General features: G+C 71.5%; 55 protein-coding genes (1 of these 55 running past the window's edge). 18 read left to right on the top strand and 37 right to left on the bottom strand.

All coding sequences use genetic code 11. The annotated features are described in order from the left end of the window. Together Aau02nite_RS32255 and Aau02nite_RS32250 are read right to left on the bottom strand one after the other, a co-directional pair. On the bottom strand, nt 1-315 hold the 5' portion of the coding sequence (locus Aau02nite_RS32255; RefSeq protein ID WP_212992377.1) for a hypothetical protein. Its footprint begins 18 nt before the window's first position; only the first 315 of its 333 coding nucleotides appear in the window; it begins with the start codon at nt 313-315; its stop codon lies off the left edge, out of view. Continuing rightward, nucleotides 308-721 (bottom strand): YbaB/EbfC family nucleoid-associated protein, encoded by a 414-nt coding sequence (locus Aau02nite_RS32250; RefSeq protein ID WP_246595599.1) that lies wholly within the window; start codon nt 719-721, stop codon nt 308-310. The genes Aau02nite_RS32255 and Aau02nite_RS32250 overlap by 8 nt, the downstream gene beginning before the upstream one ends. Before the next feature lie 124 nt (nt 722-845). Between Aau02nite_RS32250 and Aau02nite_RS32245 the strand changes: the two genes are divergently transcribed. After that, complete coding sequence (locus Aau02nite_RS32245; RefSeq protein ID WP_212992375.1) at nt 846-2,078, top strand: SUKH-3 domain-containing protein; 1,233 nt, start codon at nt 846-848, stop codon at nt 2,076-2,078. Nucleotides 2,079-2,082: 4 nt separating this feature from the next. On the opposite strand, the gene Aau02nite_RS32240 is transcribed toward Aau02nite_RS32245, so the two are convergent. The 4 genes from Aau02nite_RS32240 to Aau02nite_RS32225 all read right to left on the bottom strand — a co-directional run bounded on the left by Aau02nite_RS32240 (nt 2,083) and on the right by Aau02nite_RS32225 (nt 7,053). Further along, entirely contained in the window at nt 2,083-2,769 is a 687-nt protein-coding gene (locus Aau02nite_RS32240) for a maleylpyruvate isomerase N-terminal domain-containing protein (protein WP_212992374.1), read from the bottom strand. Nucleotides 2,770-2,847: 78 nt separating this feature from the next. Continuing rightward, a complete protein-coding gene (locus Aau02nite_RS32235; protein WP_438841192.1) occupies nt 2,848-3,273 on the bottom strand; it encodes a TFIIB-type zinc ribbon-containing protein in 426 nt (141 codons plus the stop codon). A 1-nt stretch (nt 3,274) separates the two neighbouring features. Beyond that, on the bottom strand, nt 3,275-4,519 hold the full coding sequence (locus Aau02nite_RS32230) for a glycosyltransferase 87 family protein (RefSeq protein WP_246595598.1): 1,245 nt from the start codon (nt 4,517-4,519) through the stop codon (nt 3,275-3,277). Beyond that, complete coding sequence (locus Aau02nite_RS32225; protein WP_212992373.1) at nt 4,516-7,053, bottom strand: putative bifunctional diguanylate cyclase/phosphodiesterase; 2,538 nt, start codon at nt 7,051-7,053, stop codon at nt 4,516-4,518. Before Aau02nite_RS32225 ends, Aau02nite_RS32230 begins: the two co-directional genes overlap by 4 nt. 559 nt (nt 7,054-7,612) lie before the next feature. Here Aau02nite_RS32225 and moaC point away from each other — a divergent pair. The 4 genes from moaC to Aau02nite_RS32205 are packed head-to-tail and all read left to right on the top strand — an operon-like array spanning nt 7,613 to nt 10,219. Next, nucleotides 7,613-8,086, top strand: a complete 474-nt coding sequence (gene moaC / locus Aau02nite_RS32220; RefSeq protein WP_438841195.1) for a cyclic pyranopterin monophosphate synthase MoaC — start codon at nt 7,613-7,615, stop codon at nt 8,084-8,086. Continuing rightward, entirely contained in the window at nt 8,083-8,568 is a 486-nt protein-coding gene (locus Aau02nite_RS32215) for a MogA/MoaB family molybdenum cofactor biosynthesis protein (RefSeq protein ID WP_212992371.1), read from the top strand. Before moaC ends, Aau02nite_RS32215 begins: the two co-directional genes overlap by 4 nt. Next, nucleotides 8,565-9,791 carry a molybdopterin molybdotransferase MoeA gene (locus Aau02nite_RS32210; protein ID WP_212992370.1) on the top strand — a complete coding sequence of 409 codons (1,227 nt, stop codon included), beginning with the start codon at nt 8,565-8,567 and terminating at the stop codon, nt 9,789-9,791. Before Aau02nite_RS32215 ends, Aau02nite_RS32210 begins: the two co-directional genes overlap by 4 nt. After that, a complete protein-coding gene (locus Aau02nite_RS32205) occupies nt 9,788-10,219 on the top strand; it encodes a molybdenum cofactor biosynthesis protein MoaE (protein ID WP_281421078.1) in 432 nt (143 codons plus the stop codon). Before Aau02nite_RS32210 ends, Aau02nite_RS32205 begins: the two co-directional genes overlap by 4 nt. 31 nt (nt 10,220-10,250) lie before the next feature. Here Aau02nite_RS32205 and Aau02nite_RS32200 read toward each other — a convergent pair whose 3' ends face one another. Beyond that, nucleotides 10,251-11,726 (bottom strand): glycosyltransferase 87 family protein, encoded by a 1,476-nt coding sequence (locus Aau02nite_RS32200; protein WP_212992369.1) that lies wholly within the window; start codon nt 11,724-11,726, stop codon nt 10,251-10,253. A 103-nt stretch (nt 11,727-11,829) separates the two neighbouring features. Beyond that, a complete protein-coding gene (locus tag Aau02nite_RS32195; protein ID WP_212992368.1) occupies nt 11,830-12,372 on the bottom strand; it encodes a DoxX family membrane protein in 543 nt (180 codons plus the stop codon). Nucleotides 12,373-12,477: 105 nt separating this feature from the next. Here Aau02nite_RS32195 and Aau02nite_RS32190 point away from each other — a divergent pair, with 105 nt between their 5' ends. Then, nucleotides 12,478-12,960: a GNAT family N-acetyltransferase gene (locus tag Aau02nite_RS32190; RefSeq protein ID WP_212992367.1), complete on the top strand. Its 483-nt coding sequence runs from the start codon at nt 12,478-12,480 to the stop codon at nt 12,958-12,960. 6 nt (nt 12,961-12,966) lie between these two features. Here Aau02nite_RS32190 and Aau02nite_RS32185 read toward each other — a convergent pair whose 3' ends face one another. Both Aau02nite_RS32185 and Aau02nite_RS32180 read right to left on the bottom strand, forming a co-directional pair. Next, a complete protein-coding gene (locus Aau02nite_RS32185) occupies nt 12,967-14,169 on the bottom strand; it encodes an ATP-binding protein (RefSeq protein ID WP_212992366.1) in 1,203 nt (400 codons plus the stop codon). A 90-nt stretch (nt 14,170-14,259) separates the two neighbouring features. After that, nucleotides 14,260-14,958, bottom strand: a complete 699-nt coding sequence (locus Aau02nite_RS32180) for an LppU/SCO3897 family protein (RefSeq protein WP_212992365.1) — start codon at nt 14,956-14,958, stop codon at nt 14,260-14,262. A 173-nt stretch (nt 14,959-15,131) separates the two neighbouring features. On the opposite strand from Aau02nite_RS32180, the gene Aau02nite_RS32175 reads away from it, so the two are divergent. Then, complete coding sequence (locus Aau02nite_RS32175) at nt 15,132-15,833, top strand: prepilin peptidase (RefSeq protein WP_212992364.1); 702 nt, start codon at nt 15,132-15,134, stop codon at nt 15,831-15,833. Between the two features lie 40 nt (nt 15,834-15,873). On the opposite strand, the gene Aau02nite_RS32170 is transcribed toward Aau02nite_RS32175, so the two are convergent. The 5 genes from Aau02nite_RS32170 to Aau02nite_RS32150 form a co-directional block, all read right to left on the bottom strand. Further along, nucleotides 15,874-19,092 (bottom strand): UvrD-helicase domain-containing protein, encoded by a 3,219-nt coding sequence (locus Aau02nite_RS32170; protein WP_212992363.1) that lies wholly within the window; start codon nt 19,090-19,092, stop codon nt 15,874-15,876. Between the two features lie 67 nt (nt 19,093-19,159). Further along, complete coding sequence (locus Aau02nite_RS46795) at nt 19,160-20,530, bottom strand: metallophosphoesterase (RefSeq protein WP_438841194.1); 1,371 nt, start codon at nt 20,528-20,530, stop codon at nt 19,160-19,162. A gap of 56 nt (nt 20,531-20,586) precedes the next feature. Beyond that, nucleotides 20,587-20,826 (bottom strand): MoaD/ThiS family protein, encoded by a 240-nt coding sequence (locus tag Aau02nite_RS32160; RefSeq protein ID WP_212992362.1) that lies wholly within the window; start codon nt 20,824-20,826, stop codon nt 20,587-20,589. Nucleotides 20,827-20,864: 38 nt separating this feature from the next. Continuing rightward, nucleotides 20,865-21,872: a GTP 3',8-cyclase MoaA gene (gene moaA / locus Aau02nite_RS32155; RefSeq protein WP_212992361.1), complete on the bottom strand. Its 1,008-nt coding sequence runs from the start codon at nt 21,870-21,872 to the stop codon at nt 20,865-20,867. Between the two features lie 157 nt (nt 21,873-22,029). Next, nucleotides 22,030-22,911 carry a fructosamine kinase family protein gene (locus Aau02nite_RS32150; RefSeq protein ID WP_212992360.1) on the bottom strand — a complete coding sequence of 294 codons (882 nt, stop codon included), beginning with the start codon at nt 22,909-22,911 and terminating at the stop codon, nt 22,030-22,032. A 56-nt stretch (nt 22,912-22,967) separates the two neighbouring features. Here Aau02nite_RS32150 and Aau02nite_RS32145 point away from each other — a divergent pair, with 56 nt between their 5' ends. Both Aau02nite_RS32145 and Aau02nite_RS32140 read left to right on the top strand, forming a co-directional pair. Further along, entirely contained in the window at nt 22,968-23,471 is a 504-nt protein-coding gene (locus Aau02nite_RS32145; protein WP_212992359.1) for a GNAT family N-acetyltransferase, read from the top strand. 95 nt (nt 23,472-23,566) lie between these two features. Further along, nucleotides 23,567-25,234: a DUF4192 domain-containing protein gene (locus Aau02nite_RS32140; RefSeq protein WP_212992358.1), complete on the top strand. Its 1,668-nt coding sequence runs from the start codon at nt 23,567-23,569 to the stop codon at nt 25,232-25,234. Nucleotides 25,235-25,360: 126 nt separating this feature from the next. Here the strand turns inward: Aau02nite_RS32140 and Aau02nite_RS32135 are convergent, their stop codons facing one another. After that, nucleotides 25,361-27,013, bottom strand: a complete 1,653-nt coding sequence (locus Aau02nite_RS32135) for an alkaline phosphatase D family protein (protein ID WP_212992357.1) — start codon at nt 27,011-27,013, stop codon at nt 25,361-25,363. Between the two features lie 73 nt (nt 27,014-27,086). Further along, on the bottom strand, nt 27,087-27,914 hold the full coding sequence (fdhD, locus tag Aau02nite_RS32130; protein ID WP_212992356.1) for a formate dehydrogenase accessory sulfurtransferase FdhD: 828 nt from the start codon (nt 27,912-27,914) through the stop codon (nt 27,087-27,089). Between the two features lie 164 nt (nt 27,915-28,078). On the opposite strand from fdhD, the gene mobA reads away from it, so the two are divergent. The 3 genes from mobA (at nt 28,079) to Aau02nite_RS32115 (ending at nt 30,146) form a co-directional block, all read left to right on the top strand. After that, the gene (gene mobA, locus Aau02nite_RS32125) at nt 28,079-28,630 is read left to right on the top strand and encodes a molybdenum cofactor guanylyltransferase (RefSeq protein ID WP_246595602.1); all 552 of its coding nucleotides are present in this window, start codon (nt 28,079-28,081) and stop codon (nt 28,628-28,630) included. 127 nt (nt 28,631-28,757) lie between these two features. Continuing rightward, nucleotides 28,758-29,000, top strand: a complete 243-nt coding sequence (locus Aau02nite_RS32120) for a DUF6457 domain-containing protein (protein ID WP_212992354.1) — start codon at nt 28,758-28,760, stop codon at nt 28,998-29,000. 57 nt (nt 29,001-29,057) lie between these two features. Beyond that, nucleotides 29,058-30,146, top strand: coding sequence for a T3SS (YopN, CesT) and YbjN peptide-binding chaperone 1 (locus Aau02nite_RS32115; protein ID WP_212992353.1), 1,089 nt, complete (start codon nt 29,058-29,060; stop codon nt 30,144-30,146). Here Aau02nite_RS32115 and Aau02nite_RS32110 read toward each other — a convergent pair. Both Aau02nite_RS32110 and Aau02nite_RS32105 read right to left on the bottom strand, forming a co-directional pair. Continuing rightward, complete coding sequence (locus tag Aau02nite_RS32110) at nt 30,143-31,981, bottom strand: beta-propeller domain-containing protein (protein ID WP_212992352.1); 1,839 nt, start codon at nt 31,979-31,981, stop codon at nt 30,143-30,145. The genes Aau02nite_RS32115 and Aau02nite_RS32110 overlap by 4 nt on opposite strands. Before the next feature lie 36 nt (nt 31,982-32,017). Next, a complete protein-coding gene (locus Aau02nite_RS32105; RefSeq protein WP_212992351.1) occupies nt 32,018-32,476 on the bottom strand; it encodes an Lrp/AsnC family transcriptional regulator in 459 nt (152 codons plus the stop codon). Between the two features lie 68 nt (nt 32,477-32,544). On the opposite strand from Aau02nite_RS32105, the gene ddaH reads away from it, so the two are divergent. After that, on the top strand, nt 32,545-33,372 hold the full coding sequence (ddaH, locus tag Aau02nite_RS32100) for a dimethylargininase (RefSeq protein ID WP_212992350.1): 828 nt from the start codon (nt 32,545-32,547) through the stop codon (nt 33,370-33,372). A 35-nt stretch (nt 33,373-33,407) separates the two neighbouring features. Next, nucleotides 33,408-33,983 (top strand): bacterial proteasome activator family protein, encoded by a 576-nt coding sequence (locus tag Aau02nite_RS32095; RefSeq protein WP_212992349.1) that lies wholly within the window; start codon nt 33,408-33,410, stop codon nt 33,981-33,983. Here the strand turns inward: Aau02nite_RS32095 and Aau02nite_RS32090 are convergent. From Aau02nite_RS32090 to Aau02nite_RS32075, 4 genes are all read right to left on the bottom strand, one after another. Next, nucleotides 33,980-34,786, bottom strand: a complete 807-nt coding sequence (locus Aau02nite_RS32090) for an HAD family hydrolase (RefSeq protein ID WP_212992348.1) — start codon at nt 34,784-34,786, stop codon at nt 33,980-33,982. The two genes, Aau02nite_RS32095 and Aau02nite_RS32090, sit on opposite strands and share 4 nt — an antisense overlap. Then, on the bottom strand, nt 34,786-35,598 hold the full coding sequence (locus Aau02nite_RS32085) for a Cof-type HAD-IIB family hydrolase (RefSeq protein ID WP_212992347.1): 813 nt from the start codon (nt 35,596-35,598) through the stop codon (nt 34,786-34,788). Before Aau02nite_RS32085 ends, Aau02nite_RS32090 begins: the two co-directional genes overlap by 1 nt. 108 nt (nt 35,599-35,706) lie before the next feature. Beyond that, entirely contained in the window at nt 35,707-37,011 is a 1,305-nt protein-coding gene (serS, locus tag Aau02nite_RS32080; protein ID WP_212992346.1) for a serine--tRNA ligase, read from the bottom strand. Nucleotides 37,012-37,059: 48 nt separating this feature from the next. Further along, nucleotides 37,060-37,833 (bottom strand): hypothetical protein, encoded by a 774-nt coding sequence (locus Aau02nite_RS32075; RefSeq protein WP_212992345.1) that lies wholly within the window; start codon nt 37,831-37,833, stop codon nt 37,060-37,062. A gap of 67 nt (nt 37,834-37,900) precedes the next feature. On the opposite strand from Aau02nite_RS32075, the gene Aau02nite_RS32070 reads away from it, so the two are divergent. From Aau02nite_RS32070 to Aau02nite_RS32060, 3 genes are all read left to right on the top strand, one after another. Continuing rightward, a complete protein-coding gene (locus tag Aau02nite_RS32070) occupies nt 37,901-38,329 on the top strand; it encodes an OsmC family protein (RefSeq protein ID WP_212992344.1) in 429 nt (142 codons plus the stop codon). A 44-nt stretch (nt 38,330-38,373) separates the two neighbouring features. Next, the gene (locus tag Aau02nite_RS32065; protein WP_212992343.1) at nt 38,374-38,736 is read left to right on the top strand and encodes a metallopeptidase family protein; all 363 of its coding nucleotides are present in this window, start codon (nt 38,374-38,376) and stop codon (nt 38,734-38,736) included. A gap of 64 nt (nt 38,737-38,800) precedes the next feature. Further along, nucleotides 38,801-39,535 (top strand): AIM24 family protein, encoded by a 735-nt coding sequence (locus Aau02nite_RS32060; RefSeq protein ID WP_212992342.1) that lies wholly within the window; start codon nt 38,801-38,803, stop codon nt 39,533-39,535. A 305-nt stretch (nt 39,536-39,840) separates the two neighbouring features. Here Aau02nite_RS32060 and pheA read toward each other — a convergent pair whose 3' ends face one another. The 5 genes from pheA to Aau02nite_RS32035 form a co-directional block, all read right to left on the bottom strand. Further along, nucleotides 39,841-40,797, bottom strand: a complete 957-nt coding sequence (gene pheA, locus Aau02nite_RS32055) for a prephenate dehydratase (protein ID WP_212992341.1) — start codon at nt 40,795-40,797, stop codon at nt 39,841-39,843. A 30-nt stretch (nt 40,798-40,827) separates the two neighbouring features. Continuing rightward, nucleotides 40,828-41,454, bottom strand: coding sequence for a hypothetical protein (locus Aau02nite_RS32050; protein WP_212992340.1), 627 nt, complete (start codon nt 41,452-41,454; stop codon nt 40,828-40,830). A gap of 102 nt (nt 41,455-41,556) precedes the next feature. Further along, complete coding sequence (locus tag Aau02nite_RS32045; protein ID WP_212992339.1) at nt 41,557-41,949, bottom strand: ACT domain-containing protein; 393 nt, start codon at nt 41,947-41,949, stop codon at nt 41,557-41,559. A 75-nt stretch (nt 41,950-42,024) separates the two neighbouring features. Next, a complete protein-coding gene (locus Aau02nite_RS32040) occupies nt 42,025-42,510 on the bottom strand; it encodes a hypothetical protein (RefSeq protein ID WP_438841193.1) in 486 nt (161 codons plus the stop codon). Nucleotides 42,511-42,680: 170 nt separating this feature from the next. Beyond that, the gene (locus Aau02nite_RS32035; protein ID WP_212992398.1) at nt 42,681-43,415 is read right to left on the bottom strand and encodes a hypothetical protein; all 735 of its coding nucleotides are present in this window, start codon (nt 43,413-43,415) and stop codon (nt 42,681-42,683) included. Between the two features lie 341 nt (nt 43,416-43,756). On the opposite strand from Aau02nite_RS32035, the gene Aau02nite_RS32030 reads away from it, so the two are divergent. After that, nucleotides 43,757-44,959, top strand: coding sequence for an arginine deiminase (locus tag Aau02nite_RS32030; protein WP_212992337.1), 1,203 nt, complete (start codon nt 43,757-43,759; stop codon nt 44,957-44,959). Between the two features lie 6 nt (nt 44,960-44,965). On the opposite strand, the gene Aau02nite_RS32025 is transcribed toward Aau02nite_RS32030, so the two are convergent. From Aau02nite_RS32025 to Aau02nite_RS31985, 9 genes are all read right to left on the bottom strand, one after another. After that, on the bottom strand, nt 44,966-45,715 hold the full coding sequence (locus tag Aau02nite_RS32025) for a glycoside hydrolase family 16 protein (protein ID WP_246595596.1): 750 nt from the start codon (nt 45,713-45,715) through the stop codon (nt 44,966-44,968). Between the two features lie 6 nt (nt 45,716-45,721). Further along, nucleotides 45,722-46,606, bottom strand: coding sequence for a DUF5926 family protein (locus Aau02nite_RS32020; protein ID WP_212992336.1), 885 nt, complete (start codon nt 46,604-46,606; stop codon nt 45,722-45,724). Nucleotides 46,607-46,678: 72 nt separating this feature from the next. After that, complete coding sequence (locus Aau02nite_RS32015) at nt 46,679-48,124, bottom strand: sensor histidine kinase (RefSeq protein WP_212992335.1); 1,446 nt, start codon at nt 48,122-48,124, stop codon at nt 46,679-46,681. An 85-nt stretch (nt 48,125-48,209) separates the two neighbouring features. Next, nucleotides 48,210-49,007, bottom strand: a complete 798-nt coding sequence (locus tag Aau02nite_RS32010) for a glycerophosphodiester phosphodiesterase (RefSeq protein WP_212992334.1) — start codon at nt 49,005-49,007, stop codon at nt 48,210-48,212. Then, complete coding sequence (locus Aau02nite_RS32005; protein ID WP_212992333.1) at nt 49,004-49,339, bottom strand: rhodanese-like domain-containing protein; 336 nt, start codon at nt 49,337-49,339, stop codon at nt 49,004-49,006. Before Aau02nite_RS32005 ends, Aau02nite_RS32010 begins: the two co-directional genes overlap by 4 nt. 15 nt (nt 49,340-49,354) lie before the next feature. After that, entirely contained in the window at nt 49,355-50,551 is a 1,197-nt protein-coding gene (locus Aau02nite_RS32000; protein WP_212992332.1) for an LCP family protein, read from the bottom strand. 164 nt (nt 50,552-50,715) lie between these two features. Further along, the gene (locus tag Aau02nite_RS31995) at nt 50,716-51,969 is read right to left on the bottom strand and encodes an LCP family protein (protein ID WP_212992331.1); all 1,254 of its coding nucleotides are present in this window, start codon (nt 51,967-51,969) and stop codon (nt 50,716-50,718) included. A 110-nt stretch (nt 51,970-52,079) separates the two neighbouring features. After that, nucleotides 52,080-53,045 (bottom strand): NAD-dependent epimerase/dehydratase family protein, encoded by a 966-nt coding sequence (locus tag Aau02nite_RS31990; protein ID WP_212992330.1) that lies wholly within the window; start codon nt 53,043-53,045, stop codon nt 52,080-52,082. 69 nt (nt 53,046-53,114) lie between these two features. Further along, nucleotides 53,115-54,794, bottom strand: coding sequence for a monocarboxylic acid transporter (locus Aau02nite_RS31985; protein ID WP_212992329.1), 1,680 nt, complete (start codon nt 54,792-54,794; stop codon nt 53,115-53,117). Between the last annotated feature and the right edge of the window lie 63 nt (nt 54,795-54,857).

The following is a 54,857-nucleotide window of genomic DNA, read 5'->3' as shown; positions in this document are numbered from 1 at the left end:
CGTCCGCTCCACCTGGGCGCCTGCTTGGTGGTCCGTCTCGGTGGCCTCACGGACCGTCTCGACCACCGCCTCGCCCAGGCCCTCGACGTACAGGCCGAGCTTTTCCCAGGCCAGCAGCACCTGCTGCTCGATCGGGCGGTAGTTCTTCTCGAAGGCCTGGCCGATCTCGTCGTTGCCCCACGGGCGTCCGCCGCTCATCGCGGCCAGCTCGGCGCCCGGGCCGGAGCGCTCCGCGATCAGGTGCTTGCCGGCCGAGGCCAGGTCGCGTCCGCCGCCGGCCACCCGGTTGCCGTCGAGCCAGAGTTCGTCAGTCATCGCCGTCCGCCTCGCGCATGATCGCGTCCTGCCGGCGCAGCAGTGAGCCGAAGTTGTTGTCCCGGATGAACTGCATCGGGCCCGAGTCGGCCGGCAGGTAGCCGGCCATGATCTGCTGGACCTGCTCGGCCACCTGCGCGGCCGCCTTGGCCGTGGTGTCGACGATCTTGCGGCCCAGCTCGGCGGCGTCCATGTCGCGGTAGATCCGGCGGTCGAGGCGCAGGTCGATCAGCTGGCCGCGGGGACCCACCGTCGCGCGGATCAGGCCGTCCTCCGACTCCGCGCTGACCTGCAGGTCGGTCAGCCGCTGCTGGATGTCGTCCATTCCGGACCGCAGCCGCTGGTACTGCCCGTACACGTCGTCGAAGCGCGCTCGCAGCGCGTGGTTGGCATCGCGATCCGCCATGTCCGCCACGGTCGTCCTCCCCCGGCACCCGACCATCGATCGAGGTGACCCTACCGGGCGGCGCGACGCGTCGTGGTCCGGTAGTTTCACCTCCGCACACGGATGCGGGGCGACAGGGGTTCAGATGATCACGCGGGAGGACGCCGAGGAGATCGCCGCCGGCTGGGCGCGCAGCGAGACCGAGCGCCGGGGGTACGAATGCCTGCCCATGGTCTCCGAGTTCGACCTCGGTTTTGTGGTCTGGACCAAACAGCCGCCGACCGTGCTGCCCATCCCCGGTGACGGCGCCCGCACTGTCATCGACCGCCGGACCGGCGCCCTGTCCACGTACCCGGGCGTGCCCGCCGAGGTGATCGCCGAGCTCTACCGCACCCACCAGCCGGACGTGGTCGCCCAGCGCCGCACGGTTGATCCCGAGGTGGAGCTGCGCCGCAACGCCCGCCGCCGGCCGACGCCCACCACGGCCGCGCACCTGACCGTCGACGGCCGGCTCTTCATCGCCCGCGGTGCCAAGGGCGACCAGGAGATCAACCACCACCCGCTGGTACGGGCCTACCTGACGAGTCTGGAGCCGGGACGGACGGTCCGCGGCACCGAGCGGCACGCCGAGCTGATCGTGCTCTCCGACGCCCTGCACGAGGCCGACCGGCAGCGCGGTGAGCCGTTGACGCTGGATGAGGCCCGCGCGTGGCTGCGCACCGCCGACTTCGAGGCCTACTACGTCCGGGACCGGGGTGACCCGCTGGGCGCGACCGTGGCGCGGCCGTGCGAGTCGTGCATCCTGACCCTCGTCGACTTCGCGCTGCTGCCCTGGTCGCATCTGGCGTTCGTGGAGCCCTTCCGGCCGTACTCGGAGAACATCGCCCAGCCCGGTCGCTTCCCGGACCAGGTCGCCGGGGCTCTCGCCGACGCCGGCTGGCGCCCGATGCAGCCGGTGGTGGCCGAAGTCCTGGCCGACGGGATGATCGACGACGTGGTCAACGTGCCCGGCCTGCGGTTCCGGCACGTGCCGTTCCCGGCCGCCCGGGCGGCGATCATGGATTTCCCGGGCATCTTCTGCGGCCTGCGCGGCCCGGGGGTACGCCGCTGGGTCCGCTGGCTCAACCTCGAGCCGGTGGCGGCGGCCCACTCGGCCGACGTGCTGGGGGAGTTCGCCGAGGTGATCGGGGCGCCGCTGTTCCCGCTCGGCGTGGAGGCCAAGGGCGACGCGATCGTGGCGATCGACGAGCGCGGCCGGTTGTTCGCCCTGGATCAGGGCGGCGAGTGGTTCCTGGGCGAGACCCTGGACGAGGGCCTGCTCAGCCTGCTGACCGGGGACGGCCCGGCGGAACGCGTCCGCGACGACGGCACCTGGTAGGTCGTCAGCTCAGCAGCGGGAAGAGCTCCGCGCGTTCCCCCAGTGCTTCGCGGTCGCCGGCCGTCAGCTCTTCGCGGCCCGAGCACTTGAGCAGGGCTTCACGCTCGGACCAGTGCGGCGGCAGACCGTCGCCCCCGGCAAGGCCGTCCACCGTGGACATCGCGATCGCCACGGCCTCGGGCGCCGGGTCCGGCGCGTCGGGCAACGACACGATCAGGTCGAGATGGTGGATGACCGCCTCGGTGACCAGGGTGGCGATGAAATCCGGGACCGGCAGCACGAGGTTCTGCGTACGGATCAGGCTCGCCGGGTCGGCCCGGCCGGCTGCGTACCCGGCGGCGGCGACCGTCTCCGTCCAGCGCTCGACGACGCCGCTCGGCCGGGTGAAAGCCGATGCCGTCCGGCGGACCCACTGAGCGTGCGCGATGGCGCTGCTCTCGCCCGCCCCCGGGAACGACCGGAAGTAGGTGACGTAGTCGGTGTCGGCCGGTCCGTCGGCGGGGGTGGCGAAGGCGACCAGGGCCCGCTGCGGATCGAGGCTCAGGTGCAGCAGCAGGTCGCAGACCGTCCAGCCGCGGCAGCCCGACGGCAGCAGCAGGTCGAAGTCGTCGAGGTCGCGGACGACGGTGGTCACACCCGCATAGGCGGCGGTCAAGGCCGCGGCGAGGGTGTCCGGCGCGGGAAGTCCCATGACTCAGCACCTTGGCACGCCGCTGTCCCGCCCGCATCCAGAGGGCACGGGTGGGACAGCGACGTCCCGCGAGTGAGCTCAGCCGAAGAACTCGTTCAGGAAGCCCTTGTGCTTCTTGCGGCCGCGGTAGTGACCGTGGTGGCCCTGCTGGCGGTAGTGGCCGTGGTGACCGGCGGCGTACTGCGGCTGCTGCGCGCCGTAGGGGGCCGCGGCGGGGTACGCCGGCTGGCCGTACCCGGGCGGCGGTGGCGGGGACGCGTAGCCACCACCGTGCGGCGGCGGCGGGGCGTAGCCACCCGGCTGCGGAGCCACGGGCGGGGCCTGCGCGGGACGCGGAGCGGCGGGCGCTCCCGATCCGCTCCAGTTGGCCTCGGCCTCGAAGAGCTTCTCCAGCTCACCGCGGTCGAGGAAGATTCCGCGGCACTCGGTGCACTGGTCGACCGTGACGCCGCTGCGCTCGTAAACCCGCATCTCGCCATGACACTTCGGACAGGTCATCTGCATGTCACAAACGGTACAAGGCCGTGTCTCCGTGTGGTGCCTTACTTCCTGTGGGTCTGCTGAGTGCCGCGCCCAGGGCGGGTGCCCAGACCAGCAGGGCCAGCGGGTAGAGCAGGTATCCGAAGCGGGTCGTGGGCATCAGCAGGATCGCGGCCAGCAGGCCGTACCCGCAGAAACGCGCGGCGGCCGCAGCCATGCGCGGCGGCCGCCGGAAGAGCACGACGGCGATCGCCGCGGCCACCGCGACCAGCAGCCCGATCGCGACATAACGACCGCCCGGCACCGTCTGGGTGATCAGATAGCCGGGGAACGGCGATTGGGCCGGGCTGGTCACCAGGCCGTGCCCGAGCGGGAAGCGGATCACGTTCTCGACGAACGCGTCGCCGTCGACCAGGAATGCGGGCAGCAGCGTCAGGACCGGCAGGCCGAGCGCGCCCGGCAGCAAGCGGCGGCCGTTGCCGGTGGCGACCGCGAGGACGGCCAGGACGACCACGATCGGCAGAGCGAAGAGCTTGAGGCTCGCGGCCGCGCCGACCGCGAGGCCGGCGGCGCCGTAGCGGCCGCGGGCGCACAGGGTCAGGGCCAGCAGGGCGAGAGCCAGGACCGGCAGGTCGTCGCCACCGGTGGCCAGGGTCAGGGCACAGATCGGGAGTACGGTCGCGAACTGCACCGCCCGCACCAGGCTGCCGCCGCCCGGCAGCAGCCGGATCGCCGCCACCAGCGCAGCCGCGGTCGCCACCGCGAACCAGATCCGGGCGTCGGTCCACCAGACGTCGCCGAAGGCCGCCCGCGGCAGGCCGAAGACCGCCATGCCCGGCTGGTACGGCGCATACCCCAGCAACTGCTCACCCGGCGGCAGCGCCGCAATCGCGTCATGCCCCAGGTACGGCGTCCCGGTGTCGCCCAGCCGCTCACCCATGTGCTCGGCGACCAGCACTTCCTCCTGCGCCCGGTCGGTACGCCCGCCGGCCCGCTGCACCGCCTGGATCACCAGCGGCAGGATCGCCGCGCCGGCCCAGGCAACCCAGGTCAGCGCCATCCGCCACCGTGCCCGCCGCAGCACCAGCTGCCCCGCGACCACCAGGAACGCACCGAGGTAGGCCCAGGCGGCGACGGCGCCCCAGGCCCGGTGCGGCAGCAACGTCGAGGTCAGCGCGGTCACGAGGGCGAACGCGGCGGCGAGGCCGTACAGCGCGGCGTCGGCGGCGAGGCCACCCCGGGCCCGGTCGAGGCGCGCGAGCAGAGTCACGCGGGCAAGTGTGGCAGAGAAGATCTCCCCTGCCCCGGCGTCCGGCGGCGCGGCATGCGCACGACGGACCCCGCCGGATGCAACGCCCCGGCCAGCACACCCGGGCGTCCGGCGGAACCACGCTGCAGCGTGGCCAGCAGCCGCCCGGACCGCATCGGACGCGCGAACAGGTGGCCCTGACCCGCGACACAGCCGAGCTCCCAGAGGGCAAGGCGCTGCGGCTCGCTCTCCACGCCCTCGGCCACCACGGTCAGGTGCAGGCTGCGCGCCAGGTCGACGGTCGAGCGGACCACGGCGGCGGCCTCGGCGGAGGTCTCGACCGCCCGGACGAACCCTCGATCGATCTTGAGCTGGTGCACCGGGAGCCGGGACAGCACCGAGAGCGAGGAGACGCCGGTGCCGAAGTCGTCCAGCGCCAGCCGTACGCCCGCGTCACGCAGCTCGTTCAGTGCGCGGTCGACGACCTCGAGCTGGCTCAGGGTGAGGGTCTCGGCCAGCTCCAGCACCAGCCGGTCGGCCGGCACGGCGTGCCGGGCCAGCTGGGTGAGCACGGCCGCCGGGAACGTCTCGTCGAGCAGGCTCCGCGGCGACACGTTGACCGCCACCGGCAGGTCGAACCCGGCCTCGAGCCACATCCGGTACGCGGTGAGCGCCTGCTCCAGCACCGCGTCGACGAATCCCGGCAGCTGCCCGGAGCGTTCGACGGTCTGCAGGAACTGCCCCGGGGTGAGGTGGCCGTGCTGCGGGTGGTGCCAGCGGGCCAGCGCCTCGGCCGAGGTCACCTCGCCGCTGCCCAGGTCGACGATCGGCTGGAAGTCGACGGTGAACTCGTGCTCGGCCACCGCGCGGGACAGCTCCCCGCCCAGCATGAGCCGGCCCACGTCGGCGGTGTCGCGGGCGTGGGCGTAGGTCGCCGTCCGCTGCCCGCCGCGTTTCGCCTGGTACATCGCCACGTCGGCGCGGCGCATCAGCTCCTGCACGCCGCCGCTGCCGGGTGCGAGGGCGATGCCGCCGGCCGCCTCGACGGTGAGCTGCATGCCCTCGACCTCGATCGGGCGTTCCAGGCTGTCCAGCAGCGCGGTGGCCCGGTGCGCCGCCACCGCGGGGGTGGGCAGGCCGGTGAGCAGCAACGCGAACTCGTCGCCGCCGAGCCGGGCCACCAGGTCACCGGGCGCGGCGGCCTCCTCGAGGCGCTTGGCGACCTCGCGCAGCACGTCGTCGCCGGCCGTGTGCCCGAGCGTGTCGTTGACTTCCTTGAAGTGGTTGAGGTCGATCAGTAGCAGCGCGAAGATCCCGTCGGTGTTGCGCGCCGCGAACCGCGCACGCGCCTGTTCCAGCAGCTCGCGCCGGTTGGCCAGGCCGGTCAGCGGGTCGTGTGCGGCGGCGTGGGCGTTCTCGGCGTTGATCCGCTTGAGTTCCGTGTAGGCCCGGGCGTTCTGCACCGCGGTGTAGAGCGAGGAGGCGAACGTCTGGAGTTTGTACTTCTCGGAGTCGCTCAGCTTGACCGACTTGCGGAAGAGCAGCCGCAGTACGCCGATCCTCTCGTTCTCCGGGCCCCGCAGGTCTTCCTCGATGACCTCCCCGGTCCGAGCGGGCGCTTCGGTGGCCGGTCCCTCGTAGGAGATCCGGTTCGCCGAGCCTCGCACCAACCGCGGTGGACTGACGTCGCGCAGCTCGATCTCGGCACCGTCGGCCGAGAACAGCTCGGGAACGCGGGTCACGGCGGCGTGCAGGACTCCGGTGAGATCCGTGACGTTGAGCTGGTCGGTGCTGGCCGCGAGGCGTTGCCAGGCCTCCTGGTCGACGCGTTGCCGGATCTGGTTCTTCGTCGCGAACTGCAGGGCGAGCATCGCCGGCACCATCGCCGCGATGAACAGGGGCTCGCTCTTGACCACGTACAGGACCAGCAGGGCGACGGCGACGTTGATCAGCCGGACGACCGCGACGACGTCCCAGTTGCGCTTGAACGACTGCAGCCAGGCCGTGCGGGTCGCCAACGCCACCACGGTGTGGGAGAGCAACTCGTCCACGACGGCGTAAGCGAGCGAGGCCAGAACGAGAGCGGCGACGAGCCGAGGCCCGAATTCCACCGCGAAGGTCAGGGTCGTCGGTGGCCGGATGCCGGCCAGGTACGCGGCGGCGCCCGCGGCACCGGCGGCGAGCACGTTCTTCGCGACACTGAAACTGATCTTGAGGGAGTCGCGCAGGAAGGCCTTGGCGATCAGGATGCCCAGCGCCGTACAGATCAGCGCCAAGGGCAGGGGCACCGTGGCCACCGCGACGAGGATGGAACCCGAGGTCGAGGTGAAAGCGTGATGGTCCGACCGGACCCGCATCTCGATGAGCCGCGAGGTCGCCGACGCGATGATGACGGTCAGCGCGGTGACGTAGAGCAGTTGTCCGGGCGCGACAGCGGTGAGGGCGCCGGCGGCCCAGACCAGGCAGCACAGACCCCCGAACGCGACGAGACCGACATACAGCCGGAGCTGCCTGTCGGTCTTCGCGTCGTTCACTGCGGACTTCCCATACCCCATGGTGACCTGTCGCCCGTACGGCCTGTCAATGGCTGGGTCTACCTGGGTGACGGTACCGGCTTCAGGTCCACTCGTGCTCACGCATCGCACACCTCGCTCTCGTGAATGCGCGGCGGCCATTGTGTGGCGCCGGCGCGACGAATTCCGTAGATCTGAGCTCGCGTTCCTGACAAGAGGTTAGGAACGATGCGTAGATCTGTGAAGAAGGATTTGTCGCTCGTTTCACGAATTGCGAGTATCGCGATGAATGTACCGAATGTGTAGCCGAGGAATAACGCTCTGCATGCAATCGGTATGGCCGTTGCCCGGGTCCCATACCGACCAAACATCGGCAAATGCCCTGCTGTCGGTGGTGGGAGGCCGAAGTGAATGTACTTCTGTCGGCGGAGCTTCGCTCCCGGGAAAAGCGAGCAGTGACTCAATTCGCCGCGCGGAACGGATTGCGAATCGAAATGGCTACGGAAAGTTGGTGATCGCTGACGAAGCGAGAGGATCCGCGGCTTAATAAGGGCGGCGGCGGCCCGCTCGATACGCTGTCCGGGTGACGAACGCAGCGAAAATGACGCATGTCGACGCCGACGGGGCCGCCCGCATGGTGGACGTGTCGGCCAAGGACGTGACCGAGCGCCGCGCCGTCGCGGCCGGCCGGCTCAGCACGACCCCCGAAGTGGTCGCCCTCCTGCGCGGGGACGGCCTGCCCAAGGGTGATGCCCTCGCGGTCGCCCGGATCGCCGGGATCATGGGGGCCAAGCGCACCCCGGACCTGGTGCCGCTGTGTCACCCGATCGGGCTGCACGGGGTCACGGTCGACCTCAGCATCACCGACACGGGCGTCGACATCACCGCGACGACCCGGACAGCCGAGCGCACCGGCGTCGAGATGGAGGCGCTGACCGCCGTCGCCACCGCGGGGCTGGCGCTGATCGACATGGTCAAGGCCGTCGACCCGGCCGCCAGCATCGAGTCCGTCCGGGTGCTGCGCAAAGAGGGCGGCAAGACCGGCCTGTGGCTGCGCCCGCAGGACCGCCCGTGATCCGCGCCCGCGTCATCGTCGCCTCGAACCGCGCCGCGGCCGGCGTCTACGCCGACACCAGCGGTCCACTTCTCGTCGCGGGGCTGCGTGACCTCGGCTGTGCGGTGGACCCGGAGCCGGTCGTGGTGCCCGACGGTGCACCGGTCGCCGAGGCGCTCCGGGCCGCCGTCGCGGACGGGATCGAGGTGGTGCTCACCAGCGGTGGGACCGGCGTCACTCCGACCGACCGGACCCCCGAGGCGACCCGTCCGCTGCTCGACTTCGAGGTGCCGGGCATCGCTGAGGCGATCCGCGCGTACAGCAGGGACAAGGTGCCGGCGGCGGCGTTGTCCCGCGGGCTCGCCGGAGTGGCGGGGCGCACGCTGGTGGTCAACCTGCCCGGCTCCACCGGTGGTGCGCGCGACGGCCTGGCGGTGCTGGGACCGATCCTTGTCCACACCGTCGCCCAGATCGGCGGCAGCGACCATAAGCTCTCCGAGTGAGCGCAGACAGCATCCCGGTCGACTGGGACAAGGCACGCACGAACGGACACGAAGCGGGCCGGGCCGCGGCCGGCCCCGCCGAGGCAGTGCCACTCGCCGGCGCTGACGGCCGTACCCTCGGCGAACCTCTCGTCGCCCTGACCGACCTGCCCGCGTTCCCGACGTCGAGCATCGACGGCTGGGCGGTCCGCGGCCCGGCGCCCTGGCAGCCGACCGGCCGGGTGCTGGCCGGCGGCACGGCGGCGCCGCTCACCGGCGACGGCACCTGCGTGGAGATCGCCACCGGCGCGATGGTCCCCGAGGGCGCGGAGGCCCTGATCCGCGTCGAGGAATCCAGCCGCGACGCCGAGGGCCGCGTCACCGGCACGCCCCGCCCGCAGCCCGAGTGGCGGCTGCCCGGCGACGAGGCCCGCCGCGGTGAGGAACTGCTGCCGGCCGGCACCCCGGTTGATCCCGCCGTGCTCGGCATGGCGGCGACCTGCGGCTACGACCGGATCCCGGTCCGTGCCCAGCCGCGCGCGGCCCTGCTGGTCTTCGGCGACGAGCTGCTCACCAGCGGCCCGCCGGGAGCCGGCCGGGTCCGCGACTCGCTGAGCCCGCTGGTGCCGGCCTGGCTGCGCCGCTACGGCGCGACGGTCAGTCCGGCGGCGGTGCGCGGCCCGGTGCAGGACACCCTCGAGGCGCACGTGGCGGCGATCCGTGAAGCGCTGACCAGCGCCGACGTGGTCTGCACGACCGGCGGCACGATGAACGGCCCGGTCGACCACCTGCACCCCGCCCTGGCCGAGCTCGGCGCCGAGTACGTGATCAACACGGTCGCCGTCCGCCCCGGCTTCCCGATGCTGCTGGCCCGGGTGCCCGCCGCGGACGGCCGCTACCGCTTCCTGGCCGGCCTGCCCGGCAACCCGCAGTCGGCCGTGATCGCCCTGATCACCCTGGTCGCGCCCCTGCTGGCCGGGCTGCAGGGCCGGGAGTTGCCGGCCCTGCGCAAGGTCGAGCTCACCGCGCCGGTGCCGGGCCGGGGCGGCTTCACCCACCTGGCCCTGGCCGCCCTGGACCCGGACGGTCGCCGGGCCACCCCGGTCGGCCACGTCGGCTCGGCGATGCTGAGAGGGCTGGCCACCGCCGACGGCTTCGTCGTGGTGCGTCCCGACACGGCAGCCGCCGCCGGCGACCTGGTCCCGTTCCATCCCCTGCCGCTGTATCCGGGAGAGCGCCCGTGACCACCACCGAGACAGTGCGGATCGTCGAGGTCCACGACACGGCCCTGGACCTGGCCGCCCACGAGAAAGCCGTAGCGGACCCCCGGGCCGGGGCGGTCGTGTCGTTCCAGGGCGTGGTCCGCGACCACGACGACGGCAAGGGCGTCACGCTGCTGGAATACGAGGGCCACCCGAGCGCGGCGGCAGTGCTGCGCGAAGTGGCGGAAGAGATCGCCGCTGACCCGGACGTCTACGCGGTGGCGGTCTCCCACCGGGTGGGGCTGCTGCGGATCGGCGACGTGGCGCTGGTGGCGGCGGTGAGCACGGCGCACCGGGCAGCGGCCTTCGCAGCCTGCGCCCGGCTGGTGGACGAGGCGAAGGCGCGGCTGCCGATCTGGAAACGTCAGGTGTTCACCGACGGCACCGAAGAGTGGGTGAACTGCCCCTGAGCCGGCGCCGGCGGTCCGCCGTGCGCCGCGTTCAGCGACCCGGATCGCGGGGTGGCGGGATCGTCGCCGCCGGCAGTGGGCCGCCCGGCCGGTTGGTCGCCGGGCCGGCCCGGCGAGCGAGATGCGGTCCGCCGGCTGCCGAGCTACCGCCGCCACCCAGGTCCGCGGTGGCCGGCCGGCGGCGAGCCGCGGAAGAGACCCGGCCCAGCCACCGGTTGATCGGGAACGCCGGCGCCACCCCCGGACGCCACGGAAGCGCGTTGACCAGCAGGATCAACGCCAGCGCATAGCAGTTGGCCGAGAACGGGCCGGGCAGGCTCCACATCGGAGCCAGCACGAAGAGCAGATACGTCATCCCGGCGGCGAGGGCGAAGGCCAGGCCGGGCCGGCGACCGGGCGGACGGCGGGGTGAGGTCACCCGGCGGCGGGCCGCCGCGTCGATCAGGATCAGCACCGCCGGCAGGATCCAGATGAGCTCGTGGGTGTCGGTCACCGGGCCCACGATCGCCACCGTCAGCCCGACCAGCGTGAACGCGGCGATCTCGTCACCGTCCGCGTGGGCGGCCCGGGCCCGGATCAGCCCGACCGCGATCAGCAGCAGCGAGAACGACAGCCACAGGAGCACGGGCGTCGTTGCGGAGTCGTAGATGCGGGCCAGCACGCCGGCCAGCGACTGGTTCGAGATCGCCTCGACCGGTCCGGTGCGGTCGATGCGCCACAGCACCTCGCCCAGCCACGCCACGGTCTCGCCGGGGCTGACCAGCCAGGCCGCGAACGCCGCGGTCAGCGCCGTGCCCGTCGCGGTCAGCGCCGCCCGCCACTGCCTGGTCACCGCCAGGTAGACGATGAAGAACGCCGGGGTCACCGCCAAGGCCGTGGCCAGTCCCACCCCGACGCCGGCCCAGGCGCCCGTCGCCCAGCCACGGCGCAGCAGGTCGCCCGGGGTGCGGCCGCGCGGTGGTGAGGATGCCGGCCGGCCCGGCCACCAGGCCGCCCGGCTGAGCGCCCACGCGCCGCGGCGCAGCGCCACGATGTCGGCGGTGATCAGACCGAACACGAGCAGGTCCAGGGTGCCCCGGCCGAGCGCCGCGCGTACCGGCTCGATCGTCAGGGCGAGGGCGCCCGCGGCCAGCACGACCGGCCAGGGACGCCGGCCGTAGCGCCGGGCCACCGGGCTGACCAGCGCGATCATCGACAAGCCGAGAGCGGCCACGCCGGCCAGCGCGGTCAGCCAGCCGGCGAGCGGCAGCGGCAGGAACACCGCAGGCGAGACCACGAACAACGCGGGCGGCGGCAGGGCGGTGCCGAGGTGGGTCAGCGGCGAACGGTACGCGTACAGGCCGTCGCCGGCGAGGGCGTGGATGATCGCCGCCCGGTCCACGGCCAGGGTGCTGAAGCCGTACCGCTGGGCGATCGTGGTGATCGCGGCCAGGATGCCGACCCACGCGAGCAGGACCACCAGGCACCTGGTCGTGGCCGGACGCGCGGCAGTCCGCATCGCGGGCATGGCGCGACCTCCCCGTAGCTCGACCCCGGCGTCACCGCGCCGGTCTCGAGCGCGCCGCCCTGGTGCTTCGACGGCTTAACGCCGGGTGAGCCCGTTAGGTGATTTACCCGGGGATCTTGCGCGCGGCGGCCGCGGTCACCGTGGCGATCTTGGCTTCGCGCCGGGCCGTCCGCACCGCGCGGCGCACCGAGCGCTGCGAGCGGTCCACCGCGTGACTGGTGCGGTAGCCGATGCCGGGCTTGCCCTGGGTGTCGACGGCGGCGAGCAGCAGCCCGCCGAGCAGACCGAGATTCTTGAGGAAGTCGGTCTGGTGCTGCGCGCGCTGCGGCTGCGGGTAGCTCCAGAACGGGTGCCCGGCGAAGGTGGTCGGCACGAGGCCGGCGGCGAGCGCGACCGCGGCGGGCCGGGTGAGGCGGCCGCTGGCCAGCAGCAGCCCGGCGACGACGTCGGACGCCGCCTTGGCCCGCACGAGATCGCGCGCGTCGGTGGGCAGGCGCGGATCGACCCGCTCGATCATCGGGGCCATCTTGTCGGTGACCCGCTTGGCCGCGGTGACCTTGGAATCCGGGTCGAGCACGACCCGGACTCCGCTGACTACGAAGATCGCACCGAGCATGGCGCGGGCTGCAGTACGCACAGGCTTCATAGCCCCGTGATACCCGGATCCGCCGAGGTGTGCCGGGTGAGTTGTGGAGTGGCCACCCGCACCCTGCCGGGTCTGGGCTTGCCCACGTCCGTAGGGTTTCGGGACATGACAGAGGTGCGCATCGAGCAACCCGAGGATGCCGACGGCGTCCGTCGTCTGCTGGAGGCGGCGTTCGACGGTGAGGCGGAGGCCCGGCTGGTCGCGGCGCTGCGGCCGACCCACGCCTGGCTGCCCGAGTTTTCCGTCGTGGCCGAGGAAAACGGTCGCCTGGCCGCATTCGCCCTGCTCAGCAGAGTGATGGTCGGCGGCGAGGAGGCGTTGGCGCTGGGACCGGTCGCCGTTCTGCCCGAGCGGCAGCGGCAGGGACTGGGCACCAGCGTCGTCCGCGATGCGCTGCGGCGGGCCACCGAGGCGCGGGAACGGCTCGTGCTGGTGCTGGGGGACCCGGCGTACTACCGGCGGTTCGGGTTCGTGCCGGCTGCGCCGTACGGGATCACCAGCGAATGGTCCTCGGCCGGCGACGCCTGGCAGGTCCTGGCGCTGCGGCCGATCGAGGCCCGCTACCCGTCGGCCTGGCGCCTCGTCTGAGCCCCGCTAGGGCTGGGTCCGCAGATACCGTCCGAAGTGCGGCACGGTGAACGCCACCGTCCCCCGCTCACCCGAGTAGATCAGGCCCTTCTTGATCAAGGCGTCCCGGGCCGGCGACAGGCTGGCCGGGCGGCGGGACAGTGCGGCGGCGATGTCGGCGGTCGGCACCGCGGCGTCCATGTCGTTGCCCGAGTCGCCGGAGAGCGAAGCCATCGCGCGCATGTACTCGCGTTCGGCCGGGGTGGCCCGCTCGAAACGGGAGCCGAAGAAGCCGACAGCCAGCTCCGCCTCGGCCTCCGGTGCCGCCACCCGGACGTCCTCCGCGGTCACCGGCGAGGTCGGCGCGTGGTCCCAGGTCGCCTTCCCGTACGCCTGCACGAAGTACGGATATCCGCCCGACTTGTCGTAGAGCAGGTCCAGCGCCTTGGGCTCGTACTCGACGTCCTCGCGGGCGGCCGGTGCACACAGGGCGAGGTCCGCGGCGATCCGGTCGAGGCGGTCGATGCGCTGGTACCGGAAGAGACGCTCGGAGTAGGACTTCGCCGCGGAGAGCACCGCCGGCAGGTGGGGCAGACCGGCGCCGACGACGATGAGCGGGGCGCCGAGCTGGGACAGCTCATGGCAGGCGGCGCAGAGCGCGGACACGTCGGTCGGCCCGAGGTCCTGCATCTCGTCGATGAACAGAGCGATCCCGGTGCCCACGTCCGTGGCCAGCGACGCCGCGTCGGTGAACAGCTCGACCAGGTCGATCTCGATGTCGCCGGAGTCGGCCCGGCCGCGGGCGGGCGGCACGTCGATGCCCGGCGTCCAGCGGTCGCGCAGCTTCGCCGAGGAGTCGTTGGCCCGCAGCGCGAAGGCCTTGAGCACGGCCAGCACCTCGTCGACGCGTTCCGGGTCGCGGTGGTGCGGGGTCAGCTCGCGGATCGCCATGTGCAGGGCGGCGGAGACCGGGCGGCGCAGCGACTGGTCCGGCCGGGCCTCGATCTTGCCGGTGCCCCAGAGCCGGCCGATCGCGGCCGAGCGCAGGGTGTTGAGCAGCACGGTCTTGCCGACGCCGCGCAAGCCGGTGAGGACCAGACTGCGTTCGGGGCGGCCCCGGGCGACGCGTTCCAGGACGACGTCGAAGGCGTCCAGCTCACGGCCGCGCCCGGCCAGCTCGGGTGGGCGCTGGCCGGCGCCGGGCGCGTACGGGTTGCGGACCGGATCCACGGATAGCACCGTATCGGGCTCTCTAGCCGAAAAGCTAGAGTTCGCAATCGAACACTCTCTACGACTGTCTAGCGTTTGGGCTAGATGACGCTAGTCGACGCCATACTCCTTGAGGCAGAGCACGAAGTCGAGGCTGTCGAGCTCGCTGTCGTAGAAATACCACTTGGTGTACTTCTGGACCTTGCTGCACTTGGACTCGGCGTCGGCCTCGCCCGTCGTGCGGCCGTCGACGCGCCTGAGCACCTGGTAGGTGCCGCTGGCGCACGCCACGATCTTGAGGTCGGGGCTGTCGTCCGCCGTACCCTCGTTGCGCACGCACTGGCCCTTGCCCACGAAGCGCGCGTCCTCGCTGCTGCGCGGCTCGGGCACCGAGCCGTTGGTGGCGCTCGCCGCCGCGGTGGGCTGGGCCGACGCCCCGGTCTGGGGATTGCCGGCCCGCTGGACCAGCCAGCCCGCCGTGGCCAGCCCGCCGACGATGAGCAGACCCAGCACGATCACGAGCGCGATGATCGGGGTGTTGCGCTTGCGCGGCGGTGGCGCCGGCGGCTGCTGCCACACGGGCGGCACGCCGTTCATCGGAGCGACGGGATAGCCGCCGTGGAAGTTCGCGGAATTCTCCTGCGAGGGCGGCACCGACATCGGCTGGCCGCCCCAGGCGGTCTCGGGCACCGGCGACGAGTGCGTCGCGGCGTCACCCCACGGATCGGCCGGCTCCGTGTACGGCTCGCCGGAACCCGGCTGTCCGCCGGCCGACCAGCCCTGGCCGGGGTAGGGGCCGTTCTGCGACATCGGGGTTCCTCCAGGCGCGGGATCGCTGTACGCCACCGTAGCGTGCACGCCTCGCTCGTTCTCTCCCGGAATCGCGCCGAGCTGGGCTCAACTCGGCTACAACGGGGCCATTCGCCTCGTCTGTCGGCAACGCGACCCGCGCGGGGGACGCCGGAGCACTACCGTTCAGCCCCATGTCGTTCTCGGTGACGGTTTGTGCGGCGGTCTTCGGCGGCGCGTCGGCCGCCTTCGTCCCCCGGGCGGCGCACCGCCTGGCGGTGCCCCGCGGCAGCCGGCCGAGATCCACCTGCGCCGGCTGCGCGGTCACCCTGGCGACCTGGGTACGGGCCGGAGCAACGTGCGACTGTGCCCGGTCACCGGTGTGGACCTGGGCGACAGGTGCGCTGGTCGCGGGCACACTGGGGGCCACGATCGGCCCGGCTCCCCTGCTGCTGGTGCTGCTTCCGGCGGCGCTGCTGGGCATCCTGCTGGCGGTGATCGATCTGCGCTGCCTGCGGCTGCCGGACCCCCTGGTGGCCTTGCTGGCGGCAGCCACGGTGCTGCCGCTGAGCGCCGCCGCTGTGCTGACCGGCGAGCCGGCCCGCCTCGGCCGGGCAGCCCTGGCGGCACTCCTCAGTGGCCTGCTGTATCTCATCATCGCTCTGCTCCCCGGCGCCGGCCTCGGCCTGGGCGACGTCAAGCTCGCCACGGTCCTCGGCTTCACGCTGGGTTTCCTGGGCTGGCCGGCCCTGATGGTCGGGCTGCTGGCGCCCCATCTGATCAACGGTCCGGTAGCCCTGACCCTCTTGCTCACCCGCAGAGCAAAACGCCGGACGGCGCTTCCGCTGGGTCCGGCCCTGCTGACCGGCGCGTTCCTCGGCTGCCTGGTCACCTGATCGCCTCATGGTCCTCGCCGGCCGGCGGCGCGCCGCCCGCTCAGAGGAGCCGCAGCTGCCGGTCCTTGGGGCGGGACGGGACGGCATCGCCCATGCGCTCGAAGAGGCCGGCGTCGATCGCGTCCAGGAACGGCGTCGGTGACTGCTCGCGTTCCTTGCCGTGCCGGAAGCGCCGCGCCGTATGGCTCACGTAGAGCCGGTCCTGGGCCCGCGTCAGCCCCACGAAGAACAAGCGCCGTTCCTCGGCCGTCTCGTCATCGGTCGGCTTGCCCCCCGGCCAGCGCAGCGGCAGCAGCCCGTCCTCGCAGCCGACCAGGAACACGACCGGGAACTCCAGCCCCTTCGCCGCGTGCAGGGTCAGCAGGTTGACCGCCTCGGCGCGCGGGTCGAGCGCGTCCACCTCGGCGCCCGTGGCGATCTCCTGCAGGAAGCGGGGCAGGTCCTCGCCGATCCGGTGGGCGAGCGGCATGAGCAGGTCGGCAGCCGCCCAGACGTCCTCCGGCGCCAGCTGCTCGGCGTCCAGGGTCGGCGCCGCGTAGCGCTGGGCCAGCACCTGCGCGGTCAGCTTGACGCGCGCCGCCAGCGATCCGCCGAGGCCGTCGGCGTGCCGCAGCTCGCGCGCGATCACCTGCACCCCGGGCCGGTCCCGCAGGCGGTTGTGTGACCGCTTCTGCACGGGTACGCCGGCCCGCGACAGCGCGTCCACCACAGCCTGGGCCTGAGAGTCGGTGCGGTACAGCACCGCGATGTCCGCGAAGGACAGCGTGCCCGGGGCGACCGCGCGGGAGTCGACGCGGCCGGAGTCGAGCGAGCGGTGCGACAGACCGCCGACCAGCTCGTCCACGGTGCGGACCACGAAGTCCGCCTCGTCCGCCACGCTGCCCGCGAAATAGCGCCCGACCAGGGGCGACTCGGGGTTGACCCGGGCCGGGTCCAGACGGCGGCCCTGGACCAACGTGGTCGGCGCGATCGCCTGCACGGCCGCGGCCAGGATCGGCGCCGACGAGCGGTAGTTGCGGGTGAGCCGCACCAGCCGGGCGTCGGTGAAGTCGCGGCTGAAGCGCAGGAAGTAGCCGACGTCGGCGCCGCGGAAGGAGTAGATCGCCTGGTCGGGGTCGCCGATCGCGCACAGGTTGCCGTCCGCCGGGGCGAGCAGGCGCAGCAGCTCGTACTGCACGTCGTCGACGTCCTGATACTCGTCCACGAAGATCCACTGCCAGCGCTTGCGGTAGCGCTCGACCAGCTCCGGCTCGTCCCGCAACAGGGCGACGGGCATCGTGAGCAGGTCGTCCAGGTCGACGAGGTCCTGCTGGCGCAACAATTTCGCGTACGCCTGGTCGTCGTCGCCGGCCTGCTCGCGGGCCGCGGCCCGCTCCGCGTCGTCGGCGATCCGCCAGCTCGCGCCCAGCCCGGCCGCCTTGGCGTTCTCCTTGAGGATGGTCAGCCCGAGTGAGTGGAACGTGCCCACCGTGATGTCCTCGGCCACGTCCGGGATGAGGGCGTCGAGCCGGTGCCGCATCTCCTCGGCGGCGCGCCGGGTGAAGGTGATCGCCAGGCAGCGTTCGGGAAAGACGCCCAGCTCAGCACAGAGGTACGCGATCCGGTGGGTGAGCGTGCGGGTCTTGCCGGTGCCCGGCCCGGCCACGATGAGCAACGGGCCGCCGGGCGCGGAGGCCGCGACCCGCTGCATGGCGTCGAGACGGTCGAGCAGCCCGGTGCCGACCTCTTCCATCCCGGCCAGCATCGGCTCGAACGGCTCGTGCGGGCTGACCGGCGGCGGCAGCGGCGGGGCCTTCTTCTTGGGCTCCTTGGCGGCCTTCGGCACCGGGGCGCGCCCGATCGCCGGCTCGGCCTTGCGCTGCTGCGGCACCGGTACGGGGATCATGTCGAACAGCGTCTCGGCCTGCGGCGCGCTCTGCTTGTTGCGCAGTTCGCCGGGCTCGAAGAGGGTGATGACGCCGTACTCGCCGTCGTACCCGGAGATCCGCCGCACGTCGCCGCGCCGCAGCCGGTCGATGGCCTCCCGCAGCTGCTCGCCGCCCGCCTGGCCGATGTCGTCGAGCGGGACGTGGCGCAGGATGTCCAGCTCGGCGCCGAGCGTGGCGACCACGTGGTTGAGCTGCCCGTCGACGGTCTTGGACTTCGGGCCCACGCCGTTGATCTCGCCGAGGATCTCGGCGAGCTGGATGAGGTGGACGACCTGCTGGTCCCGCTCACCACCGTCGGTGCGGTCGGCCAGCTCCTCGATGCGGTTGAGCACGCCGACGGTCAGCGGCTTGCCGCACTCGGGGCAGCGACCGCCGTGCTCCCGGGTCTGCTGGGGCGCCCAGTTGATGCCGCAGGCCCGGTGCCCGTCCGCGTGGTACTTGCCCTCTTCGGGGAAGAACTCGATCGTGCCGGCCAGGGTCTCGCCGGCCTTGATGGCGAAGTAGTCGGGCGTGCCGGCGAAGAGCGTCGCCTCCCGGGCCAGCGCCGCCGGCGAGTGCGCGTCCGAATTGGACACCAACCGGTAGCGGTCGAGGCTGGAGACCCGCCAGTTCATCGCCGGGTCGGAGGAGAGGCCGGTCTCCACGGCGGTGATGTGCTCGGCCAGGTCGGCGTAGCAGTCGGCGATGGCGTCGAAGCCGGACTTGGACCCGAGCGCGGAGAACCACGGGGTCCAGATGTGCGCGGGGACGAGGTAACCGTCCGGGCTGGCCTCGAGCACGATCTCCAGCAGGTCGCGGGAGTCGAGGCCGAGAATCGGGCGGCCGTCCGCGGTGAGGTTGCCGATCCGGCCGAGCGCGGTGTTGAACCGGGCGGCGGCGGCCAGGTCGGGCAGGTAGATCAGGTGGTGCACCTTGCGGGTGCGGTCGTCGCGTTTGTAGATCGTGGAGATCTCGACGCTGAGCATGAACCGCGCGTCTTTGCTGCTCTGCAGGATCGGCGGCAGCCGGCGACTGACTTCCCGCTCCGCGTCGGCGCCGAGCCGGTAGAGACCGGGCTCGTCGGCCGGGACCAGATTCTCCCGCAGATGGTCGAACCAGGCGGGATGCGTGAAGTCCCCGGTGCCGAGCACTGCGATGCCCTTGCGCCGAGCCCACCAGGCCAGGTTCGGCAGGGTGAGGTCGCGGCTGCAGGCCCGCGAATACCTGGAGTGGATGTGCAGATCCGCGACGTATGTGTCCGCGGTGTCCGAGGACCCTGCGCTAACCGAGGGCACGCTGCATCCTGTCACGAGCGCCCGGCACGCCACGAGCCGCCACGCGCGAAGTGACATAACCGATCCACGATTGAATCCTGCGGAGATGTGCCCCGTGGCTCAGCGCAACCCCCGAGATTCACTGCTAAGGGGTACGCAACTCGATGACCGAGACCTGCGGCGGCGCCCCCACCCGGACCGGCGGCCCCCAGAAACCGGCGCCGTTGGTGACGTACACCGGCACACCGTCGACCTTGCCGAAACCGCTCACCACCGGCTGCTCGAGCTTGACGAGCAGATTGAACGGCGCCATCTGACCGCCGTGGGTGTGCCCGGAAACCTGAAGGTCGACTCCGAACGGAGCGGCGTCCTGGGCGACGACGGGCTGATGAGCCATGAGCACAACGGGACGGTTGGTGTCGCGGTCCCCGAGCGCCCGCTGCAGATCCGGCCCGTCCCCGAACTCGACGCCGCCGATGTCATTGACCCCGGCCAGGTCGAGCCCGTCCAGCTCGAGCCGCTCGTTGCGCAGCGGCTTCACCCCGAGCCGGGCCACCTCGGCGATCCACTCCTGATAACCGGAGTAGTACTCGTGGTTCCCGGTGACGAAGTAGGCGCCACGGCGCGACTGGATGCCGGCGAGCGGCGCGGCGGACCGGCCGAGCTCGGCGACACTGCCGTCCACCAGGTCGCCGACGACGCAGACGATGTCGGCGTTAACGGAATTGATGAGCCGGACGATCCGGGCGGCGTGGTCGGTGCCGGTCAGCGGCCCGAGATGGATGTCGGAGACCACGGCGAGCCGGGTGCCGTCCATGGCGCGGGGCAGTTTGGGCATGGGGAGCTGGAACCGGTCCAGCTGAGGGGGGCCGAGGGCGGTCTTCACGCCGTATCCGGTGATGCCGGCGGCGGTGAGGCCGGCGAAGATCGCTGCGCCCCGGGCGAGGAGAAGTCGCCGGTCGATTCCCTTGGGGTCGGGGGAATCGGTGCGGGGGTCGGCGGGGGTGGCGCTGTCGGTGCTCGCCGAGCCGAGGGGGGTGGCGCTGTTTGCGGCGCCGCTGTTGCCGCTCGCGGTGCCGGGGGCGGCGCTTGCCGAGCTGGCGGTAGCGCTGTCACCGGGGGCGGGTGCCGCGCCGACTCCCGCGCCCGCGCCGACTTCCGCGCCGACTCCCGCGCCCGGTCCCGCGCCTGCGCCCGGTCCCGGGCCCGCTCCTGCGGCCTGCGTCGCGGTCACTTCGGTAGCGGAGTCCGTCTGTGCCGGGGCGGTGCCTCTGCTCGTGGCCCGGATCCAGAGGTTGATCACCAGGCGCGGGATCTCGAGGACCGCCAGCGTCACGAGCAGGTAGAACATCAACGCGATCCACAGGTAGCCCGGCCAGGCCAGCCACTCGACGTACCCGAACCGCACGCTGAGCAGCGTGGCCGGCACCAGCACGGCCAGCACGGTCGTGACGATGCCGCCGACCCGGCGCACCCGCCCGGGGCGGAAAGCATCCCGCACCAGCCGCTTCCACAGGTAGAAGTGGATCAGGCCGATGGCGACGAAGACGAGCGCGACGAACGCGATCAAGCTCAACCCCCAGCAAACGGCGGCAGGACGTCTACCGTCGCGCCGGCGGGCAATGCCGCTTGTCGATCATGACAGGACAGCCCGTCCACCAGGAAACTGGCCGCCTTCAATACTAGCGCGAGCCGCTCGCCGTGCCGCTCGGCCAGAACAGTGGCGAGGTCATCGAGCGACTCGGCCGCGATGCGCTCCGACGAACAACCCGCAGCCGCCCGCGCCCCCGCGAAGTATCTGATTTCAAGCACGACGCGTCACCTCCCATCGTCCTGCACCGGTCGCCATGTCAGCCGCCGATCGCGGACATCGGACGGGCCGGCTGGAGGAAGGACGGATCGTCGATGCCGTGACCCGCTCGCTTGCCCCACATCGCGGCTTGCCAGGCCTTGGCGATGTCCGCGTCCGGTCGGCCCTCGCGAAGCAACCCGCGCAGGTCCGATTCCTCGGTGGCGAACAGGCAGTTGCGGACCTGACCGTCCGCGGTGAGCCTGGTGCGGTCACAGTCGCCACAGAAAGGCCTGGTCACACTGCCGATCACGCCGACCCGTGCCGGGTTGCCCGCCGCGTCGACGTACCCGGGCACGAGCCAGGTCTCGGCCGGCGCTGTTCCACGTGAAACCGAATCGGGTAGCAACCCGTACGGCTCGAGCGAGGCCAGAATCGCCTCGGCGGTGACCATCTCGTGCCGGTCCCACTGGTGCTGGGCGTCGAGCGGCATCTGCTCGATGAACCTCAGCTGATACCCGTGGTCGAGCGCGAAGCGCAGCAGCGCCGGCGCCTCGTCCTCGTTGACCCCGCGCATGAGCACAGTGTTGATCTTCACCGGAGTGAGCCCGGCCCGGGCCGCGCCCGCCAGGCCCTTCAGCACGTCAGCATGCCGGTCGCGGTAGGTGAGCTCCAGGAACCGGGCCGGCGATAGCGTGTCCAGCGAGACGTTGACGCGGTCCAGTCCGGCGTCCCGCAGCGCCCCCGCCATCCGGTCGAGCCCGATGCCGTTCGTGGTGATGGAGAGCTTCGGCCGCGGGGTGAGCGCGGCGGCCGCGGCGATGATGCCGGTCAACCCGCGCCGGATCAGGGGCTCCCCGCCGGTGAACCGCACGCCGGTCACGCCGAGCTGCTCGACGGCGATCCGGATCAGCCGGCTGACCTCGTCATCGGTGAGCTGCTGCTCGCGCGGCATCCACGCGAGGCCCTCCTCGGGCATGCAGTACGAACAGCGCAGATTGCAGCGGTCGGTCAACGACACCCGAAGGTCAGTCGCAACCCGCCCGAAGCGGTCAGCGAGCACACTCATGTCGACCCCTCACCCTGCCGGTCGCCCACGCTGGCGAAAGCTCGGTGCCACCCGGATCGCCCGGCACGCTCGCTCATTGATCGAAGGTAGCGCTCGGATCTGAGTTTTGGCGTCGCGCGGTTTGTGGTGGAGGGCACGCTGAACCTCCATCGCGCGCTCAATTCCGCAGCGCAGCGTCGGCCGTCGACCGCACGGCGCCCCGGTACGCCCCACCAAATGCGGCCGCGTGCACTAGCAAAAGGTGCAATTGGTGCACGGGTACGCGCTCGCGCCAGCCGTCCGCCAGGGGCCACTCCTCCGCGTACGCCCGCAAGATCGTCTCCAGATGTGGCGCCCCGCCGAACAGCGCCAGCTGGGCCAGGTCGGTCTCCCGGTGTCCACCGTGCGCCGCCGGATCGACCAGCCAGGCCCGGCCGCCGGCGCCCCACAGGACGTTCCCCGGCCACAGGTCGCCATGGATCCGGGCCGGCGCTTCGTCCCCGCCGTACCCCTCGATCCGCAGGATGACCTGCTCCACAGCCGCGACGTCCGCCGCCGAGAGGGCGCCGCTGTCGGCCGAGATCTTCAGGTACGGCCGCAGCCGCCGCTCCGCGAACCACGGCCCCCAGGGCCCGGCGGACGGCGTGTTGTCCTGAGCCAGCGGCCCGATGAACCCCGGCCATCGCGCGCCGAAGCTCTCCGCGCCACCGCGATGCAGCCCGGCCAACTCCCGCCCGAAGCGTTCGGCGGCCGTGACAGAGGGCGGCCCGGAGTCGATCCATTCCAGCGCGAGCATGTCCGCGAGCGCCACTATCACCTCCGGGATCGGCACGGTCCGCGTTTCGCGCAGCCATTGCAGTCCCGCCGCCTCGGTGGCGAAGAAGTGCTCGGGTGCGCTGCCGGACGGCCACGTCTTGGTGAACAGCGACGTGCCGTCGTCCAAGGTCAAGCGGGATGCGGTGCATACGTCACCGCCCCCGACGGGTGTTTCCCGGATCCGCTGATGGGTGAGAAATGTCGGGAGATGCTGGGGGTGCGCGCGCAGGTACGCCAGATCCACCGCCTTATCTTCCACTTCGGGTTACGGCGTGCCCGGATCGGAGTCAAAATGTCGGCATGACACCTGTCGCGGTGCGTTCGTACCGGCCGAGCGACCACAGCGCTGGTCGCCGCCTGTGGTCGGAGCTGACCAATCAGCACAACCAGATGTACGGCGATGCCGCCAACGATGCCGGCGCGGGTTTCGAGGAGTACCTCACCCGGCTGGATCTGAGCGGGCTCTGGGTCGCCGACCATGCCGACGACGGGGTGATCGGCCTGGTCGGGCTCATCATGCGGGGCCGTGCCGGCGAGGTGGAACCGGTGGTCGTCACCGGCTCGCACCGGCACAAGGGGGTCGGCCGCAAACTGCTGCGCCACGTCGCCGCCGAGGCGAAGAAGCGCAACATGGTGTCGCTGACGATCTCGCCGTCGTCCCGCAACGTCGACGCGATCCGCAGCCTGCACGCGGCCGGCTACGACGTGGTGTCGTCGATCGAACTGACCATGGACCTGGACCGGCATGCCCATGACTGGCAGCAGGACGGGCTCGAGTTGCATGAGTTGCAGTTTCGCTCCTGAGCCGACGTCGTGGGGAACGCCTGTGGATAACCGGGTTATCCACAGGCACCGGTTTTGGCCGACGGCGGCGGGCCGGATTCGGCCAGGCTGCCGGCATGAAAAAGCAGAAGGTCAGTTCTCCGGCTGAGCTCATCTCCGCCGTGCCGTTCCTGATCGGCTTCCACCCGGCGGACAGCCTCGTCGTGGTGGCGACACAGGGCGCGCTGATCACCTTCGCGGTGCGCATCGACCTGCCCGAACACAACACACCCGAGGAAGAGGCCCGGGCGGCGGTGCTGCACCTGGCGACGATCGTCCTGCGGCAGGAGGCCGAGGCGGTCACGATCCTCGGGTACGGCGAAGAGCGCCGCGTGGCACCGGCGGTGATGCGCATCTCGGACGCGTTCCGCAAGGCCGGCGTGGCCATCGTCGACGAGCTGCACGTGGAGGACGGCCGGTTCCGGTCATACCTGTGCACGGACGCGTCTTGCTGCCCGCCCGAGGGTCAACCGTGCGAGCCGCAGGACAGCGTGATGGCGGCTGAAGCGACGTTCGCGGGAGCGGTGGCTCTGCCGGATCGCGAGGCGCTGGAAGCGCAGCTCACCCCGGTGACCGGCGACGACCGCGACGCGATGACAGCAGCAACGGCACGGGCGGTCCTGCGCCTGGCCGCTCTCGCTGTCGAACGCCCGTCACCACCGGAATCCGTAACCCCCGGCGGCCCGCAGCCCGACGCCCCGCAGCCCAACATCCCGGAGCCCGACGCCCCGCAGCCTGCCGGCCCGCGGCCCGACGCCCCGCAGCCTGCCGGCCCGCGGCCCGACGGCCCGCAGCCGGACGCCCCAGAGCTGGACGCCCGGGAGCCCGACAGCTCCCAGCGCGTCGGCCAGCAGCAGGAAAGCCGCGACGATCTCACCCCGAATCTCCGCTTCCACGACGGGAAGCCCACAACTGGCCCGGCGACGGCTTCGGGGTGGAACCGTCCTGGAACCGTCGAGCTGCGCCTGGGCAGCGTGCTGTGGGCGAGCCTCGGCCTGGCCATGCCCCTTCCGGACACGCCCGACACGGTCGCCGAACGCCCGGACCTGGTGGCGGACGAGGATCACTTCTTCGCTCAGGTGCGACGGGCCGGCCGGTTCACGGTGCGGGAGGCCGAGCGCTGCTACAGCGCCGGCGGGCGGCTCAGCGACGACGACGTGGCCTGGCTCGGCTTGCTTCTGCTGCATGTGCCGGTCCGCGACTACGCCTGGACCCGGACCAGGACCGATGACTGGGAGCTGGCGCTCTGGTCCGATCTGGTGCGCCGGGTGGAGCCGCGCTACCGGTCGGCGCCGGCGGGCCTGCTGGCCTTCGTGGCCTGGCGTAAGGGACTGGGTCCGCTGGCCAGCGTCGCAGTGCAGCACGCCCTGGCGTACAAGGATGACTACCAGCTCGGGGTGCTGGTGCGGGCGGCGATGACCACCGGGCTGCCGCCATCGGTGCTGGACGGCTGGCCGGCGGTGGAGGGCCTGCCTCCGGTGGCCGACTTCGCTGAGTCGGAGGAACCGGACGACGCCTCCAGCCCGGCCCAGTCATCCCCCGGTGCGACCCGCTCGCCGCTGGCCGAGCCGCAGCGGGACAGCCGGGATTTGTCACGGCCGTCCGGCGACGAGGTGCAGCCGGACGCCGGCAAGCGCCGCGAGAAACTCCCGGTCCGTGTGGGGCCCGACCGGCCCGGCGAGCGACCGGGAAAGCCGGAAAGACGAGTTCAGAAACCCCGCCGCGCCGCCCACCGCCGGGTTTGATCAGGCTGTGCCGCCCACCGCGGGGTCTGACCGGCTGCGCTGCTCATTGCCGGGTCCGACCCGCAGACCGCGCCCCGCCGGACCATCCCGTGACGCAGGAGGATGGCCCGGCCGAGGCGAAAGCGATCACGGCCTTTCAGACTCCTGCCGCACCGTCGCAGCCCCCAGGTCCCCACCGCTCCGCAGCGCGGACGTCCCGCCCGGCGTCGGATTGTCCGCAACCTGATGCAACCCCGGAACCCGGTCCTCGATCACGAAGGTCGCCCGCGTATGCACAGCCGCCCCCGGCCGAGTCACATACGGCACCACCTGGAAGTCCGCCGTCATCGCGTCCTTGGTGATCGTCGTGCGGACGTAACCCCGCTGGTTGTTGTAGAAGCGCAGGTGCGGATTCCACGCCGCCCACGGGTGCTGGCCCGTCGGCACATCAACCCCGTCCCCGGTGGACGTGATCGACGAGCACACCAGTTCGGTGCCGACCGTGCGGGACGTGGGGTCGGTGTAGTCCAGCTTCAGCTCGTCGGCCCAGTGGGCGTGCACGTCGCCGGTCAGGACCACCGGGTTGCGTACTCCGGCGTCCACCCAGCCCCGGGTGATGCGGTCGCGGGAGGCCGCGTAGCCGTCCCACGAGTCCATGCTGACCACCTTCGCCGGGCCCGCGTTGTTGTCGCGCTGGCCGAAGAAGACCTGCTGGCCCAGGATGTCCCAGCGGGCCGTCGAGCGGTGGAAGCCGTCCAGCAGCCACTTCTCCTGCCGTGCGCCGGTGATCGAGCGGGCCGGGTCGGTCGCTGCCGGGCAGTCCTTGTAACCGTCGCCGCAGCCCTGGTCGTCCCGGAACTGTCGGGTGTCGAGCATGTGGAACGTCGCCAGCCGTCCCCAGTGCAGGCGTCGGTACAGCTGCATGTCGATGCCGCGGGGGATCGAGGTGCGGCGCAGCGGCATGTTCTCGTAGTAGGCCTGGAAGGCTGCGGCCCGGCGGGCCAGGAAGTTCGGGTCCGGCTGCTCGGGGATCTCGTCCGCCCAGTTGTTCTCGATCTCGTGGTCGTCGAAGACCACCGCCCACGGCGCGACCGCGTGCGCCGCCTGCAGGTCCGGGTCGCTCTTGTACTGGGCGTGCCGCTGGCGGTAGTTCGCCAGGGTCACCGTCTCCGGGCCCTGGTGGTCGCGCGGATTGCCGCCGGGGATGTTGTACGTGTCCGGCCCGTACTCGTACTGGTAGTCGCCCAGGTGCAGGATCAGCTGCGGCTCGTCCTCGGCCAGCCGCCGGTACGCGGTGAAGTAGCCGTGCTCGTACTGCGAGCAGGACACGAACGACATCGCCAGGGTGCCGCCGCTCGCCCACGGGGCCGGGGCCGTGCGGGTGCGGCCGGTCGGGGACACGTACCGCTCGGCCTTGAAGCGGTAGAAGTATTCGCGGGCCGGCGGCAGCCCGTGCAGTTCGACGTGCACGGTGTGTGCCGCTGCGACCCGGGCGACGGCGACGCCGCGGCGGACGACCCGACGGAAGCGGGCGTCGGCGGCAAGTTCCCAGTGCACCGGTACGTCGCGGGACGGCATGCCGCCGAGGCCGTCGTCGGCGAGCGGGGTCGGGGCCAGCCGGGTCCAGAGCACGAAGCCGTCATGCTCCGGATCGCCGGAAGCCACCCCGAGGGTGAACGGATCGGCGCGCAGCGGCCCGCGGTACGGCGCCGCCGAGGCAGCCAACGGCCAGACGCTCGCGGCGCCGGCCGCGCCCACCGCAGCGCTGCTGAGCAGGAGAGTACGTCGTGAGAGTGCCATGCCGGCAGCCTCATGACCGTGAATGTCTGCACCGCGTGACCGGGGTGAAGCGCCGGGAAAGACCGTACGAAGCTCAGACGGTCACGCGCTGCATTCCCGCGTACACGTTCATGGTCGATCCCCGCAGGAAGCCGACCAGCGTCATCCCCGCCTCGTCGGCCAGTTCGGCGGCCAGGGTGCTCGGCGCCGAGACGGCAGCCAGCAGGGGAATCCCCGCCATCCAGGCCTTCTGCGTCAGTTCGAAGCTGGCCCGGCCGGAGACGAGCAGCACGTGACCGGTCAACGGCAGTCGCCCTTCCCGCAGCGCCCAGCCGATCACCTTGTCGACGGCGTTGTGCCGGCCGACGTCCTCGCGCATCACCACCAGCGCGCCCTCGGCGGTGAACAGGCCGGCGGCGTGCAGCCCGCCGGTGCGGTCGAAGGTGCGCTGCGCCGCCCGGAGCCGGTCCGGCAGCTCGGCGAGGACCTGCGCCGGCACCGTGCTGTCGTCCGTGGCCACCTCGAACTGCGACCGGGTGCGGACCGCGTCGATGCTGGCCTTGCCGCACACCCCGCACGAACTGGTCGTGTAGAAGTTGCGGCTCGGGTCGGTCACCGGCGGCGGCACGTCCGCGCCGAGCACCACGTCGACCACGTTGTACGTGTTCGGCGTGTCCGTACCCGCGCACAGCTGGGCGGTGACGATGTCGGCCGCCGTACGGATGATGCCCTCGGTCAGCAGGAAGCCCATGGCCAGGTCGATGTCCTGTCCCGGGGTTCGCATCGTCACGGCCAGCGGAGTCCTTTGCAGCCGGATCTCCAGCGGCTCCTCGGCGGCCAGGTCGTCGGGGCGCCGTCGCGGCTCGGCCGTCGCATCCAGGTTGATCTTCATCACGGGTCGCCGGTTCATCGTGCGCGCCATCACCCGAGCGTATGCCGCCCGCGGCCGGCCCCGTCAGGACGTGATCCGGCACCCGCGCACCGCACAATGCCGTCCGCCCGGTCACGCTCATGTCCCCCACGGGATACGGTACGTACGTGGGGGGATTCGCGGCGGTGGTGTTGGCCGGCGGTGCGGCACGTCGGATGGGTGGTGCGGACAAGCCCACCATCCCGGTGGCCGGGCAGTCGATGCTGACGCGTGTCCTGGCCGCGGTGCACGATGCCGACCCGCAGGTGGTGGTCGGGCGCGTGCCTCCCGACCTGCCTGTGCCGGTCGCCTCGACCACGGAGCAGCCGCCCGGTGGCGGGCCGGTCGCCGCGACCGCCGCCGGCCTCGAGCTCGTTCCCCCGGAGGTCAGCTTCACCGCATTGCTCGCCGCCGACCTGCCGCTGCTGACCGGTGAGGCCATCGACGTGCTCCGGCTGACGGTCGAGTCCGCGCCGATGCAGGGTGCGGTCTACCGGGACGCCGAGGGGCGGCTGCAGTCGCTGTGCGGGGTCTGGCGCACGACGGCGCTGCGCGACGCCTTGAAACGGGTCGCCGAGGAGCGGGGCAGCCTGCACGGCGCCCCGATGCACGCGCTCATGGACCAGCTGCGCTTCATCGAGGTGTCCTGGCGCCGCCCCGGACCCCCGCCCTGGTTCGACTGCGACACCGACGACGACCTCCGGACCGCCGAGGAATGGGCCCGGTGACCGGCAGCGCGCTGATCGGGCGGCTCGGCCCGGTCACGGCGAACCGCGGTGGGGTAAGGCTGACCGGCTGCGCGCCGGCCGAGCGGATCGGACCGGTCTCGGCGGACGATCGTGGAGGGGCAACCCGGTGAACGTGCTCGACAACTGGATCGCCGCGGCGTGCGATGAGCTCGGGCTGAGCACCGATGACGTCGAGGCCAAATCCGTGCTGGATGTCGCCCGCGATGTCGCGCACAACGTCGTGCGTCCCGGTGCGCCCGTCACGGCGTACCTGATGGGGATCGCTGTGGGCCGCGGCGCGGACCCGGCCGATGTAGCCGCGCGCCTCAGCTCGCTGGCTCTCGACTGGCCGGCCGACGGCCGGGAATGAGACGCGGCGGGTGAGCCGACCGCGCGCTCGATAGGGTGGCGGGCGGAGGTACCGATCATGACGGCGGAGAACACTGCTGACCAGCCTGAGGGCATCCTGCTGGACGAGCCGACCACGGCCGACCTGCGGGCGAAGGTGACAGAGGCGTGGCGGGAGTTCGCGAGTGCGCTGGCCACGCTGCTGCCCACGCTGGCCGAGGGCGCGCACGTCGACATCACGCTCGACCCGACCGCTTCGGGCACCGGCACCGCGGTCTATTCGGTGAGCATCCGCGTGCTCCCCGACGGCGTCATCGAGGCGCTCGCGGTCGGCAACGCCGGCCTGCCGGAGGGTTTCCGGATGAACCGCTCGTCCGTCGCCGACCTGGTCGCGCTGGGCTGGTCACCGCCGGGTGTGCTGCCCGGGTCCCGGGACTCGTTCGGCCTGCGGACCACCACCGACGGCGCCAAGCAGCTGTCCACGGTCGTGTCCCGGACGCTGCGCGACGTGTACGGCGCCCCGCACCCCGCCTTCCTGGTCTACCTCGTGCACGACGAGGAGGACGAGCCGATCGAGACCGCGCCGATCGGCACCGCCCGGCACGAGCCCAGCATCGACGAGGAGCTGAGCCTCGACGACCTCGACGAGGACGGTGTGCTCTCCGAGGCGCTGGCCAACGCCGCCGACGAGGTGATCCCGCTCGAGGAGCGGGTGCGCACGGTCGTCGCCACCATGAGCAAGACCACCGTCGACCAGTTGCAGGTCGACACCGACGGGGACATCGGCATCCGGGCCGGCTCGGCCATGGTCTTCGTCCGGTGCCGGGACAACCCGCCGCTGGTCGACGTCTTCTCGCCGATCCTCACCGAGGTCGAGCCGACCGAGCAGCTCTACGTCAAGCTTTCCGAGCTGACCAACCGGATGCCCATCGGCCGGCTCTACTGCGCCCAGGACACCGTGTGGGCGTCGATCCCGGTTTTCGGCCGCAACTTCCAGGCCACTCACCTCATGCTCGCCGTGCAGGTGATGACCGGCCTGGCCGACGAGCTGGACGACCGGCTGCACGGCGAGTTCGGCGGCAAGCGCTTCTTCGGCGAGGGTGACAAGCCGGCCCCGCCGAAGGACGCCAAGGACGGCGACGACCACCGCCCGGGGATGTACCTCTAGCTTTCCATCGGCACCCAGGCCAGCTGGTCCATCGTGGACAGGTCGGAGGCCCGCAGGCCGGCCTTCGACAGCGTCCACAGCTCACTCCCGATGACCAGGGACCGGAACAGTGCGGGCTGGTCGACCTGATCGGCCAGGGTGAGGTCGTCGGTCACCCGCAGCGCCAGCGCGCCGCGGGACTCCACCGGCACGATCAGCGTGCTCGTCGCCGGCCACCAGAGCAGGGCGTGCGGGTCGTACTCGGCGTGCGAGTGGCCACCCGGCAGGTGGTACTGCGCGAGCCGCTTCGGGTTCGCCGGGTCGGCCACATCGAAGAGGGACACCTGCAGGCCCTGGATGCGCCCGTTGCCGTCCGCCTCCTGGCCGATGCCGATGAGCCGGTTCTCGCCGACCGGCTGCAGGTGCGCCGAATAGCCGGTGATCTTCAGCTCGCCGGTGACCGTGGGCTTGGCCGGGTCGCGCAGGTCGAGGCTGTAGAGCGGGTCGGTCTGCTTGAAGGTGACCACGTAGCCGCGGGCGCCGAGGAAACGTACGGAGTAGATCCGCTCACCCTTGCCGAGGCCGTCGACGATGCCGGTCTGCGCGAGCTTGCCGTCGCGTTCCGCGAGCACCCGTACGGCTGAGCGTTCCGTCGCGCCGTCCGTGGTGGCGACGCGCAGGTGGCCGGCCCATTCGGACAGCGCGTACTGGTTGATCAGGTAACCCGGCACGGTTCCCGATGCCCGGTAGGTCGGCGGCTGGTTGCCGGTCAGGGTGAACTTGAAGAGCTCCGTCTGCCGGTGGGCCCGGTCCACGGCCCGGCCGGCGAAGCGCCAGCGGTCGTCGTTGGCGAGGTACAGGCTGTCCGGCGTGGCGTAGACGGTGTCGCCGTCGGCCACGACCGCGACCGGGTCGCCGCTGCCCAGGGTGGGCCTGGTCAGGTCAAAGGTGAGCACGCTGACCACGGCCGCGCCCGAATAGCCGGCGGGCCGGCTGACCCGGCCGCAGTCGGTCTGTCCCGTCGTGGTGCCGGTGCGGTCGGTGATCTCCCAGCGGGGCAGCCAGGCGTCGGCGGGAGCGTCGTCGATCGTCTCGCGGTTCGCGGCGATCCGCTTCTTGTTGTCGAACTGTCCGGACTCGGAGGGGAAGGTGATCCGTGGCGTGCTGCGCAGGACAACCCGGGCGACGCTGCCGGTCATCCGGGCGTCGATCAGGGCGCCTTCCCCGCGGTAGCGGCTGACCACGGTGGGAGTGCCGGTCAGATCGACCAGCAGCACCTGCGGCCGTTGGCCACCGGGGCGGGGGTCGGGGCCGTCGGCCGTGATGGCCCGGTGGTGGTAGCCCGGGGGCACGAGCACCAGGGCGGAGTTGCCGGAGAGCAGCAGCTGGAGCTCGCCGCCCCGGCCGGCCTCGAGGTCGAGCCGGCCGGTCTCCTTGCGGGTGGCGGCGTCGATGACCCGCAGGGTGCCGTCGGCGACGGTGACGATCCGGCGTCCGTCTGTCTTGATCAGGTCGGGCTCGTCGGCGCCCTGCTCGTGCACGTTCGTGCGGGAGAAGTCCGGGGCCGCGGCGGCCGCGGGGGCTGCGCCCGCCGCGTCGGCCATGGCCCGGGCCCCGTCGCTGAGGAGCTCCGGATAAGCCATTTCGCTGCCGGGCAGGCCGTACGGCCCGACGCTGGCCTTGGCCGCCTTCCGCAGATCGTCGGCGAGCTGCCGGCAGGAGTCAAAAGCGACCAGCCGCATCGCTCCACCACCGGAGGTGGGCAGCGGCGAAGGGGGTGCCGGGGTGTCAGCGGTGCAGCCGGCGAGCGGGACAGTGAGCGCCAGGACGGCGCAGAACAGCAGACGGCGCGACATGGGGGTGGGACGCTGCGTGACCGTCCCGGGTTCCGGCTAATTCGGCGCGGGCACCGGCGTGGGGATCTCGACCAGCCGGGACAGCACCACCATGCTGCGGGTGGAGGTCACGAACGGCTCGGCCCGCAGGCGCTCGAGCGCCTGCTCGAGGTGGCCGATGTCGGCGGCGCGCAGGTGCACGAGCGCGTCGGCCTGGCCGGAGACCGTGTACGCCCCGACGACCTCGGGGTGCCGGCGGGTGGCCACGGTGATCTGGGCCGGAGTGGTCCGCCCGGTGCAGAACAGCTCGACGAACGCCTCGGTGGTCCAGCCCACGGCGGCCGGCTCGATGACGGTTGTGAATCCCTTGATGACCCCGCTGGAGCGCAGCCGGTCGACACGGCGTTTCACCGCGGGGGCGCTGAGCGAGACCTTGGCGCCGATCTCGGCGTACGAGGCGCGCGCGTCCGCCACGAGCAACGCAATGATTCGCTGGTCAACGGCGTCCATCTGCAACGATTCGCCTCCGACGAGCAAGAGTTAGGGCTGTTTTCCGCCGTGCCAGCGTACCTAGCCTTTACCTCATGAGCCACACGGAACGCTTGCCGCGAACCCGGACATATCTCATGTGTCCGCCCGAGCACTTCACGGTCGAGTACACGATCAATCCCTGGATGGACACCACCGTCCCGGTCGACCCGGCTCTCGCGCTCAAGCAGTGGCACCTGCTCCGCGACACGCTCACCGACCTGGGGCACGCCGTGCACGTCCTGGACGCCCACCCCGGCCTGCCGGACATGGTCTACGCGGCCAACGGCGCGTTCTCCGTCGACGGCCGGGTCTACGGCGCGCGGTTCAAATTCCCCCAGCGCGCCGCCGAGGCCGCCGCCCATCAGCTGTTCTACGCAGGCGGCCCGTGGACTTTCGCCGGCCCGGAGCACGTCAACGAGGGTGAGGGTGACTTCGCGTACCTGCCCGGGGCGTACGGCGGTCTGATCCTCGCCGGTCACGGCTTCCGCACCGACCCGGCCGCGCACGCCGAGGCCCAGGAGGTCCTCGGCCGGCCGGTGGTCTCCCTCAAGCTGGTCGACCCGGCGTTCTACCACCTGGACACCGCGCTGGCCGCCCTCGACGACCGGCACATCACGTACTACCCGGACGCCTTCTCCGCGGCCTCCCAGCGCGTGCTGCGCCAGCTCTTCCCGGACGCGGTCATCGCCGACCGCGCCGACGCCGAGTCCTTCGGCCTGAACCTGGTCAGTGACGGTCATCACGTGATTCTCAACACCGAGGCCACCGCGATGGCCGACAAGGTGCGCGCGCACGGCTACACCCCCGTGCTGGTGGAGCTCACCGAGCTCAAGCGGGGTGGCGGATCGGTCAAATGCGCGGTGGCGGAGCTACGCCCCTGACGGGTCACTGGGCTGCCTGCGGCAAGATGGATCGTATGACCGACGACACCCGCACCACAGACCAGCAGGAAGACGACTCCGTCATCGTGGTGGGCCCCGACGGCCGCCCCCTGGGCACGGTGGGGACCGACGGCAACCTCAAGCCCGAGGAGCCCGGCAACCTGATCGAGCAGCCCGCCAAGGTCATGCGGATCGGCAGCATGATCAAGCAGCTGCTCGAAGAGGTCCGGGCGGCGCCGCTGGACGAGGCGAGCCGGGGCCGGCTGCGGGAGATCCACCAGCGTTCCATCAAGGAGCTCGAGGACGGCCTCGCGCCCGAGCTGCAGGAGGAGCTCGAGCGGCTGTCGCTGCCGTTCGAGGGCGAGACGCCGCCCAGCGAGCCGGAGCTGCGGATCGCCCAGGCTCAGCTCGTGGGCTGGCTGGAAGGTCTGTTCCACGGCATCCAGGCGGCCCTGGTCGCGCAGCAGATGGCGGCCCGGCTGCAGTTGGAGCAGATGCGCGGCGGTGGCGCCGGCCGCCCGGCCCTGCCGATGGGACCCAACGGCGTCATCCCGGGCATGCCGAGCCAGGGCGCCGGTGACGGCAGCGGCCGCACCGGCCAGTACCTCTAGAGATCGAAGAGCTTCTCGAGATACACGGCCACGCCGTCCTCGTCGTTCGTGAGCGTCACCTCGTCGGCGACCTCACGGACGGCGGGGTGGGCGTTGCTCATCGCCACGGAACGGCCGGCCCAGGCCAGCAGGGGCAGGTCGTTCGGCATGTCCCCGAAGGCCACGACGTCCTCGGCGGTGAAGCCCTCACGCTCGCACAGCCAGGCCAGCCCGGCCGCCTTGGTCACCCCGGCGGCGGAGATCTCCACCAGCGCGGACGACGACGAGTGGGTGGCCTCGGCGATTCCGCCCAGCGTGCGGCTGACCAGCTCGGCGAAGTCGTCCGGGCCGTAACTGGCCGAGCGGGCGAGGAGCTTGACCGCGGGTACGGACGTGAGCTCCTCGGGCGAGGCGAGCACGCGGACCTGCTTGTGCTCGCCGTCCCAGCGCAGGGGCCACTTCTCCTCGTACCAGAAGCTCCGTCCGTCCTCGACCTCGACGGCCAGCGCGACGTCCGGCACCGCCTCGCGCAGCTGCCGGGTCACGTCCATCAGCAGCTCGACCGTGAGCGGCGCGGCCCGCAGGATCTCGTCGGTGTCGGGGTCGTAGACCACGGCGCCGTTGGCGCAGACGGCCGGCAGCGGCTCGGCCATCTGGTCGTAGAGCTGGCGCAGCCAGCGCACCGGCCGGCCGGTCACCAGGACCGTCGGGACGCCGCGGGTGTAGAGCTGGTCGAGGACCCCGATGGTGCGGGGGCTGAGTGTGCCGTCGGTCCGGATCAGGGTGCCGTCGATGTCGGAAGCGACAAGGCGAAAGGGTGGCATCACCTCGACAGTAGCCGGTCCAGATAGACCGCCACACCGTCCTCGTCGTTGGTCAAGGTGACCTCGTCGGCGACCGCCAGCAGCGTCGCGTGGGCGTTGCGCACCGCCACCCGGCTCCACCCGGCCCAGGCGAACATCGGCAGGTCGTTGGGCATGTCCCCGAAGACCAGCACGTCGGCCGGGTCGACGCCGACAGCCTGCGCGACGACCGCCAGGCCGGTGCCCTTGTCGACGTTCGGCGGGCAGATCTCGATGTAGTTCAGGCCGGCCTGGGTGACCGAAGCCACGTCCGGCGGCACGATCCGCTGGGCCACGGCGAGCAGGTCGTCGACGTGGTGCTCGAACGACCGCGCGAACGCCTTGATCACGTCACCGGTCAGGCACTCGGTCCGCGAGCGCCGCTCCACCACGACCGGATAGCGCCAGGTGGGGTCGTAGTCGCCCCAGAGCGGCGCATCGTCGTGCTCCAGCGCCTCGACCATCACCGACAGCGGTCCGACCTCCGCCTCCAGATCCGCCAGGACGGCGGACAGGTCAGGGCCCGGGAGCCGCTCGCTGCGCAGGATCTGGCTCTCCTGCTGGTCGATCACCCAGCCGCCCTGGGCCAGCACGAGGAAGTCGGCGTCCCGGATATCGCTGCGGACCAGGCTGGTCAGGCGGGGGCCACGGCCGGTGGCACCGACGATGCGGATGCCGGCGGCCCGGACCCGCTGCAGGACCTCATGGGTGTACGCGGACACGGTGTCGTCGCTGCGTACGAGCGTGCCGTCCAGGTCCGTGGCGATCAGCTTGGGCAGTCCAGGCTTGGCCATGTGTTCCTCCGAGGGTGTGACAACCCCCGCGGAGGGCGGAAGGAAAACGTTACACCGGCCCGGCTACCAGCGGCTATGCCTCGAGGTAGCGGGCCGGTTACCAGTTGGTCAACGACGGTCTTCAGTCCGTTTCAGGGTGGCGGCGGGGCGGTTGGATGGGGGTTCGAGGACGTCCCGGCCGCCCAGGTACGGCTGGAGGGCCTTGGGGACGCGCACGGAGCCGTCGGGCTGCTGGTGGTTCTCCAGGATCGGGATGAGCCAGCGCGTCGTGGCCAGCGTGCCGTTGAGCGTCGCGGCCGTCTGCGGCTTGCCGTCCTCGTCGCGGTAACGGATGTTGAGCCGGCGGGCCTGGAACGTGGTGCAGTTCGACGTCGAGGTGACCTCGCGGTAGCGGCCCTGCGACGGCACCCAGGCCTCGCAGTCGAACTTGCGGGTCGCGCTGGAGCCCAGGTCACCGGCCGCCACGTCGATCACCCGGTACGGGATCTCGACCTTGGCGAGCATCTCCTCCTCCATCGCGAGCAGCCGCTGGTGCTCGTCGGCGGCGTCCTCCGGCTTGCAGAAGGAGAACATCTCCACCTTGTCGAACTGGTGCACGCGCAGGATGCCGCGGACGTCCCGGCCGTGCGAGCCGGCCTCCCGGCGGAAGCACGACGACCAGCCCGCGAACCGCTCCGGGCCGTTGTCCAGGTCGAGGATCTCGTTCGAGTGGTACGCCGCCAGCGCCACCTCCGACGTGCCGACCAGGTAGAGATCGTCGGCCTCGAGCCGGTAGATCTCGCTGGCGTGCGCGCCCAGGAACCCGGTGCCCTCCATCGCCTCGGGCTTGACCAGCGCCGGGGTGATCGACGGGATGAAGCCGTGCTCGACGGCCTGGGCGATGGCCAGCTGCAGCATGCCCAGCTGCAGCAGGGCGCCCACCCCGGTGAGGAAGTAGAACCGCGAGCCCGACACCTTGGCCCCGCGCTCGGTGTCGATCGCCCGCAGCGCCTCGCCGATCTCCAGGTGGTCCTTCGGGTTCTCGATCTGCGGGAGGTCGCCCACCTCGCGCAGCACGACGAAGTCGTCCTCGCCGCCCGGCGGGACGCCGTCCTGCACCAGATTCGGCACGGCCAGGTGGGCCTGGCGCAGAGCCTGGTCGGCCCGGGTGGTCGCCGCCTGCATCTCCTTGACCGTGGCGCTGAGCTCCTTGGTGCGGGCGAGCAGCGCGGCACGCTCGTCGCCCTTGGCCCGCGACACCTCGCCGCCCAGGGACTTCTGCTCCGCGCGGACGGCCTCGAACCTCTGGGTCGCGGCCCGGCGCTCCTCATCGGCGCGCAACAGGTCGTCGACCTTCGACGGGGACTCGCCGCGCAGACGCTGGCTGGCGCGGAACAGGTCGGGATCCTCACGGAGGAGACGCAGGTCAATCACGACGACGAGCCTACCGGCGACGATGTCCCGCTTTCACCCCGATATGCCTCAGCTGGGCTTGTCCGTGTTCTCCTGGGACGTGGTGAACGGCTTGGCGGCGGTGACGGTGAGGTCGAACGGCGCGTCGGGCGGCTCGTCCTCGTCGCCGGTGGCCGGGCGCCGCCACGTCCAGGCCGGAGCCTCGACCTCGACCGGCTGCGCCTCGTCCGGCGGGGCGTCGACCGGCCCGGACCCGGGCCCGGTGGCCTGGTGCCGCCCGGCCAGCACCATCGCCAGCAGGACCAGCGCCACGCCGACGCCCGCGCACCAGAGGCCCCGCCCGTTCGAGACGGTGACCTGGTTCTCCTCCAGGTTGGTCAGGGTGAGCTGGCCGACGGCGCCGCTGATGTCGCCGAGATACGACCCGATGGCCACCACCGTCGCCAGCAGGGTCCCGCCGACGCTGAGCGCGGCCAGCCGGGCGTACCGGCGGCCGGCCGGCGGACCGAACAGCGTCAGCACCGTGGCGGCGACCAGCAGGAACAGGCCGGTCAGATAGCCGCCGCTCCAGCCGTCCAGGTCGGCGAGAGTGGTCTGCGCCGACCGGGTGCCCACCTCGCCGTCGCCCCAGTAGGTGCCGTCGATCTCGGTGAGCTGCCACTCGGAGACCAGGGAGCCGAACAGAGCCACCGCGCCCAGCGCCGCAGCGATCGGCACGACGCGGCGGTCACCCGCGAGCCCGGTCAGGAACTCGCCCACGGCCGCGCGGCGTCGCGGCGGGCGTTCCGCCTCGTCGTCATCGTCCGGGCCGAACGCGACGACGGCCTCTCCGGTCTCCGGCATGAGATCCATCATTGCCGGTGCCCCGTCCACCGACCAGTGCTGACGGACATGGACTAGCGTCAGGCGTATGCCTATTCGCACTGCTTCCGCCCGCTGGTCGGGCAATCTCACCGAGGGCTCCGGCACCGTCAAGACCGGTAAGGGCGGGTACGAGGGGAACTACTCCTTCAAGTCCCGCTTCGAGGAGGGCGAGGGAACGAACCCCGAGGAGCTCATCGGCGCCGCGCACGCCGGCTGCTTCTCGATGGCGTTCTCCAAGGGCCTCGCGGACGCCGGCTTCACGCCGACCTCCGTCGAGACCACCGCCAAGGTCCACCTCGACAAGGGCGACGCCGGCTTCGGTGTCACCCGCATCGACCTCGAGACCGTCGGCGACGTTCCCGGCATCGACGAGGGCACCTTCGCCAAGATCGCCGAAGGCGCCAAGGAGAACTGCCCGATCTCCCGGCTGCTGTCGCCCGGCGCCGAGATCACCCTGAGCGCCAAGCTCGCCTGACACCCGACCGTGCTCCACCCGCGAACGCTCGCGGGTGGAGCACAATGGGCGGCGTGCCGGTCGAGATGAGCCGTGAACGTTTCGAGGACCTGGTCGGCGAGGCCCTGGACGAAGTACCGCCCGAGTTGCTCAAGGTGATGAGCAACGTGGTCATCCTGGTGGAGGATCTGCCGCCCGACGGCAGCATGGGCCTGCTCGGCCTCTACGAGGGCACTGCGCTGACCGACCGCGGCTGGGACTACGCCGGCGTGCTGCCCGACCGCATCACCATCTACCGCCTGCCTACGCTGCAGGTCTGCGACACGGAGGCGGACGTCGTCGACGAGGTGGCGATCACTGTGGTCCACGAGATCGCGCACCACTTCGGGATCGACGACGAGCGGTTGCACGAGCTGGGATGGGGCTGAAAGGGCGACCCGGCCGTTGCCGGCTGCGCCTACGCTGGTACTCCACGCCAACAGGAGGACCTCAATGCGCAGCGAACTGTTCTCGGCCGACAACCTCGAGAAGGAATCTTCCCAGCCGGGGCTGCGACTGCAGAATTCCAAACTTCTCAAGGCCGAGCTGAACGGCGAGTTCATGGCCCGGGTCGGCACCATGGTCGCGTACCAGGGGCAGGTGCAGTTCGAGGCACTCGGCTCGGGCGGCCTGGGCAAGTTCCTCAAGCAGAAGCTCACCGGCGAGGGCGTACCGCTGATGAAGGTGAGCGGCCGCGGGGACGTGTTCCTGGCCGAGAACGCCGCCGACATTCACATCATCGACATCGAGCCGGGTGACGCGCTCTCCATCAACGGCGCGAACGTGCTCGCCTTCGACGCCACCCTCAACTACGACATCAAGATGGTCCAGGGCGTCGGCATGATGTCCAACGCGGGCCTGTTCAACTGCGTGTTCTCCGGTTACGGCCGGATCGCGGTCACCACCAAGGGCACGCCGGTCGTGCTCAGCGTCGACCAGCCGACCTATGTGGACCCGCAGGCCGCGATCTGCTGGTCGGCCAACCTGCAGACCGGCTACCACCGCGCCGAGCAGATGGGCCTGGGCACGCTGCTGGGCCGCAGCACGGGCGAGCGCTTCACGATGAGCTTCGCCGGCCAGGGCTTCGTGGTGGTGCAGCCGTCGGAGGAGCCGCCGGGCGGTCTGGCCGGGGCGGCCCAGGGCCAGCAGCAGCAGGGCGGCATCCTCGGCAACCTGCTGGGGAACTGATTTTCAAGATAGAGATCAAGCGGTCGTGCCTGGTTGCCTGGCCCTGACCGTCGCTCCCGCCGAGACCGGGTGCGGGCCTCCGCCGCTTCGCTCGCGGACGCCCGCACCCTGCCAGGTCCGTGCGTGCTCGCCCTCGTCTCGCTCCGCTCGACCAACCCCGCGCTCCGCGCTCCGACGCCCCGCTCGACAGATCCGCGCGCGGCGGCCGGTCACGACCAGCGCCGGGCGCTGAGCCCGGAAACCGCGGCGTGATCTGCGTCAGCTGAGCTGGCCGGAGCGCAGGCAGGACAGCGGCGTGATCCGCCTCAGCTGGGCTCGCCGGAGCGCAGGCGGGACAGCCAGGCCGCGCTGTCCGCGAAGTCGGCGTTGGTCAGGCCCGGCTGGGACGGCGCCGGCACCTCGGCCGCCGCCTTCGACCAGCGGTGCCGGGGGTACGACCCCAGGAAGCGCACCTCCGCGCAGATCCGCCGCAGCCCCTGCAACGCCTCGCCCAGGCGCGGCTCCGCGACGTGGCCGGTGCAGTCCAGGAAGAAGACGTAGACGCCGAGTTGTTCGCCGGTCGGGCGGGACTCGATGCGGGACAGGTTGATGCCGCGGACCGCCAGCTCGGTCAGCACCGACAGCAGAGCTCCGACGCGGTCGCGTTCGATCATCACCGCCAGGGAGGTCACGTCGTCGCCGGTCGGCGGGGCCGGGCGGCCCGGGCGGGTCAGCAGGGCGAAGCGGGTGACGGCGTCCGCGTGGTCCGAGATCTTGTCGGCCAGCACCGTCAGGTCGTTGCGGGGCACGCCGATCGGGGCGCAGATCGCCGCGTCGTGCTCGCCGGTCGCCGCGCTGATCGCCGCCGCCGCGTTCGAGAGCACGTCGACCACCACCGCGTCGGGCAGGTGGGTGCTCAGCCAGGTGCGGCACTGGGCGGACGCCTGCGGGTGCGCGGCCACCGACCGGATCTCGTGCAGACCGATGGGCTGTCGGGCGCCCAGCACGAACTCCACCGGCAGCACCACCTCGCGGGTGATGACCAGCGGCGCGCCGGTGCCGAGCTCGTCCAGGGTGACCGGCACGGCACCACCGACGGAATTCTCCAGCGGCACCAGCGCGGCGTCGGCCTCACCGGCGCGGACCGCCTCCAGCGCCTCGGGGACGCTGCGGGCGGGCGTACGGATCCCGTGCTCGGCGGCGGGGATGGTCCGCAGCGCCTGCTCGGTGAAGGTGCCCTCGGGGCCGAGGTAGACGAAGCGGGTGGGCGGGTTTCCCGGCATGTGAGCGAGCCTAGCGGCAACCGGCGCCGGTCAGGCTCCGCAGGCCCGGACCCGGATGCCGGCCGGCGCCTTGGTCTGCACCTCGACGCTGCAGACGTCCGTCCCCGCCTCGATCACCTTGAGGGCGGTGGGCGTGCCCGTGGTGACCACGAAGAGCTGCTCGGCCTTCTTCGGGTCCTCGCCGGCGATCTGCACCCGGGCGAACTGCCACGACCCCGAGCAGAACGGCCCGTCGGCGACGGCCAGCTTCCGGTCCGGGATCCCCGGCAAGCCCTTGAGGACGGCGACCACCTGCGCCGGTGTCGGTCCGCTGCGGCACTTGGCGGCGGGTGACGTCGTGGGGGTGGGCGCAGCGGTCGTCGTGGTGGTCCGCGGCGGTGTCGTGGTGACCAGCGGGAGGGTCGCGGGCGGCACGTACGTCGCGGGCGGCGCGTACGGCAGGGTCGGCACACTGCCCGGTGGGAGCCCGCCGGTGGGCAGCGGGACGGGCGCGGTGATGCCGCTGGGCAGCGGATAGGCCGGACCCGCGGAGACACCGGCACTGCCCGGCACGTCCGGCGGTGCGGTGAGCGGTGGAGCCGGTGGCTCCCCGCACGCGGCGAGCAGCGTCACGAGCCCGGCGAGTGCCAGGAATCGGCGACAGACGATGCGCAGCACGGGCCCATGGTAGGTGCTCCGGCCGGGGACCGCCTCCCTCAGACGGGCACGGGCCTCAGGCGGTCGCGGGCCGGGCGGTCACCGACCAGGCGGTCGCGGGCCTCAGGCGGACGCGAGCCGGTGGCCGGCGGCGGTCAGCGTGTCGACCGCCTCGGTGAGCCGCACCTGGGGGATCAGCAGATAGTCCGTGTCGTACGTCGAGAAGGCGACGATGTTGACCCGGGCCGCGGCCAGCGGGCTGATCAGCGAGGCCAGCACTCCGGTGAGCGCCAGGTCCAGCGGGCCGACGACACGCAGACAGCGCCACGCGGCCTCGACCACGGCGCCCTCGGGCACCCGGTCGGCCGGGCAGATCACCGACAGCTCGTCGGGCGCCCAGGTCACCGAGATGACGCTCTTGTCGTCCGGACCGCTGCTCAGGGAGGCCGGCAGGGCTGAACCGGCCGGCAGCCGGCACACCGCGTACTCCGCTGGTAGCAGATCTAGATCGAGCATGAGGGGAACACTACGGTCCGGACCCCCACGATCCCAATGGGTAGCCGGTGCGTTGATCGCCACACGATCGGGTGACTAGTAGCGGATCGCCGAGAAGAAGGTCAGGGATGCGGCCACCCGGCCGCCCTCCGACAGCGGGCTCGCGATCGCGTCGACCGTGAGGTGACTGTCCTCGCCGCTGGGCTGGACCCGCATGAGGCCGCGGGCCAGCCGCTCGCTGGTCAGGGCGAGCAGGGGCGGGATCTTCTCGATCTCCTGCTCGGTGAGGTCGCCCCCGCCGGCCGTGAAGTCGATCAGGCGCAGTGAGCCCTCGCCGCCGAGCAGTGGCTGCCCGACCGCGTCCAGGCCCTTGCCCAGCCCGAGAAGCTCGCTCGCCGACGGCGACACGGCCACGATCCGGAAGGCCGTGTCGATGACCAGACAGGGCTCGACGGCCTGCCAGACGGTCGCCGCCCAGCGGTCGACGCCGGAGACGAACTCGGACTCGGCCGGCGTACGCGCCTGCGGCACAAACGCTCCCGAGAGTGAGAGCTCGACGTGCGCCACCCGCACCTCCCTCATCATCCGTGCCGTCCCGGCCCGGTGTGGCCCGGCTCTGCGTTAGGCCGGACCCGGCGTGACCTGACTCCGGCCGGACCGCCGGCGTCCGAAGCTTAGCCTCGGCTCCTCGGGTGTCCGGCCGGCGTCGCTCACGTCAACCTTCGACGGCAAGCGGTGCTCTGCAGGGAACGTTACCGGCGGGTCGCCCGCTTGTCAGCGGCCGTTTGGCCGCTTGGCAGCCACCGGTAGTCGCCGTTCGGCCGATAAGGCGCGTTTGCCCAGGTGGCCGGGTGTTGTGCCACCGCTGAGAGTTTGCTGGCGGTGGCGGGTGAGATCCGCGCGCCACCGGCGATCAGCAGCCGGTCGAGCTCCTTGTGGGTGGCCACGAGGCAGTCCTTGGGCAGGCCGTGCACGCTGATCACCCCGGAGCCGACGAACGCCAGCACGGGGGTGACGGGCACACTCAGCCCGACGGCGGAGCTCATGGCCCGGCCGGCGCGCTTGGCGTCACGGCGAGCCTCGGCGACGTACGCCGGGCGCTTGCCGTTGATCTGGACGACGTCCCCGGCGATCAGCACTCGGGCGCGGCCGTGGTCGGCGACGGTGACGGCGTAGACGCCGCCCGGGCCGATCGCGAGGAATCCGGCGCGGTCGTCGGTGGGGTCGCTCTCGTAGCCCAGCGAGTCGGTGCGGGGCCAGTCGACGATGTGCCAGGCGGGTCCGAGCCGGTCGAGGCGGGTCAGTGCGCGGGCACCGGCTGCCTCGAGGCGGCGGGCGTCGCGCTCAGCGCGGCGACGGCGGGCCCACTCGACGGGACTCTGGCGAGGCTCGAGCGCCGCGGGCGGTGCGGTGCGTCGAGGATCGATGGCGGGTGGATAGTTGCGAGACGGCACGGGCAGGGCGGGACGTGCGGGGAAGACAGTCACTGCGACCTCCGGCAAAAGGTCCATCGGGCTCTCTTTCCACTACGGTAAGTGTTGGACCCGGTACTCAAGCAAGTCATCGGACCGGAAAGAAAGCGGAATGAGTGGGGATGAATGCCGCATTCACGCACAAGTACTTTTTCCGTATGGTGCATCACACGACCTAGGGCTCCCCGAGAATCCGAAACGTCCCCGACAAGTTAGCCTCACCTACCTTGATCGCGCAGCGTTGTCGAAGATTTCTGCGCGCTAAGTCACAGCATGGCTCCGCGGCGTACGGCTCGCCACTGATCATGCTCGCCGGTGGGCGCGCCCCGGAGCCCGTCAGCCCCTAGGCTCGGAGCGTGGCCCACTACGTCGACAGCGAAGTGAGCCGGCTAGCCACGGTCATGCTGCACCGGCCGGGCGCCGAGCTCGCGAGACTGACCCCGCGCAACAACGACTCCCTGCTCTTCGACGGCATCCCGTGGGTCGGCCGGGCCCAGGAGGAGCACGACGCGTTCGCCGCGGCCCTGCGCGACCGCGGCGTCGAGGTCCTCTACCTGGGTGAGCTGCTCGAGGAGACCCTCGCGGTGACGGCGGCGCGGGACGCCCTGACCGAGAGCGTGCTGAACACACCCCGCCTGGGTGACACCCTGCGCGAACGGGTGGCGGCCCACCTGGCCGACCTCGCCCCCCGCGAGCTGGCCCAGGTGCTGATGGCGGGGCTGGCGCACGAGGAGGTCAAGCCGGGCCCCGGGCGGTCGGGTGGCCTGGTCTACCAGCTCATGGACCGGCTGGACTTCGTCATCGACCCGCTGCCCAACCTGCTGTTCACCCGCGACTCGTCGGTCTGGGTGCGCGACCGGGTCGCGGTGACCAGCCTGGCCATGCCGGCCCGCAACCGCGAGACCACGCTGACCCGGGCCATCTACACCCACCATCCGCGGTTCGCCGGCACCGAGCTGCTCTACCAGCCGGGCCTGGAGCACGTGGAGGGCGGCGACGTGCTGCTGCTGGCCCCCGACGTGCTGGCCATCGGCGTCGGCGAGCGCACCACCCCGGCCGGGGCCGAGCGGCTGGCCCGCCGGGTGTTCGCCGCCGGGCTGGCCCACACGATCCTGGCCGTGCCGATCGCCCAGGAACGCGCGACCATGCACCTCGACACCGTCTGCACGATGGTCGACGTCGACGCAGTGGTGATGTATCCCAACATCGCGGACACCCTGCGGGCGTACCCGGTGACCGCGGGCTTCGACGGTGAGCCGGTGGTCGGCCCGTCGCGGCCGTTCCTGGACGCCGCCGCCGAGGCGATGGGCATCGACCGGCTCCGGATCATCGACACCGGGCTGGACCCGGTCACCGCCGAACGCGAGCAGTGGGACGACGGCAACAACACGCTGGCCATCGCACCCCGGCTCTGCGTGGCGTACGAGCGCAACGTCGAGACCAACGCCCAGCTGGAGCGGGCGGGCATCGAGGTGATCGCGATCAGCGGCTCGGAGCTCGGGTCGGGCCGCGGCGGCCCGCGCTGCATGAGCTGCCCGATCGAGCGCACCCCGGGCTGAGACCGCTCAGCTGCCCAGCACGTGCGAGACGATCATCTCGGGCACCGGCCCGTCGTCCTCGCCGGTGGCCTTGTCCGGGAAGTCGAAGACGGCCAGCATGACCTGGACCGGGTAGCCCGGCGACTGGCCGATCGTGCGCACCGGCGTGCCGTCCACACTGAACACCAGCGATCCGGGCTGCCAGTCGACCGCGTACGTGTGGAAGTCGCCGACGTCGATGGCCAGCGGCGCGGTAGACCACTCCTCGGTCAGCGCCGGGTCGCGGAACTTGTGCAGGCCGATACCGACGTCGGCGGAGCCCGGACGGACCGCGTCACCGAAGATCTCCATCACGCAGATCTCGCCGGAGCGCTGCGGCTCGTCCTCGATGCCGGAGAGCCAGCAGGCCATCATGGACCGCGGCGACAGCACGCCGCGGGCCCGTACCTCGAAGTGGCCGTAGAGCGGGGTGTAGCCCCAGAACTCCGGCTCCTCGGTGGCGACCAACAGGTCGTCGCGGAACGGCTGGCCACCGACAGAGCTGCCCACCGGGCCGGAGAAGCTCGCGCTCTGGATGCCGGAGACGCGCAGCGGCCCGTCGTGCAGGCCCTCGCACCACAGGCCCTGCTCGGGCGGGATGCTCAGCCGCAGCTCGCCGCCGGCGACCGTGTAGGTGGCCGCCGACGACTCGCGCGAACTCCAGTGCGGCAGGTAGTGCGGCAACCACACCGACCGGTCCAGCGAGTCGCCGGCGAACCGCTCCTCCAGCATCGCCATGCCCCCTCAGCGCAACGTGAGTTGCCTGCTCACCAGGCCCTGCTTGGCGCGGCGGGCGGCGGCGTCCAGCGGGGCGGTCTCGGCCAGGATGTCGGTGTAGCGCTTGGCGAAGTCGGCCAGCGGGGCCTCCCAGTCGCCGGCCTCCGGCTCACCCGGCACGTCCCAGACCGGGACCAGCAGCCCGTGGGCCCGGAACATCCCGGCGAACTTGGTGTTCTCGCCGAGCAGCAGGTCGCCGCTCGCGGAGAGACGGGCCAGGGCGTCCAGTGCCGGGTCCTCCTCCTGCGGCAGCACCCAGCGCACGTGCGACTTGTCGGGCTGCACCCGGCACCAGTACGCGGCCGGCACCCCCAGCCGCACAGTCGGGTAGATCGAGGCGTTCGCCCGCTCCAGCGACGCCTTCACGTTCGGGTCCTCGGCCTGCTCGGCGTCGAGCCAGTACTCGAAGCCGTCGTGCATCGTGATCTCGAGCGGGCCGTCCACGAGGATGTCCTGCAGGCGCGGGCCCTCACCGGGCAGCGCCGGCACGGCGACGGTGTCACCCGGGTCGGTCTGCAGGGCGCACAGGATCGCCACAGCGATGTCGCGGGACACATCCCCGGACTGGACGTGCCGCTGCAGCCCGACGAAGACCCGGCCGTCCTGACGGGTCATCGCCGGCCAGGCCATCGGGAGCACCGTCGAGAGCGTGACCGGGCGGTCCCCGTACTCGGAGATGATCTCGGGTTTCAGGGTCAGCGGCGCGGAAGCGGCCGGGACCAGCTCGCGCAGCGCGATCCACTCCGGCTCGTCGGCCAGGCCTTCGAACGGCCGGGCGACGAAGATGTCACGCACCTTCTGGCGCTTGGGGGCCGCGTTGGCGGCGGCGCGGGGGTTTCGACGCTTGCTCACGGCGAACCAGCCTAGGCGGTGGCCGGGTGATCCGGGCACCCCGGGCCGTCCGCGTCGAAAAGGATCACCGGGTCAGGCCCGCGGGAGCCGGACCTCCGCGACCGTGCCGCCGCCCTCGCGCGGGCGCAGCGAGACCCAGCCGTGCTGCCGCTCCACGATGCGCCGGACCAGGTAGAGGCCCAGCCCGGCCCCCGGGTTGCGGCCGCGGTCGTGGGAGTCGCCCTGCCAGTAGCGTTCGAACGCCCGCTCGACGTGCTCGGGCTTGACGCCGAGGCCGCGGTCCGCGACCCGGAAGGTCACCGTGGTCTCGTCGGCCTCCGCGCTCACCTCGACCTCGGTGTCGCCGGCCGAATACTTGTCCGCGTTGGTGGCGAGCTCGGTGAGGATCGTGGCCAGCGAGTCGCGGTCGCCGAACGCCTTCGGCAGCTCGCCCGGCAGCCGGTCGAGCACCAGCCGGCGGCGCAGGTCCACCGGGAGCTGCCCGGCCGCGTGGCGCAGACCGTCGACGAGGTCGAACGGGCCGGGCGGGTGGACCCCGACCTCACCGTCGTCGCTGGTGGCCGAGAGCAGCCGGTCGACGAGCCGGGCCAGCTCACCCGCGCGGGCGCCGATCACCCGGACGGCCTCCTGGCGGCCGTCCTCGCCGAGGGTCTCCCAGTGGTTGGTGAGCGTGTCGGCGTACCCCTTGATCACGGTGACCGGGGTGCGCAGCTCGTGGCTGGTGACGGCGACGAACAGGTCGCGGTCCTCGTGCCGGCGGTCCTGGTCGGTGGAGTCCCGGAACGTGACGACCCGCATCGCCGCCGTGTTGGGCAGGTCGCCGGCGGTGACCTTGAGCAGCCGGCCGGACGGCAGCCGGTGGACCAGCACCTGACCGGGCGGCGGGACCGGGAACTGCAGCGGGCGGCCGAGCATCTCGCCGACCGTACGCCCGGTGAGCTGCTCGGCGGCCGGATTCCAGAGTTGCACGATGCCGTCGCGGTCGATGACGGTCAGCCCGTCGGAGAGGGCGGCCACCACCGGGCCGTCGCCGTGCACCGGCAGGCCGGCCTGGTCGCCGTACATGTGGCCGACGTTGGTGGCGAGCAGGTCCAGCACGTCGTGGTGCTCCGGGCCCGGCTCGTCGTGCTCCTCGCCGTAGTAGACGAACAGGGAGCCGACGACCAGGCCACCGATCTCGCACCGGGCGCCCAGCACCCGGTGGCGTTCGCCGCCGTCGATCTGGGCGGCCGTCTCGTCGTCGAGCGGGACGAGCTGCGTGCGGCTGCCGGTGGTCAGCCGGGCGTCCGCCCGGTCGACGCGGCGGCCCAGCGCGCGGGCGCAGATGCCGCTGGCGGCGATGATCCGGCCGTGTCCGGGGCTGTACTCGGCGAAGCCGGCGCCGAGCCCGCCCAGCACGTCCTGGGCGAGGCAGACGAGCTGGTTGAGCACAGCCAGGCCGGCCTCGCCGGCGTTGATCCGCCGCAGGAGTGCGGTCTGCCCTCGCGTCAGCGCGGCGTAGTCGGGACGATCCGGCATGTCTGCGAGTCTGCCTCGCTTACGCGCTTTTGGGCAGAGCGGTTGGTGTGGATCTTGCCGATAACCGGGTCAAGAGTGTCCGGGGTCACACGGGCGGTACCTTCTCGAGGCGGTCGAGCACGAATTTCGGGCGGTCGCTGATGATCCCGTCGGGGCGCTGGGCGAGAACCAGATCAAGATCCGGTTCTTCGTTGACCGTCCAGACGTAGGTCTGGTGGCCGGCGGCGCGCAGCGCGGAGACAACCTGGGGCCGGGAGCGGACCAGGGCGATCCCGGGACCGGCGATCCGGGATCCGAAGGGCAGGTGGCCGCGGGCGACACCGGGCGGCACGATTCTCATCAGGTACACCGTCGGGACAGCGGGGGCGAGCCGGCGGATCCGGCGCAGCGCCAGGGCTGCGAACGACATGACGGTCACCCGGACGGGGTCGTCCGGCTCCGGCTCCGCCAGGCCGTACCGGCGGAGGAGCTCGACCAGGCGGCGCTCGACCTCGGCTCCGTACCGTGACGGGTGTTTGGTCTCGACCAGCAGACGCACCGGCCGGCCGCGGTCACGCAGAGCACCCAGCAGACGTTCCAGCGTGAGCAACCGCACGTGCTCGGCCAGGAGCTCCTCGGCCGCCGCCGCCGGGTGCCAGGAGGCGAAGTCGAGGGCGTCCAGCTCGGCCAGCGTCTTTCCGCTGACCAGCCCGGTGCCGTTGCTGGTCCGGTCGAGCCGCCGGTCGTGCACGCACACCAGGCCGCCGTCGCGGGTCAGCCGGACGTCGCACTCCACGCCGTCGGCGCCGTCGTCGAGGGCCCGCAGGTAAGCCGCGAGAGTGTGCTCGGGCAGCGCGTCGGCTCCGCCACGATGGGCGAAGACCAGGGGCCGGGCTGTTGTCACAGGACTCGGGGTGGCTGCCCGTTCTCGCTGACGACATCGCGGCCGTCGCCGGCCCAAGCCTGCATGCCGCCGTCGAGATTACGGACGTTGTCCCATCCGTTGCCCATCAGGTACGACACCACCTGGCCGGAGCGACCGCCGGAGCGGCACACCACCACGACCTCGGTGTCCTGCGGGATCTCGGCGATGCGTGCCGGGACCTCCATCATCGGCAGGTGGTGGGCGCCGGGCGCGTGGCCCGCCGTCCACTCGTCGGGCTCCCGCACGTCGAGCAGGTAGGCAGTGGCCTGCACCTGAATGGGCGTCACGCTGGGTACCTGAGGTCCGAACACCCGTCCAGCGTAGAACTACTTCTCCTGGGCCACGACGTCCGGGTTGCCGATGATGAAGTCGGCCAGCCGGTCCTGCCTGACCGCCCGGTACATCTCCATCGTCTTGGGAGTGATCGACTCCCGGCCCTTGCCGTTGCCGGCGAACGAGCCGTTGTTGCTGCGCAGCAGCACCAGGTCGTTGGCGGCCACACCCTTGAGGGTGAAGATGAAGTCGGCGACCGGCACGCCGCCGGTGTCCAGCACGAAAGCCTTGCCGGCGGCCTTCATCAGCCCGCTGACTTTCACCGGATTGGTGAGTACGCCACTACCGCTGGCCTTCTTGGCCATGGCCTTGATCAGCTGCTGCTGGTGGCGCTGGCGGTCGTAGTCACCGTTCTTGAGGCCGTAGCGCTGCCGGGCGTAGTCCAGGGCCTCCCAGCCCTCCATGTCCTGGCAGCCCTTCTCGTGCCAGATCGGCGTCTGGGACTTGCCGGACTTGCGGGCCTCGGCCAGATACATCGGCCGGCCGTCCACCTTGACCATGTGGTGCGACTTGACCCGCTGGTCCACGCACATCTTCACGCCCTTGAGCGCGTCGATGACGCCCTTGAAGCCGTTGAAGTCGATGATGGCCGCGCCGTCGAAGCTGATGCCCGTCGTGTTCTTCAGCGTCTGGGCCATGAGCTGCGCGCCGCCGGCCCAGCCGCCGCCGTTCTGGGCGCCGTGGAAGAACGCCTCGGTGGCCTTCGCGGTGCCGCCCGGATACTTGCTCTTGGCGAACGCGGGGACCTGCACCTCGGTGTCGCGCGGGACCGAGACGAGGTACGCCTGGTCGTGGCTGGCCGGGATGTGCAGGATGATGATCGTGTCGGCGTGCAGGTCGTCGACGGCCCAGCGCTTGCGCGCGTCCACGCCCATCAGCAGCAGGTCGATCGGGCCCTTGAGGCTGTTGCCGCCCTCGGCCGCCGACTTCTTGGTGTCGCCCAGCAGGTTGTCCTGGGTGACCGCGCTGGTGGCGCTGCTGACCACCCACTTGGTGCCGACGATGCCGGCGCCGCTGGCCATCATCAGGACCGCGCCGAAGACCAGGGTCGCCTTCGCCCAGACCGGATCCTTCTTGCCCTTGCCGGCCTTCCGGCCGCCCTTGGGCGGGCCGGCCGGGGCGGTGTGCTTTGGGGCCGTGACGGCGTCCCGATCCAGCGACGAAGCACGTCGGGGGGTCTGGACGGTCATGCGCTCTCCAAGCGGGTCGGGATCCGGGCGGACATCACTGTACGTTCAACTTCGATCTCTTGCGAGGCCTTGTGCGTTTCAGATAGATGACACGCAGCGTTAAACAAACGGCGCGGGCCGGCGGTGACCGCCGACCCGCGCCGTTTGCCCGGATTGGTGCCGGATCAGCCGTTGGCCCGGCTCGACGGCGTCTTGGTCGAGGTCATCCACTCATCCATCTTGTCGGCAGCCATCGCCTTGTATAAAGCGAGAGCCTTCTCCCGATCGGAGACGACGACGCTCTGTCCGGAGATGGTCTGACTGCCCAGGTTGGGGCTCGTGATGAAGGTGAGGTTCTCGCCGCGCAGGCTGCGGAACTGCAGGGCCATGTCGGTCAGCGAGAAGTCCTGGTCGGCGGTGATCGCGCTGGTGGTCGCCTTGAGGAAGTCGTTGAGCTTGCCGGGGTTGCTCAGCGTGCCGGTGCTGGCCGCCTTGTCCATCAGCGCCTTCAGGAAATCCTGCTGGTGCTGCATGCGGGCGAAGTCGCCGCGGGCGAACTGCTTGCGCTGACGGATCCAGTCGAGCGCCTCGGCACCGTTCATGTGCATGGTGCCCTTCTTGAACTTGCGGTAGGGCTTGTGGATCGAGGTGATGCTCTGCTCGACCTTCAGGTCCACGCCGCCGAGGGCGTCGGTGACCTCCTTGAAGCCGCCGAAGTCGATGGCCAGCACGTGGTCGAGGTGCACGTCGGTCATGCACTCCACGGTGCGTACGGCCCGCGGCAGGCCACCGAAGGCGAACGCCGCATTGATCTTGGCGCGGCTGCCGCTGCTGCACTCCGCCGAGTTGCCCGAGGGGATCTGCACCCACAGGTCCCGGGGGATCGACACCAGCTGGGCGGACTTGTGGTCGGCCGGGATGTGCATGACGATCAGCGTGTCCGCACGCCACTGGTTGGTGTCGTCCTTGCTCGCGTCCGGGTCCCGCGAGTCGCTGCCGACCAGCAGGATGTTGAGCGCGCCGTCGACCGTCTTGGCCGGGCGTCCCTTGGTGATGTCCTCGAAGGCGTTGGTGCGCTTGAGGTCGTCGTTGAGGCCGTCGGCGTAGCCGTAGAGCGAGACGCCGGCGATCAGCGCGCCGACCACCAGCACGGCGGCCGCCACGGCGGCGATCCGGCCCCAGCGCGGCTTGCGCTTGCCCTTGTACGGCCGGCCCGGGCGGTCGCCCCCACCGGGGCCGCGCGGCGGACCGACCGGCCCGCGCGGAGTGCCGGCCGAGCCGCGCGGCGGCCAGTCGTCGTAACCACGGGGAGCGCCGGCGCGCCCCTGCACGGGCCCGCCGGCGGCGCGGCCCGAGCCGGGCACCGAGGCCCGGCTCATCGAGCCCGGCACGGAAGCCCGGCCGGAGGAGCTACCCCAAGGGGACGTGGTCGCAGACATGACTTCAGGTTACGTACCCGGAAGCGGGCATAGCGTGCATCGACACTGGCGCGGCACGAAGGTAGGAGACAATTACTGTTCGTAAAACGTTCACTACCGTGGCGAAATGCTCAGCCCTTGAAGAAGTCGATCGTGCGGCGCAGGCCCTCCTCGGGCCCCACCTGCGGCTCGTAGCCGAGCAGGGTGCGCGCGAGGGTCAGGTCCGGGCGGCGCTTCTCCGGGTCGTCGGCCATCCGCTCGACCAGATCGATCTTCGAGTCGCTGCCGCACAGCCGGACGATCAGCTCGGCCAGCTCGAGCATGGTCAGCTCGTGCTCGGTGCCGCAGTTGATCGGGCCGGTCGCGTCCGAGTCGAGCAGCAGCAGGATGCCGCGGACCAGATCGTCGACGTAGGTGATCGACCGGGTCTGGGTGCCGGTGCCGTGCACGGTGATCGGGGCACCGCGCAGTGCCTGGCTGATGAAGGTGGGGATGGCCCGGCCGTCGTCGGGACGCATCCGCGGGCCGTACGTGTTGAAGATGCGCACGATCGCGGTGGAGAGATGGTGGAACCGGTGGTAGCCCATCGTGGCCGCCTCGGCGAACCGCTTGGACTCGTCGTAGACCGAGCGCACGCCGATCGGGTTGACGTTGCCCCAGTACGTCTCCGGCTGCGGGTGCACCAGCGGGTCGCCGTACGCCTCCGAGGTCGACGCCATCAGGAAGCGCGCCGCGTCCGCGACCGCCCGGTCCAGCAGGGCCAGCGTGCCGACCGAACCGACCTTGAGGATCTCCAGGGGCAGCTTGGCGAAGTCGGTGGGGCTGGCCGGGGAGGCCATGTGCATGATCGCGTCGAACCGTTCCAGCATCGCCGGGTGCGTGGGCAGGCCCTCGGTGATGTCGGCCTCGATCAGCGTGAAGCGCGGCTCGCCGGCCAGGTGGGCCACGTTCTCCTTGGCGCCGGTGATGAAGTTGTCGATCGCCACGACGGTGCAGCCCCGGTCCAGCAGGGCGTCGACGACGTGGGACGGCACGAAGCCGGCGCCGCCGCTGACGAGGATCCGATGGCCTGCGCCGTACCGCTGTTGCACTGACATGGACGACACTCTAAGCGACCGGGGCCGACGCGCATTTCGCACGTCGGCCCCGGACCTCATGACCTGTTGCTAGTGAGCGCCGAAGCCGGTCAGCGACCGCACCTCGAGCTCGGCGAACTTGTCCTCGTCCGTCTCCTTCGAGATGACCGTGCCGATCCAGCCGCAGAGGAAGCCGATCGGGATCGAGATGATGCCCGGGTTGCTCAGCGGGAAGAAGTGCCAGTCACTGTCCGGGAACATCGCCGTCGCCGAGCCGGACACCACGGGCGAGAAGAACACCAGGACCACCGCGGAGATCAGACCGCCGTAGATCGCCCACAGCGCCCCGGAAGTGTTGAACCGCTTCCAGAACAGGCTGTAGAGGATCGCCGGCAGGTTGCCCGAGGCGGCCACGGCGAACGCGAGCGCCACCAGGAACGCCACGTTCAGGCTCTGCGCGAAGATCGACAGCACGATGGAGATCGCACCGATGACGAACGCCGCGATCCGCGCGACGCGCACCTCGTCGCGCTCCGACGCCTGGCCGCGTTTCATGACGCTGGCGTAGAAGTCGTGCGCGACGCTCGACGACGACGCCAGGGTCAGGCCGGCGACCACCGCGAGGATGGTGGCGAAGGCGACCGCGGCGATGACCGCGAGCATGACCGCGCCGCCCGTGTCACCGCCGAAGTAGTCGATGCCCAGGGCCTGCGCCAGCTGCGGGGCTGCGGTATTGCCCGCCTTGTCCTGGGCAGTGATCGCCGAGCCGCCCACCAGGGCCGCCGCGCCGAAGCCCAGGGCCAGGGTGAACAGGTAGAACGTGCCGATGATGCCGATCGCCCAGAGCACGCTCTTGCGGGCGATCTTGCTGGTCGGCACCGTGTAGAACCGGATCAGGATGTGCGGCAGGCCCGCCGTGCCGAGCACCAGGGCGATGCCGAGCGAGAGCAGATCCATCTTGCTGTAGAAGGTCTTCGCCGCATCACCGGCGGTCTCCACGCCGTACCGCAGACCGGGTTCCAGGAAGGCCGAACCCTTGCCGGACTGTTCGGCGGCGTCACCGAGCAGCGACGACAGGTTGAACTTGTAGGTCGCCAGCACCAGAAGGGTCATCAGCAGGGCGCCGGTCATCAGCAGGAACGCCTTGACGATCTGCACGTAGGTGGTGCCCTTCATGCCACCGACCACGACGTACACGATCATCAGCGCGCCGACCATGATGATGGTGGCGATCTTGGCAGTGTCGGCGTCCATGCCCAGGAACGTGGTGCCCGGCCTGATTCCGAGCAGCAGGCTGACCAGCGCGCCCGCGCCGACCATCTGGGCGATCAGATAGAAGATCGAGACCACGATGGTGGAGACGGACGCCGCGGTGCGCACCGGGCGCTGCCGCATCCGGAACGCGAGCACGTCGGCCATCGTGTACCGGCCCGAGTTGCGCAGGAACTCCGCGACCAGCAGCAGCGCGACGAGCCAGGCGACCAGGAAGCCGATCGAGTACAGGAAGCCGTCGTAGCCGTACAGGGCGATCAGGCCGGCGATGCCCAGGAACGAGGCCGCCGACATGTAGTCGCCGCCGATCGCCATGCCGTTCTGGAAGCCGGAGAACGACCGGCCGCCGGCGTAGAAGTCGGTCGCCGTCTTGGTCTGCCGGCTCGCCCAGATCGTGATCCCCAGGGTGATCGCGACGAAGACGAGGAACAAGGTGATGGTCAGGCCACGGCTGGACGCGGTGTCAGCCTCGGCGGCGAGGTAGAAGTGCGGTTCCATTACTTTTCCACCTCCGGGTCCGTCTCGGTGGCAACGTCCTTCGGGGCAGCGGGGGCAGCGGGG

The organism is Actinoplanes auranticolor (assembly GCF_018332655.1).
In the GTDB taxonomy this organism is placed as follows: Bacteria; Actinomycetota; Actinomycetes; order Mycobacteriales; family Micromonosporaceae; genus Actinoplanes; species Actinoplanes auranticolor.
Note: the sequence above shows the minus strand (reverse complement) of the source record. Positions and strands in the feature narration are given on the sequence as shown.

Bases quoted from the DNA above. Each gene is read 5' to 3' on its own strand.
- Aau02nite_RS32175 (WP_212992364.1), top strand. From the start codon at position 15,132: ATGTCGTTCTCGGTGACGGTTTGTGCGGCGGTCTTCGGCGGCGCGTCG.
- Aau02nite_RS32000 (WP_212992332.1), bottom strand. From the start codon at position 50,551: ATGACCGTCCAGACCCCCCGACGTGCTTCGTCGCTGGATCGGGACGCC.
- Aau02nite_RS32090 (WP_212992348.1), bottom strand. From the start codon at position 34,786: ATGCCACCCTTTCGCCTTGTCGCTTCCGACATCGACGGCACCCTGATC.
- Aau02nite_RS32115 (WP_212992353.1), top strand. From the start codon at position 29,058: ATGACGGCGGAGAACACTGCTGACCAGCCTGAGGGCATCCTGCTGGAC.
- fdhD (WP_212992356.1), bottom strand. From the start codon at position 27,914: ATGGCGCGCACGATGAACCGGCGACCCGTGATGAAGATCAACCTGGAT.
- Aau02nite_RS32070 (WP_212992344.1), top strand. From the start codon at position 37,901: ATGCCTATTCGCACTGCTTCCGCCCGCTGGTCGGGCAATCTCACCGAG.
- Aau02nite_RS31995 (WP_212992331.1), bottom strand. From the start codon at position 51,969: ATGTCTGCGACCACGTCCCCTTGGGGTAGCTCCTCCGGCCGGGCTTCC.
- moaA (WP_212992361.1), bottom strand. From the start codon at position 21,872: ATGAGTGTGCTCGCTGACCGCTTCGGGCGGGTTGCGACTGACCTTCGG.
- ddaH (WP_212992350.1), top strand. From the start codon at position 32,545: ATGAGCCACACGGAACGCTTGCCGCGAACCCGGACATATCTCATGTGT.
- Aau02nite_RS32170 (WP_212992363.1), bottom strand. From the start codon at position 19,092: ATGTCACTTCGCGCGTGGCGGCTCGTGGCGTGCCGGGCGCTCGTGACA.
- moaC (WP_438841195.1), top strand. From the start codon at position 7,613: ATGACGCATGTCGACGCCGACGGGGCCGCCCGCATGGTGGACGTGTCG.
- pheA (WP_212992341.1), bottom strand. From the start codon at position 40,797: ATGCCGGGAAACCCGCCCACCCGCTTCGTCTACCTCGGCCCCGAGGGC.
- Aau02nite_RS32065 (WP_212992343.1), top strand. From the start codon at position 38,374: ATGGGCGGCGTGCCGGTCGAGATGAGCCGTGAACGTTTCGAGGACCTG.
- Aau02nite_RS31990 (WP_212992330.1), bottom strand. From the start codon at position 53,045: ATGTCAGTGCAACAGCGGTACGGCGCAGGCCATCGGATCCTCGTCAGC.
- Aau02nite_RS32085 (WP_212992347.1), bottom strand. From the start codon at position 35,598: ATGGCCAAGCCTGGACTGCCCAAGCTGATCGCCACGGACCTGGACGGC.
- Aau02nite_RS32195 (WP_212992368.1), bottom strand. From the start codon at position 12,372: ATGAAGCCTGTGCGTACTGCAGCCCGCGCCATGCTCGGTGCGATCTTC.
- Aau02nite_RS32095 (WP_212992349.1), top strand. From the start codon at position 33,408: ATGACCGACGACACCCGCACCACAGACCAGCAGGAAGACGACTCCGTC.
- Aau02nite_RS32040 (WP_438841193.1), bottom strand. From the start codon at position 42,510: ATGAGGGAGGTGCGGGTGGCGCACGTCGAGCTCTCACTCTCGGGAGCG.
- Aau02nite_RS32025 (WP_246595596.1), bottom strand. From the start codon at position 45,715: ATGGCGATGCTGGAGGAGCGGTTCGCCGGCGACTCGCTGGACCGGTCG.
- Aau02nite_RS32060 (WP_212992342.1), top strand. From the start codon at position 38,801: ATGCGCAGCGAACTGTTCTCGGCCGACAACCTCGAGAAGGAATCTTCC.
- Aau02nite_RS32245 (WP_212992375.1), top strand. From the start codon at position 846: ATGATCACGCGGGAGGACGCCGAGGAGATCGCCGCCGGCTGGGCGCGC.
- Aau02nite_RS32015 (WP_212992335.1), bottom strand. From the start codon at position 48,124: ATGCCGGATCGTCCCGACTACGCCGCGCTGACGCGAGGGCAGACCGCA.
- Aau02nite_RS32145 (WP_212992359.1), top strand. From the start codon at position 22,968: ATGACACCTGTCGCGGTGCGTTCGTACCGGCCGAGCGACCACAGCGCT.
- Aau02nite_RS32190 (WP_212992367.1), top strand. From the start codon at position 12,478: ATGACAGAGGTGCGCATCGAGCAACCCGAGGATGCCGACGGCGTCCGT.
- Aau02nite_RS32250 (WP_246595599.1), bottom strand. From the start codon at position 721: ATGGCGGATCGCGATGCCAACCACGCGCTGCGAGCGCGCTTCGACGAC.
- Aau02nite_RS32075 (WP_212992345.1), bottom strand. From the start codon at position 37,833: ATGCCGGAGACCGGAGAGGCCGTCGTCGCGTTCGGCCCGGACGATGAC.
- Aau02nite_RS32110 (WP_212992352.1), bottom strand. From the start codon at position 31,981: ATGTCGCGCCGTCTGCTGTTCTGCGCCGTCCTGGCGCTCACTGTCCCG.
- Aau02nite_RS31985 (WP_212992329.1), bottom strand. From the start codon at position 54,794: ATGGAACCGCACTTCTACCTCGCCGCCGAGGCTGACACCGCGTCCAGC.
- Aau02nite_RS32140 (WP_212992358.1), top strand. From the start codon at position 23,567: ATGAAAAAGCAGAAGGTCAGTTCTCCGGCTGAGCTCATCTCCGCCGTG.
- Aau02nite_RS32240 (WP_212992374.1), bottom strand. From the start codon at position 2,769: ATGGGACTTCCCGCGCCGGACACCCTCGCCGCGGCCTTGACCGCCGCC.
- mobA (WP_246595602.1), top strand. From the start codon at position 28,079: ATGGGTGGTGCGGACAAGCCCACCATCCCGGTGGCCGGGCAGTCGATG.
- Aau02nite_RS32235 (WP_438841192.1), bottom strand. From the start codon at position 3,273: ATGCAGATGACCTGTCCGAAGTGTCATGGCGAGATGCGGGTTTACGAG.
- Aau02nite_RS32180 (WP_212992365.1), bottom strand. From the start codon at position 14,958: ATGTCGCAGAACGGCCCCTACCCCGGCCAGGGCTGGTCGGCCGGCGGA.
- Aau02nite_RS32200 (WP_212992369.1), bottom strand. From the start codon at position 11,726: ATGCCCGCGATGCGGACTGCCGCGCGTCCGGCCACGACCAGGTGCCTG.
- Aau02nite_RS32225 (WP_212992373.1), bottom strand. From the start codon at position 7,053: ATGGGGTATGGGAAGTCCGCAGTGAACGACGCGAAGACCGACAGGCAG.
- Aau02nite_RS32045 (WP_212992339.1), bottom strand. From the start codon at position 41,949: ATGCTCGATCTAGATCTGCTACCAGCGGAGTACGCGGTGTGCCGGCTG.
- Aau02nite_RS32135 (WP_212992357.1), bottom strand. From the start codon at position 27,013: ATGGCACTCTCACGACGTACTCTCCTGCTCAGCAGCGCTGCGGTGGGC.